This is a genomic window from Streptomyces sp. NPDC041968 (assembly GCF_055589025.1).
In genome coordinates this window covers 228,339-285,619 of sequence record NZ_JBVJCB010000002.1, presented here as the reverse complement: position 1 = coordinate 285,619, position 57,281 = coordinate 228,339, and the positions used below count along the sequence as shown (strand labels likewise).

Genomic DNA, 57,281 nt, shown 5'->3' with positions numbered 1-57,281 from the left:
CGGAACGGTCATCCAGGAAAGGTATGGCAAGCAACAAAATTCGACATGGACGTGAATCAGAACCAACTCTACGGTCAACTCAGCCACCGGCCGCGTGGCTCGGACCGTAGGCGGCGCCCGCTGTCGCTCTCCTCCCAGGTCTAGGAGATTTGTCCATGCTCGATCTCGTCCGGCAGGACGAGCCGGCGGCACCAGCCGCCCTCGGAACCACCACGCCCGCGCGTCACCGTCGACGGCCGCGAGGCTCCGCGCACGGGAGCCGTCGCCGTCGGACACCCCGGTCGCGCGTGAGGTGACACGCGGGGCGACCGCCCGGCCCACCAGCGTCCGTCGGCACGGAACCCGAACCACCGCACGTCGTACCCGCGCTCGCCCCGGCACACCGCCCCTCCGTGCGGCGTGCCCCGCACCGGACCGCCGCCCCGGCTCCCGGGACGGCCGCGGATCCGCGTCCGAGCGTCCCGCTCCGCCCTCACCGGAGTCGTGCCGTACCCCTGCGGCGTTCGGGCCCGGCTACCCACACCACAGTTCAAAGGGGAACTGCCATGCCACTTCTCGTAGTGGGAATCAGCGTCCTGGTTCTGCTACTCCTCATGACCAGGCTGAAGCTGAACGGCTTCGCGGCCCTCCTCCTGGTCGCCGTCGGTGTCGCCGTCGTCCAGGGCATCCCGGTGACGGACATCCCGGACGTCCTCTCCGAAGGCATCGGGGGTCAGATCGGCGACACGATGCTCACCATCGGACTCGGTGCCATGGTCGGCCGCGTCATGGGTGACTCCGGTGCCGCCCAGCGCATCGCCGACAAGCTGCTCGACGCCTTCGGGCCCCGCGGGGTACAGGTCGCCATGGTCGTCACCTCCATGCTCATCGGCGTGACGATGTTCTACGAGGTCGCCTTCATCATCGTCGTGCCCATCGCGTTCACCCTGGTCAGGGTCACCGGCGCGAGCCTGCTGTGGGTCGGGCTGCCGATGTCGATCGCCCTGTCCACCATGCACAGCTTCCTTCCGCCGCACCCCGGCCCCACCGCCGTCGCGGCCACCTTCGACGCCTCCGTCGGACTGACGCTCTTCTACGGTCTGTTCATCGCGGTGCCGGTCGGCGCGTTCATCGCGCTGCTCTGGCCGCGGCTGCCGTTCATCAGGGCCATGAACCCGACCATCCCCAAAGGGCTGGTCAGTGAACGCCAGTTCAGCGACGAGGAGATGCCCGGCCTCGGCTGGTCGCTGTGCGTGGCGCTGTTCCCCGTCGTCCTGATCGCCGGCGCAGCGGTGACCGACATGGCCGCGTCCGGGGAGAGCCCGCTGCTCAACACCGTCGCGTTCATCGGCTCGGCACCGATCGCGCTGCTGCTGGCCCTGCTGCTGGCCGTCTGGGCCTTCGGGCCCCGCACAGGGCGGAGCCTGGCGGAGGTCAGCGAGTCCTGCTCCTCGGCGGTCAAGGCCATGGCGATGATCCTGCTGGTCATCGGAGCCGGCGGGGCTTTCAAGAACGTGCTGGTGGAGGGCGGCATATCCGAGTACATCAAGGACGTCACCCATTCCTGGTCCATCTCCGCCGTGGTCCTGGCGTGGCTCATCGCCGCCATCCTCCGGGTCGCCCTGGGGTCCGCCACGGTCGCCGTCGTCACGGCCTCCGGCGTGGTGCTGCCGCTGCTCGCCGGCAGCGGTGTGCATCCCGAGATGATGGTGCTCGCCGTCTCCTGCGGTTCGATCGCCTTCTCGCACGTCAACGACCCCGGCTTCTGGCTCTTCAAGGAGTACTTCAACCTCTCCGTCATCCAAGCGATCAAGGTCCGCACCACCTACACCACCGTGTTGTCGGTCCTCGGCCTGGGCGGTGTCCTGGTGGCCGAGCAGGCCCTCGACGTCCTCAGCCTGTGACCAGCGGCCGTCGCACCACCGAACACGAGGAGCCCAAGAAGACATGACCAGGAACCAGCCGACCGTCACCGCGTTCTCCGTCTATCCCGTGGCGGGCCGCGACTCGATGGCACTGAACCTCTCCGGCGCCCACAGCCCCTACTTCACCCGCAACATCGTCGTCCTGACGGACTCCGAGGGGCGCACCGGCCTCGGTGAGGTACCGGGTGGGGAGAAGATCACCCGGACACTCACGGACGCCGAATCCCTCGTGGTCGGCGCGAAGGTCGGTGACTACAAGCGCGTCCTGCGCGAGATCGCGGACCGCTTCGCCGACCGTGACTCCGGCGGACGCGGCGCCCAGACCTTCGACCTGCGGACCACGGTCCACGCCGTCACAGCGGTGGAGTCCGCGCTCCTCGACCTCCTGGGCCAGCACCTCGACGTGCCCGTCGCGGCCCTGCTCGGAGACGGCCGGCAGCGGGACTTTGTGCGGGTGCTCGGTTACCTCTTCTACGTCGGTGACCCCGACCGCACCGACCTGGAGTACGTCCGCGGCCACGACGCGGACGTGGACTGGTACCGGATCCGCCACGAGGAGGCCCTCACCCCCGAGGCGATCGTCCGGCAGGCCGAGGCCACCTACGACCTGTACGGCTTCCGCGACTTCAAACTCAAGGGCGGCGTCCTGGAGGGTGCCGAGGAGGTCAAGGCCGTACGCGCGCTCAAGGACCGCTTCCCCGAGGCCCGGATCACCCTCGACCCCAACGGTGCCTGGTCGCTGAAGGAAGCCGTCGAACTGTGCGCGCCCCTGGTGGGCACGCTCGCCTACGCCGAGGACCCCTGCGGCGCGGAGGGCGGCTACTCCGGGCGCGAGGTGCTCGCCGAGTTCCGCCGCGCGACCGGCCTGCCCACCGCGACCAACATGATCGCGACCGACTGGCGGCAGATGACCCACGCCCTCGCCCTCCAGTCGGTCTCCATCCCGCTGGCCGACCCGCACTTCTGGACCATGCAGGGTTCCGTCCGCGTGGCGCAGCTGTGCGACGCGATGGGACTGACCTGGGGCTGCCACTCCAACAACCACTTCGACATCTCGCTCGCGATGGTCACGCACTGCGGGGCCGCGGCACCCGGCGCGTACAACGCCCTGGACACGCACTGGATATGGCAGGAGGGCCTGGAACGCCTCACCGTCGAGCCGCCCCGCATCGTCGACGGCGAGATCGCCGTGCCCGACGCCCCCGGCCTGGGTGTGCGGCTCGACATGGACCGGCTGCTCGCCGCCCACGAGCTCTACCGGACCAAGGCGCTCGGCGCCCGCGACGACTCCCTCGGCATGCGGTATCTGGTTCCCGGCTGGGAGTTCGACGCCAAGCGGCCCTGCCTCGTGCGGTAGGTAACGGCCTCCGTGACACGGCGGCGGCCCTGCCCACGCGCTGCCTGTCCGGCCCGGCCTGCCGGGCCGGGCCCGCCACCCGGCGGGTGCCCCGACGACATCTGGCGTTGGTCGCGGTCAGGCTGTGGGGAAGCGGGTCGAGGTGATCACGACGGATGCGTAGGGCAGGGTGGCGCGGCCGCCGAGCATGCCGGTCGCGTTCCCGGCGCTGTCCAGGACCTCCGCAATGACGGCGACGGCGCTCGAGGTGGAGCATGATCTGCCGGGTGAAGAGTGACGCGGGCGTGGGAGTGAGCGGGGACGGTGCCGACGTGTGGTACGAGCGGCTGGGGTGGGCGTTCGGGCTGACAGCAAGCGATCCGGCCGAACGCGCTGTTGCGCTTGCGCGTCTGACGGACGCCGAAAGAAGCACCCAGGACGCTCTGGACCGGTACAACAGGGCGTGGCGGCGCGGGTGTCCGCTGGGGCGGCAGGTGGCGCACCGACGCTTCCAGAAGGCCCTGCGGCATTCGCTCCCAGGCGGATTGTGGGACCGGCCGAGCGGTTCCGGTATCAGCACATGGCCGGGTCTTCCCTACGTGCTGTGCTTCCTGGAATGGGAGGCGAGGTATCCGCAGGAGTGGACACGGTATGCCAAGTCATGGGGCACGAAGGAGGGCCTCATACGGGACGTGGCTGCCGCTCACCACGATGACGCGGTCAGGGGCAAGCTGGTGGAACTGGTCGAGACCGTCGTGCGGCGACCCTACCGCTGCAAGGACCGCGAGTACGTGCGCGTGGCCCGGGCCGTGGACGGTGAGGACCTGCGCGGCAGGCTGGACAGAGCAGCGCGGTCGGACGACCCGTGGGCACAGCGTCATGCCGGCTACGTTCTCTGGCTCCTGGATCGTCCGGAGGTGCCCAACACCCGTCACGTCTGGCGGACCTGGCTGGCGACGGCGGCCGGAGAGCAGGCACCGGCTGATCTGGCCCGGGGGTGGGTCGACGGGGCCGGTGACGAGTAGCCTCGACCAGCGATCAGGGCTGATCGCGACCGCCGGATGCTCACCTGGAGCGTTCACCGGCGAGCATCCCCGTGTCCCGGTGCCCGGCACGCCGCTCCGTCTGTTGCTGCGGGAGCGACCGAGCGCGCTGAGCCAGTGCGACGCACCTGACCGTGGCCGCGTCTCGTGTCGGACTCGGCCCCGTGGCCTCCGCGGCCCGCCCGAACGCCCGGTTCAACGAGGTCTCTTCGCCGGTGCGCCGTACCAGTGCCCATGAGATCGAGGACGTCCGTGCTGAGCGGAGAGTCCAGGGACCGCAGACGCAGCTCAGCAGTGGCGATGTGCGGTTCGACGGACGGCCTCGGCGTGAAGGCGGTACCGAACGTTCTCCGGTGAGGACCGGCAGGGCGTCTCGGGCCGAGGTTCGTACCGCCTCGTGGCAGGCCGTCATCCGCAGGTCGCACACCACCCAGGCGTTCGTACGCGTTGTTTACGGCCGGCGTACGGGTTCCGTACGGTCTCGCAGGTAGGATTCCGGTCAAGGAGGTGCCGGATGTCCGAGTTGTTCGACGCGGTCGACGCACTGATCGCGTCCCGCGCCCAGCTGCCGCCGGCGGAGGAGCGCAAGCGGCTGCGGACCGCGCACGGCCTGACCCTCGATCAGGTGGCCGCCGCGCTCAAGGTGCGCCGGGCGACGGTGTCGGGCTGGGAGTCGAGCAAGAAGCCGACCGAGCCCCGGGGCCCGGAGCGCGAGGCGTACGCGCGGCTGCTCAGCCGGCTCGCGGAGCTCTACCCGATGCCCGGCGCGGGAACCGAGCCGCCCACGGCGGCCCCGGCGCCCGCGGCACCCGGCCCGTTCGCCCCGGCGCCTGCCGCACCCACCGGCCCGTCCGTCCCGATGGGAGCCGCTCACGCTCCGGTCAAGGGTCCGGAGCCCGCACGCGCGGTCCCGACGGCGACCGAGGACACCCGGAGCGGCTCCGACCGGCCTCCCGCCGGCCCGCCGACCGCTCCACGACCGGCGCGCACCACCGGGCCGTCGCCGACGCCACGGCGACCGTGCAGGGAGAGTCCGGCCGCGGTACCGGCGAGCGGCACCGACCCGCGTTTCGCGAACGGACCGCTCGCCGTGGTCGACGTCGGTGCCGACGGGCAGGTGCTGGCGTACTGCCGCGGCGGCCTCGTCCTCGACGTGCCCGCCAAGTCGCTCCCGGCGCTGGTGGAGTGGACGCTGGAGGAGGCGAAGCTGGGACAGCCCAGACTGTCCGCCCCGGGCAAGGACGCCGATCCGCTGCTGGTGCTCACCGAGGCGGCGCTGGAACGCTACGGCCTCCCCACCGTCCTCACCGACGAGGAGCGACTGGCCGGCCGGATCCCCGAGGACCACAAGGTCGTCAGGCAGTTGAAGCGCGCGGAGTGGAAGCTGACGAAGCGCGGGTTCGGACCGTGGGCACGGATCTATCGCCCCGCCACCGGCGCGGACCGGGCCTGCGTGCAGTTGTGCATCCCGTCCTGGCAGGCGCTGGACGCCCGGCACTGGGGTCGGGCCGACCGCCTGCCGCCGGCGGAACTGGTCCGCGTGCTGGGCGTGTACGCGTCCAGGGTGATGACGCCGCGCGGCTCCACGGCCGTGACCGGCCTGGAACTGATGACCGCGTTGCACCCGCCGACCCGCGCCTCCGAACCCGGCGCCGACGGCAGACGGCACTCCGCGCACAACCCCGGCTCACTGGGTAAGGACCCGGTGGACTGCGCGCCCTGCGAGGCTCCCGACGGGCACCCGCTCCTGGCGGACCTGCCGCGGTTCCACCTGCGCGGGCCGGACGAGAAACTGTTCGAGGAGGCGTACGACTGGGCGCGGCCGCTCACCGACGACGAGTGCATGCGCCGCAACCTCGTCGGCATCGACGTGAACATGGCCTTCGCGGCCGGCGCCAACGGCCTGACCGTGGGTCTCGGGGCGCCCGCGCACGTCAGGGCGCCGGCGTTCGACCCGAAGCTGCCCGGCTCCTGGCTGGTCGACCTCTCGCACGTCGACCTCTCCCGGGTGAGGGCCGGCAAGGGCGGATGGACCGACCTGGACGCGGACCTGCTGCCCAGCCCGTTCACGCCGAAGGGCGAACGTCCCGAGGGCCCGGCCTGGTACGCGACGCCGACCGTCGCCTACGCGGTGGAGCTGGGATACGAGGTACGTCCGATCGAGGCGTACGTCCGTCCCGAGAACGGCCGTTACCTTGACGCCTGGTACCGGCGGCTGAGGGACGCCTTCCTCACCACCATGGCCGAGCTGGGGGTGCACGCCGACCTGCCCCCGGCCGACTTCCTCGCGGCGATGGAGGGCTGGGAGGAGCGCGACCCGGAGTTGGCGATCGTCGTGTCGGCGATCAAGGCGACCGTGAAGGGCGGCCTGGGCAAGCTGCGCGAGCGCCCACGCGGGGAGGGATGGCGGCCGGGTGAGCCGTGGCGTGCGCTGTCCCGTCCGACGTGGCGGCCGGACATCCGCGCGGCGGTCATCTCCCGTACGCGGATCAACCTGCACCGCAAGATCGTCAAGCATGCGGCGTCCACCGGGCGGTACCCGGTGGCGGTCCTGTCCGACTGCGTCGTCTACGCGGCCGACGGGGCCTCGCCGCTGGACGTGCTGCCCTATCGCGACGGCAAGCCGCTGCCCGGCGGCTTCAAGCTCGGCATCAACCCTGGTCTGGTCAAGCACGAGGGCACCCAGAGCGTTCTGTGGGGCGAGGGCGTGCGGGAGCGTTTCGAGGCCCCGGAGCTGAACCTCGCGCGGTACATCAAGGACGGCACCGTCACCGACGCCGACCACGGGGAGTAGGAGGACGCCACGATGAACCTGTTCGGGAAGGGTCTGGAGAGCGCGGTACAGAAGGCGTTCACCCGCCCGGTGCCCAAGAGCGCGGGCGCGCAGATGCGCTACCTGGTCCGGCAGCTCAAGGGCACCAGGGCCGTCGCCCAGACGCTGCGCGTCTCCCAGCGCACCGTCGAGCGCTACGTGAAGAACCAGATCAGGACTCCCCGCCCCGACCTCGCGGCCCGCCTGGAGCGGGAGGTCACAGCGCGGTGGCAGCCGCAGATCAGGGCGCGGGCCAAGGAGCGGGCGGCCACCACGGGCGGCATCGTCATCGACACCCGGGCCCGGATCGGCTACACCGCACCGGTCGGCTCGACCGACGAGAGCCGGGTCCGGCACCTGACCGTCGCGCTGCCGCCGCAGTACGCCGCGCGTCTCTTCGACGCCCAGCAGGCCGGCGAGAGCGACCAGCGCCTGCAGCAGATCGCCGCCGAGGCACTCAAGGACACCTACTTCCAGGACGGCGGCCGCCGCGCCGGCGCTCTGGAGGAGGTGCGCTTCACCGACGTCGAGCACATCGAGTTCGACCTGTAGGACACGTATCGCATGTACTGCACGTACTGCACGCACGCCGGGTGACCGCCCCCGACGCGGCACGGCCCCACCAGCCGTTCGTGCCCCTGCGGAGAGGGCCGAGAAGAACCTGCCTGCGTTCGTACAACCATTCGTACCGTGGTGAGTCATAGGGCTGAGAGGCGCATGGTGCGCCTGTTGCGTCAAGAAGGAAAATCACGTGCCCCTGGCCCGATCGACCCGACGTCGGCTGGTAGTCGCCGTCACCACCGTCCTCACCGTGACGCCCGGCGTGGGCGTCCTGTCCGTGCCGGCCACGGCCGCCCCCGCGGCGGTGGCGGCGGACACGGCGGCATCCGACGCCGTCTCCATGCCCTTCCTGAAGAAGGCGAAGCTGGTCGACGCCGGTCTGACCGGCTTCGTGACCCAGGCCGACGGGTCCCTCGACAAGCGCTGGACCCGCTACGGGAACCCCGCCGGGACGGGCTACGGAAACCGGACCCACCTCCGCTCGACGCGCACGGCGGACTACCTCGTCTTCGAGGGCCGCTGGGGTATCCAGCAGCGGAACCTCAGGACGCTGTCGTCGTTCGACGTCTTCGTCGGGGACCTGGCCGGTGAACCGCGGTACGCGGGCTCGGCGGCGAGCGCGATCTTCACGACCGTCGACACCGACGGGACCGTCAAGCTGCGCAAGCACACCGCGGACGAGGGCGTGAAGACCGTCACCGGGCTGCCGGCCGGTGCGAAGGACTTCTCGATCACCCCCGGCACCCCCGAGGACGCGCTGCTCACCTTCACCGACGGTGCCCTGAAGAAGTGGGCACTGATCGATCTCGCCACCGGCGCGGTCCACGAGACGCACGAGAGGACCGCCGGTTCCACCGGGGGCGACTTCGCCGTCTCCGGGACCCACGTCGTCTGGACCGAGGGCGACGGCACCGACACCCCGGCGGTGTTCCTCCTGGACCGCGCGTCCGGCGGCGTGCGGCAGCTCCCGGTCACCCCCGCGTACGCGAGTGACCTCCAGGTCGGTCTGGTCGGCGGCTGGGTCGTGTACGGAGAGGCCGACGGCATCTCCGCCGCCGCGCCGAACCCCCTGCACGCCGTCACCGCGTACCACCCCGCCACCGGCGCCTCGGTGAAGCTGCTCGACCACCTGACCTCGTCCGCCGCCGCTCCCGACGGTCTGTACGTGCGCGGCGGCACCGTCGCGGACGGCGAGGGACTGTTCAAGATCACCGCCGGTGACGAGGGCACACCCGTCGTCACCCGGGTGGCGAACGCGGACGCACCCACCAGGGTCGAGATCACCGGCAACACCGTCCCCGCGGTCGTCGACCTCGACCAGAACGGTGGGTCGGCTTCCCTGCGCTGGGACCTGTCCCGGACCAACGTCGACGTGGCGATCACGCTCCGCCACGTCCGCAGCGGGAAGACGGTCGTCGCCACCGCGAAGCACCCCGCCACCCCGTCCGTCACGCTGGACTGGAACGGCCTGGTCGCCGCCGGGTCCGAGGCCGCCCCCAACGGTGCCTACACCTGGGAGGCCGTGGCCGCGCCCCTCAACGGCATCGGTCCGGCCGCCGTCGCCGACGGGACCTTCACCGTCACCCGCAAGGGGCAGCCGCACGACTTCAACGACAACGGCACCCCCGACGTCCTCACCCGGGACGCCGCGGGCAGGCTCTGGCGCAGCGACACCCGCTTCGACGCGGGCACCGGCGCCGGCGGACAGCTCGGCGCGGGGGAGGCCAAGGCCCTCGTCGGCGGGGGCTGGAACCTCTACGACCGCATCGAGGCCACCGGCAACCTCGGCGGATCCGAGGTCGGCGACCTGGTCGCCCGGGACACGTCCGGTGTCCTGTGGCTCTACCAGGGCAACGGCCGCGGCGGTTTCGCCACCCGTGCCAAGGTCGGCGGCGGCTGGCAGGTCTACGACAGGATCGCGGGCGGCTCCGACCTCACCGGGGACGGCCGCAACGACCTCCTGGCCACCGACCGGTCCGGAGTGCTCTGGCTCTACCCCGGCACCGGCAACGCCACCGCGCCCTTCTCCGCGCGCAAGAAGGTGGGCGGCGGCTGGGGCGTCTTCAACGACCTGACGGCCGTCGGGAACATCGGCGGCGCCGCCGCCGGAGACCTCGTCGCCCGGGACAAGGACGGGGTCCTCTGGCTCTACCTGGGCAAGGGCGACGGCACGTTCGCGCCCCGCACGCGGATCGGCGCCGGGTGGGGCCCCTACACCCACCTCGTGGCGGTCGGTGACGCCGACCGCGACGGCCGGAACGACCTCGCCGCCTTCAGCCCCCAGGGCAACTACCTCTACCGGGGTACGGGTTCCTGGAAGGCCCCGTTCCTCGGCCGCCAGTCGATGGGCCTGGACCGCCCCGCCGGCGCCCAGCAGCCCGTCGTCTGACACCGGCGACGCGCGGCCGGGTCCGCCCGCCGGCCCAGCCCGCGTCCCGCCGGACACCCGCACCGTGCCCGGCCCTTCCGAGGGCCGGGCACCCGGCCGGTCAGCCCGTCGACGATTCCTGCGCCCGCGTGAACCCGCTGCTCCGTTCCACCTTGGCCACGTGCAGCGTGTAGCTCCGGTACCACTCGGCTCGCCCGCGCCTCTGCGCCGCGCGGTGCTCGGCGTTGGTCCGCCACGTGGTGAGGGCCTCGGCGTCACGGAAGTATCCGACGGTGATGCCGAGCCCGCCGGGCGTCTGCGCGTGGTCCATCCCCAGGTAGCCGGGGACGTCCTTCACGAGCTCTTCCATGCGTGCGTTCGTCTCGCCGTAACCGCTCTGCTCCTGGGTCCGCACCGTGGTGAAGACGACGACGTAGTACGGCGGTTCGTAAGGCCCGACGGGTCCGGGGGGCGCGTCCTGCGCATGACTTCCCATGACGCCACCGTAAGGCGCTACGCGACGTCCTGCGTCCTCCCTCGTACCGATCTTCGGAAGGCTGATCGGCGCGGACCCACCCGCGGCCCGGACGGCGGGGTGAACGCGCGGCACCCGGCCCCGGCGCCGCTCAGCACACGGTCCGGGGATTGAGCAGCCTGCGCAGGAAGCCTTCCGGGTCGGGGATCAGATCCGCGACGGTCCCGAGGTCCGGACCCGGGACCAACTGGACGGCGGGCGCGAGAGGACCGAGCACCACCGGTGCCAGGAGCTGCCAGTGCTCCATGTGCTGGACGGAGCGCAGCAGTTCCCGCAGGGTCTCGCGCCAGTCCACGGCCGGCACCTGCGAGGGCACGGGGAAGCCGACCAGGTGCCCGGTCTTGCCGCCCGCCGCGGGCATCCGGCTCAGGCCCACCAGCGCGTCCTCGTGCAGCGACGGGTCCTCGTTGAGGTGCTCGCCCCAGATCTGCGTCCGCAGGGCACGGACGGACACGCCGACCCGGTGCGGGGCGCCGCCCATCGTGCCGTCGGTGAGGTCGGTGTCGAAGACGCCGAGATGCAGTTCCGAATCCGTCGTGTGGGAACGGAAGTTGAGGTTGGCGCTGCCCGCGGCGACGTACAGGTCGTCCACGATCATCAGCTTCGCGTGGACGTAGACCTGGAGCGCGGTCGCCGCCTGCTCCAGATGGAAGCAGTGCACGTTCGCGGGCGCGACGGAGGCGATGCGCTGGAGGGCCTCGGCCCGCAGCGCCTTGTGGGTGTCGGCCAGCCCCGGAGCGTCGAAGTCGCGCGCGGTGACCAGGACGACCTGGACGCCCCGGGTGGCGGCGTCCCGCAGGTCGTCGACGAGGGGTGAGGGCCACAGGTACTGGTCCTCGACGTAGATGTAGTGCCGCGCCCGGCGGACGGCCTTGCGGTAGGCGGCCGTGACGGTGAACTCGCCGCCCGGCAAGAACGAGTAGATCCCGTTGCAGGTGAGGGTGCGCAGTACCTGCACGGCCTGCGTGCCGGACAACGGTGACGGTCCGGGCGCCTCCGAGGGGGCGATCGGCGCGGGTGTGTCGTCGACCCGGCTGGGCCGGGTGGGGTCGTTCCAGCGTTGCGCCAGAGCCTGCCAGATCTGACCGACGGCGGGGCCGAACACCGCGCACTGCACGTCGTGCCAGCCGGGCAGCGAGATCTTCTGCCCCAGGAAGTCGGGCTCCCGTTGCCGTACGGGAGGGTCGACGTGCGCGGCGTTGTCCCAGCGGTCCAGGCAGACGTCGATCCCGCCGACGAACGCGGCCGGGCCCTCGGCGGCACCCTGCACCACCGCGCACTTCTGGTGGTGGGAGCCGAATTCCGGCACCCGGGCGTCGAGGACCGCCTGCGCACCGGCGTCGACCAGCCCGGTACGGAAGTCGAAGTTGTCCTTGGACGGCAGGGTCGGAACCCTGGGCCTGCGCACCGGCAGCGTGGAGAAGTGCGAACCGTACAGGAGCGCGCGGACGACGACGCCCTGGGCGCGGAGGCCGCGAAGCCGGTCGAGGATCCCCGCGGAGCCCGCGACCGCCGGGCGCAGCATCTGCTCGGGCGAGAACCGCCAGCCGGCGAACAGGACCTGGTCCCCGCCGCGCAGGCCGTCCAAGCGCGAGGCCAGCGTGTCGTAGTACCCCTCGGCGTCGACGAAGTAGAGGACCACGTTGTCCAGGGTGAAGGCGGGGGCGCGGAAGGGACTCATGTCGCTGTCGGTCAGCAGCCAGTCCTCCGGGGCGGCGGACGGGGCGGGAGGCGGTTGTTCGGACCGCGTCCGCATCTCGTCGAGCTTCAGGACGGTCAGGGGGCCGACGTCGTCGATCACCTCGGGCGGGGGGACTCCGAGCACCTCGCGCTTGAACCGCGCGACCGCGCCGGCGGTCTCGTCCCCGTAGTCGCCGTCCGCCCCGAAGAGGGGGAGGCACTGCGGGTCCCAGTCGAGGAGGACGACCTGCACCTTCCGTACGGCCGGGTCGGCACGGTGCCGGGTGCGTGAGATCCGGTCCTGGTCCTGGGCGATGGACTCCAGCAGGGGATCGCCGGCGAAGAGTACGGAAGTAAGCATGCCGGAACTCCTTCACCGAGGCACGGACGCCCGGGACGACTGCCTGGGTGGACGGGCGTGCGGCGGCCGACCGCACAGCGGGCCCGGCCCGGGTGCCCGCGCCCCACGGGTCGGCACACGTCCATCGTCGCACCTGCGCGGCCGCCCTGCCATGCGAGGCCGCAGCGCCCGACGGTCCTCACGGCGCCAGGTCTTCTCCCCCTGGAGCAAACGGATGTGACGAAGCGTCGGGTGACTGCATCTCGCGTTCGCGGGCGAGCGGACCGAGGCCCCCGGCACAGGTGCGGGCGGTGCTCCTGCGCGCCGTCACCCGCGTGGCGGGCGGTGCGGCTTTCGATTAAGTTGGTGAATTGCAGGAATCACACACAGCCGGAAGCCGGCGCCCGCGGGGACACCCGTCGACGCGCCCCCCTCCGGCCGGGTTCCAGGGCAGTGCGAGTCCCCCGGGCGCCGTCGCGCGGGAGCCACCCTCCGATTCTTCAGGACACCGAAGTCGCGACCGACCTCGGAAGGAGCCTGTCATGAGTGAGCCGGGTACGGTGGCCCGCTCCGTCGAGCACCAGGGCTCGGTGCAGGCCATCGCCTTCAGCCCCGACAGCACCCGCTTCGCCAGTGGCGGAGGCGACAGCACCCTGCGGGTGCGCCCGGTCCTCATCGGCGAGGAACTGGACGTGCCCGTGAGCGGGGCCGTGACCGGCATCGCCTTCGGACCCGGCGGCGGCACCTTCGTTTTCGCCGACTTCGAGCAGGTGTCGTTGCGGAACGGCACGAACGGCCGGGCCACCTGGCAGGGCCCGCTCGAACCGGGCAACTCGGTGAACGCCGTCAGGTTCGCGGGCGACGGACGGATCATCGCCACCACCGACGTCCTCGTCACCGCACTGGACCCCGCCACCGGCGCCATCACCCGGCGCGTCACCGTCGACCCGCCGCTGATCTCCGACGTGGACGTGAGCGGGGACGGCGCCCGGGTCGCGCTGGCCGTCGACCACCGCCACGGCGGGAACCACCATTCCGCCGGTGACGCACGGGTCGTGGAACTGGCCACCGGCGAGGTCCTCGGGAAGCTGACCCCGGACGACGCCGTCCACGCGGTCGCCTTCAGCCCTGCCGCGGACATGGTGCTGTGCTGCTCCGCCGACGACACCGTCCGGATGTTCGAGTCGGCCGGCGGAGCTCCGGTCTGGACCGATCCGGAGGAGCCCGACGAGCACACCACCGCTCCGAACTGCCTGGCCTACGACCCCCAGGGCCGCTGGACGGTGGTCGGCGGCGCCGACGGCTTCGCCCGGGTACTGGACGCCGAGACCGGGCTCGAGAAGTGCCGCGTGCCGAAGCTGCAACCCGGGTCACCCGACCCGGGTTTCGGCGCCGTCACCCATGTGGCGTTCAGCCCCAACGGCAAACTGGCGGCCAGCGCTTCCATCGACAACGTCGTCCGGCTGTTCGGCCTCACGGGCCAGGAGATCTACGCCGCGCCCACCGACGAGGTGCTCGCCCTGGAGTTCAGCCCCGACGGGCGTTGGCTGGGCGTCGGTTGCTTCACCGGCGCCCTGGTGATCGACAACGGTGAGTCCAACTCCACGCGAGGGTGAGGCGGCATGGACCCGCATCAACTCCTGAACGACATCGCCGGTCAGCTGCGCACCCTGGTCCGGGGCGCGGTGGACGGCCTGGTCGGGCAACTGCCCGAGCTGGGCGAGGACCCCTCCGCCGCGGGCACGGTGCTGGCCGGCCGGCTGCTCGCCGTGCACGACCGGCTCCCCGCGGGCGACTCGTTGGTCGAACTCGTCCGGGAGATGCTCGGAGACCTGGCCGTCGACTCACCGGTGCCGCTCAGGTTGCACGGCTGGCGCCGGGCCCCGGGCGCCCCGCTCGGGGTGGCCCTCGTGCTGACCGATCCGTCCGGTCCGGCGGGTGGACGGGCCGTCCTCGGAGTGACGCCGGAGGGGCCGGTGTTCGACCTGGTGGTCACCCCGGGAGCCACACTGACGCTGCCCACCACGGTGCCGCAGCCGTGGAGCGCGGAGGCGAGCATCGCGGTCGACCCAGGGGCCCCGGAGGGCTGGGACGCGGCCTTCGGTCCCGGGCTCCAGCCGGCGGCGGCTCGGGGCACCGCGACGATCAAGGTGCAGCGCACCGGGAAGCTGGCCGCCGGGATGACCGACGGACCGGGAGTGGGCGTCGAGGGAATCGCCCTGACCGTGACCGCCGCCCCCGACAGCGCCGCCGCCTTCGAGATCGAACTGCGCGGGCTCACCGCGGCCATCCTGCCGGCCGCGCTGGCCGCACTCGTCGGGGGCGGCGGGACGGACCCGGCGGCCGGCGGGTCCCGACCGGTCGACGTCACCCTCCGCGCGGACCGGACGGCCGGACTGCGTTTCACCGGCACGGGCACCCTGCGCGTCCCTCTCCCGCTGCGACTGAAAGCACCGCACGTCTCCACCCGGGACGCCGCGATGGAGCTGATCTCGGACGGCGACGGCACACGCGTAGGTCTGTCCGTGTCGGCGACCGCGGGGCTGCCGGGGCTGCCCCTGCGGGTCTCCATGGACGGCGCCGGCGTCGATCTGCCCGTCGCGCTGTCCCCGGGGACCCGCCCGGGCCTCGACGGGAGCAACCCCCGCCCCCGCTTCCCGGACGCCATCGGTACGGAACTCAAGGTGCCGCCGGTGTCGGGCGGCGGCATGGTGCGCCGCACCGAGGACCACAGCTACGGCGGGCTGATCGACATGGACCTCGGCGTACTGCGCCTCCAGGCCATGGCCCTGTTCCGGCCGCCGGACGGGGACGCCCCCACGAGCTTCCTGGTCCTGCTCGCCGCCCAGTTCCCGCCCCCGGGCATCCAGCTCGGTCTGGGTTTCGCGCTGGAAGCGGTCGGCGGGCTGGTCGGCATCAACCGGCGCGTCGAAGTCACCGCCCTGCAACAGCTGGTCCGCGACGGCAACGCCGACCACGTACTGTTCCCCGACCGCGCCGTGGAACGGGCCAAGGAGATCATCGGCTCCCTCGGCTCGGCGTTCCCCGTGGCCCCCGGCAGGATCCTGGTCGGCCCGATGATCCGCCTCACCTGGGGCGTCGGGATGGTGTCGCTGTCCGGAGCGGTGATCCTGGAACTGCCCGCGCCGCCGCGGGCCCTCCTGCTCGGACGTCTCCTGGTCGGGCTGCCCGATCCCGCCCTGCCCCTGGTCCGCCTCCAGGCCGGCGTGCTCGGACGCATCGAACCGGCCGTCCCCATGGTGGAGCTGCTGGTGTCGCTGACCGGCTCGTGGATCGTCGGCCTAGCCGTGCGCGGCGAGCTGTACCTCCTGGTACGCGGCGGCGCGCACCCGGAGTTCGTCCTGTCCGCCGGCGGTTTCCACCCGCGTTATACCCGCCCGGCCGGGGTTCCCGCGCTCGACCGGCTCCAGATCGACCTGGCCCCCGGCAACGGCTTCGGACTGCGCATGGAAGCCTATTTCGCCGTCACTTCCAACGCCGTGATGTTCGGCGGCCAGGTGCAGCTGGACGCGACGATCGCGGGCTGCGGGGTGACGGGTTGGCTCGGACTCGACGCGCTGTTCGTCTTCGACCCGGTGTTCGCCTTCGCCGTGCAGGTGCGTGCCGGTGTCGCGGTCCGTGCGTTCGGGCGCCGACTGGCGGGTGTCGCCCTGGACTTCACGCTCGAAGGGCCGGCCCGCTGGCACGCCTGGGGCACCGGCAGCATCTCGGTGCTGTTCTGGGACGTCGAGCTGGACTTCGACATCCGCTGGGGACCACCCCCGCCCGTCACGGACCGCCGCGGACGCGAACCGCTGCCGGTGCTCGCCGAGGCTCTGCGCCGGACGACGGCCTGGGCGGCGGAGCGGCCGGCCGCCGAACGCACCGGCCTGGTCTTCACGCCCGAGGCGACCGGGAAACTCACCGAGGGAAACCTGGTGCACCCGGACGCCACACTCCGCGTCACCCAGAAGGTGGTACCGCTGGGCGTGCCGATCTCCCGGTTCGAGCGGCGACCGGTGCCGGTGCAGACCTGGACCATCGAAGAGGTGACCTTCGGCGAGCCCCAAGCCGCCGACGGGGCCCGTTCACTGCCCGAGCGCTTCGTCCCCGGCGAGTTCTTCGACCTCACCGAGGACCAGCAGCTCACCGAGCCCGCGTTCGTCAGCCACGCCGGCGGACTGCGGGCGCGCACCGAGCAGAGCCGCACCGGTGAGGGGCACCGCGTCGACGACGGTTACGAGACCGCCTACGAGCCGCAACGGGAACGCGAGCCCTCGCTTTGGCCCGGCCTCCTCCAGCACGAGGCCAGCCTGGCGGCCGGCGCCGCCGAGCGGCTGGCGAGGTGGCGTACCCCGGAGGTGACCGTCACGGTACGACCGGCGACGCTGAGCATGGTCGCCGCCGACACCCTGCAGCCGCTGATCGACGACTTCACCCCGGTCGACGCCACGAAGGACCCCTGGGAGGCCGCCCGCGCCCAGGCCGCGCGACCTCCGCGGTTCGTCGAGACCTGGGAACACCGATGAGCACCCGGGACGGCGCACCCACCCGGACGCCCTCTCCCGTGGGGAGCGACGCATGAGCACGCGATGGTTCTTCTCCTGGGCGCGGATCGGCGCCGGCGCCTCGGCCACCGGACAGGTGCTGCGGACCTCGGTGCGCTTCGGTCGTGACATCGAGGGCCGCCACGAGGGCCCGACGGTGCCGGGGCCGGATCTCGCGCTGGTCGGCCCGGGAGACGTGCTCGGCTTCGACCCCGGCACGGTCCTGCGCGAGGAACCGCGCCCCGGGACGCCCGACGCCCCGGAGAACGTACTGGCCGGGGTCGAGTTGGCCCACGCCGACCTGCCCTGGCTGCTGTCCCCGGCCATGGTGCCGGGGCTCGTCCCGCCGACACCGCAGCCCTGGCTCGCCTTGATCGTGCTGGCCGACGACGAGGCGGCCCCACCCCGGCCCGCTCACCCGCTGCCCGTGCTCACCGCTCCGGTCGCCGCGCTGCCCCGGCTCACCGAGCGATGGGCCTGGGCCCACGTCGAAGCGCGTCTGCCGGACACCGTCACCGAGACGGAGAGCGCGAGGCGCCTCGTCGAGCAGGGCGCGCGCGACCACTCGCCGGGCGTCGTCGCACGGCTGCTGTGCCCACGCCGGCTCGCCCCCGACCGCGGCTGGATCGCCGCGGTGGTGCCCGCCACCGCCGCCGGACGGGACGTGGGACTGCGCGCGGCATCCGTCGGAGCGGCCACGGACGACGCCTGGCCCCTCACCGGCACCGGCACGGTAGACCTGCCCGTCTACCACTGGTGGACCTTCCGTACCGGAGAGGCGGGCACCTTCGAGGCACTGGCACGCCGCCTGGTGTTCCGCCCCGCGGCCGAGGCCGGACTCGGCAGCCGCACCCTCGACGTCGGCCGTCCCTGGCCCGCCGAGCCCTCCCCGGGGCCGGCCACCGTGGCCATGGACGGGGCACTCCGACCACCGGGCACGACGGTGCCCGAGACCTGGACCGACCCCGCCGCCCAGGAACGCTTCCGCACCCTGCTCGCGGAACGCCTGAACGCAGCGGCCCGCCTCCGCGGACCGGCCCCGGAACCCGTGGTCGGCCCGGACGGTGCCGCGGAGGACCGACGGGCCGCCGCCGTGGGACCGCCGCTCTACGGCAGCCACCACACCGGAGAGCAGACCGTGCCCACCGCACCGGACAGCTGGATGTCCGCACTCAATCTGGAGGTCCGCCGCAGAGTGGCCGCCGCACTCGGCACCCGCTACGTGCAACTGGAGCAGGAGTTCCTGATGGCCCGGGCCTGGGAGCAGGCGGGCGAGATCCGGCGGGCGAACCGGCTGCTGGCCACGGGGGAACTGGCCGCCGCCGCGGCCGAGCGCGCCAAGGAGAAACACCTCGGCCCGCTGGGCCTGGCCGACCTGGTCACCCTGCTGGCGCCGGTCAGCGCACGCCTGACCGTGTCCGCCCTCCGGCCGGACGCGGACGCCACCACGCTGGCCACCATGCTCGCCACGGCGGAGGAAGTGCCGACCGGAGCGGCCAGTACGTCCTTCAGCCGGCTGACCCGCGCCAACGGAGCCCTGTCCCGCCGCGCCCACCGCGGCACGGACGGGGGGAGCGCACCAGCCGAACCGGTCCTCGTGCGGAGCCTGCGGACCATGGGCGCGACCGTCGAGGAAACGCCCGGCAGCCCCGGCCTGCCGACCGAACTGCGCGACCGGCTCAGCCCCACGCACCAGCAGGTCCTGCGCATGGCCGACCGTGTCCCCGGCGACTTCTGGGCCCAGCGCACCGAAGACCCCTCCCGGCCGTTGCGGCCGATCATGACCCACCCGAGGTTCACCGTGCCGATCGCCGGAGAGCTGCTCTCCCGCTGGCCCGAGTGGGCCCTCCCGGGCATCGAGTCCCTGCCACCCGACTCGGTGACCCTGGTGGAGACCAACCCCGAGTTCATCGCCGCGCTGCTGGTCGGGCTCAACCACGAGTTCAACCGGGAACTGCTCTGGCGGGAGTTCCCCACCGACCAGCGCGGCACCCCGTTCGCCCGGTTCTGGCCCGGCGACGACGCCGACGTCGAGGAGATCGCGCTGTGGCCGCCCGACGCCCCGCTGGGCAGCCGGTTGCGCACCGGACACGCGGGCGACCTGGCGCTGCTCGTGCGCGGCGCGCTGCTGCGTCGCTTCCCCGCCACCTCCCTGGTCGCCGTACCGGGGGTGGACGGCAGACTGCCGCCCGCGTTCGACGGGGTGGCGGCCACTCCGATGGCGTTGGACGAGTCCACCGTGCTGTACCTGTTCGCCGGTCTGAGCGAGGAACGGGCCCGGACCGAGGACTGGTTCTTCGTGTTCCGCGAACCGATGCAGGGCACCCAGTTCGGCTTCGACACCGGACCGCAGCCCGATCCGATGGAGACCTGGGCCCACCTCACATGGGAGGGCCTCGACGTGGACGCCCTGGGGAGCGTCCCGCTGGACCCGCCCCCGCCCGCCCCGCCCGCGGAGGGCTCGGCCGTGTGGGCCGGTGACGCGGCCGACATGGCGCGCATCGCCTTCCAGCAGCCGTTCCAGCTGGCCTTCCGGGTCTCCAGGCTGCTGGGCGGCTGACCCCCGTCACGAGGACAGGAGCCCCGACATGACCGACGCGTTCGCCGCCCGCGCACAGGCGGACCGGGCCCGCACCGAAGCGGACGCCGCCCAGGCGCTCGCCGACGAGCAGTCGGCCGTGGTGCTGCGCCTACGGGCCCACGTCGCGGCGGGCCTTGCCGACCCCAACTTCCCCGACACGGTGCCGTCCGCCGTGCTCCTCGCCCAGGCCGAGGCCGCACTGCCGGAGCTGCAGAGCAGGGCCCAGCAGCTGACCGAGCTGGCCGCCGCGGCCCAGGAGGAGCTGAGACTGGCCCTCGGCGAGGGGGAGGCCCTGTTCCCCGACGACAACACCGCACCGATCGCTCTGCTTCCGGTACGGCTGGAGACCATCTGGTGGGAGCCGCGGACCCTGCGGGTGCGGGTCTACCCGGACGACCTCCAGCTCTCCTGGTTCGAGCCCGCCCTGACCCCCGCCGAGGCCCGGGCGGGAACCGCCTACTGGCAGAACCCGGGCCCGGAAGCCTGGCAGCAGGTACTGACCGAGCTGCGTCCCGCTCGGGCGTCCTGGACGGTCCACGCCTGCCGCCCGGGCGCTCCGCCGCCCGTGACGCGCCCCGACGATCCGCTGGAGCGCCGCGGTCACGGGGTGCGGATGCCGAAGCGGTGGCGCTTCCTCGGACTGCGCGACGGCCAGGTGGTGGTGGACGAACTCGGCCGCCCGATCCCCGACCCGCTGCCCATCGGCCTGTTGCGCGGCGAGGAGGAGGGCTGGGAGACCGACTGGTTCGAAGCCCTCAAGGCCGGAATGGGCACCGAGCTGGTCTTCCCGCCCGAGAGCACGGAACACCTCGACCAACTGCTCGTCGTCGGTGTGCGTGAGGACACCCCGGCGGACGGCGCGGCCCTGCTGCGCGACCTGCTGCAGGGGCACCGCTTCGGCGGCGGGCTCGGTCTGCTGCCTTCGGGCACCCCCACCAACAACACGCCCCGCAGTCGCTCCGGCTGGTCCTCGGCACCCGCCTTCCCGGGCCCCGACCCCGACCCCGAGACGGGGGAGCGGCCCGTCGCGGACGCGCTGGCCGAGGCACTCGGCCTCCCCGACGCCGGCTTCCTCCGCTCCTGTCCCGGCGCGGCCGACACCGATCCCGCGGCCGTGGCGGCCCTCACCCTGCTCACCTGGCCCACCCTCGGCAAGGGCTTCGCCGAGGCGGCGCTGACCACACTCGACCTGGGCACCAGGGAGGGAACCGCCTTCGCTCCCGAAGGACCCTGGCGCGCGGTCCGCGACCATCTCGCCCGGCAGGTCCGCAGCCGTGGTCCGCTCCCCGTGCTCCGGGTCGGCCGGCAGCCGTACGGAGTCCTGCCCGTCACCGCGCTGGACGACTGGCGCGCCGAACGCGTCGACGACGCGGGAGCGCTGCTCGCACCGTGGCTGCGGCGGCTGCGGGAGTGCTGGCGCAGCGTGCTGAACGACGAGAGCACCGTCGACCCCGTCCCCAGGATCCGGCCGGGCGAGCCGGTGGACGGGGTCGCGGTGGAGGCGTTGCGGCGGCTGCCGGTGGCGACCGGTCTGGCCATGCGCCGGATGAACGGGCCCCGGTTCGCCGTGCCCAGCACCGAGCGCGACGCACCCCCGGCCCGCACGGGCCTGCCCGGGATACCGCCCGACGCGGCGGTGCGCTGGACCACGAGCGGCGACGGCACGACCTTCCTGGGCTGGGGACTGGACGAGGAGACCGGCGTCCCGGCGTTCGTCGACCGGATCGCCCCCGACCCGGAGGCCTTCCCGGCCCGGGCCACGGCGACCGCGGACTACCTCGGCGCCGTACGGGCCTTCCTGGCGGGCGAGCTGGACGCACCGGCGTACGACCTGGCGTGGCCGGTGGAGCTGTCCACGGGCCGGGAGACACCACCCCGGCGCGGCACCTTCTTCGACCTCCCCACCCCGCAGGAGGAACCGGCAGCCGAGGGCGAACCACCGGCCGGGGAACAGCCACCGGACGGCGGGGGACCACCGGGAGAAGGCACGCCGGACACCGCGCCGGACGAGCCGACCGCCGGGCCGGACACCGAACCGGACGGCACAGGACTCCTCGACGCCCTGCTCTTCCTGCCCAACTGGTCGACCTTCCACGGCGACCTCGGCGAGAGCACGGACGATCCGCTGCGCCGGGCGCTGGCCGTGACCGGCGAAGTGGACCAGCTGGTGGCCGATGTGCTGGAAGGACTGAGCGACCAGGACCGCGCGGCCCGCGTCGAGGCCGCCCGGCAGGCCGCGACCGCGCTGCCCCGATTCGAGGAGGCGCTGCGGGCCCTCGCGGCCGTGCCCGTGACCCGTCTGCCCGAGCTGCTCATGGAGGTCGTGGACGTCCACGCGCACCGCCTGGACGCCTGGATCACCTCCCTGGCGTCGGCCCGGCTCGGCGACCTGAGGGCGGGTGGCGTCGTCGGCACCCGGCTCGGGGCGTACGGCTGGGTGGAGAACCTCGGCCCACCGCGGGCGCGGGAGCAGCAGGACATCGTCCTGGACGGAGCGGACACCCCCGTCGAGGTGTCTGCCGAGGACGGCTACATCCACGCCCCCTCGCTCCAGCACGCGGCCACGGCGGCCGTCCTGCGCTCCGGTTTCCTGGGCAACCCCGACGAGCAGAGCTACGCCGTCGACCTCACCTCCCGCCGCGCCCGGGTCGCCCGCTGGCTGCTGGGCGGCGTGCGCCAGGGCCAGACCCTGGGACCGCTGCTCGGCTACCGCTTCGAACGGGCCCTGCACGATGCCGCACTGGACCACCTCGTCGAGCGGTTCCGACGGCAGTTCCCCCTCCCCGTGGTGCCCGAGACCCCGGTGCCGGAAGCCGACGCCGACCTGTGGGCCCGCAGCGCCGAGGCGATCTCCGCGCGCAACGTCGTCGACGGCATGGCCCTGGCCCGGGCCGGGACGGCCGCCTGCGACCGGTCCAGCGTCATCGACGGGGAACCGGTGGTCCGGGCCGACCCGGACCGGGCGGCGGTGACACCGCTGCTGGAGGACCTCGCGGACGCGCTCGACGCGGTCGGCGACCTGGTGCTGGCCGAGAGCGTCCACCAACTCGTGGGCGGCAACCCGATCCGTGCCGGCCTGACCGCGGACACCCTCGGCCGCGGCGAAGACGTACCCGACACCTTCCGCGTGCTGCGTACCCCGCACCGGGCACGCGCGCTGACGCACCGCACGGCCGTGCTGCTGCCCGCCGGACCCACCGGGCCGACCGGTTGGCCGAGCGATCCGGTGGCCGATCTGCACCCCGAACTGGAGAGCTGGGTCGCCCACCTGCTCGGTCCGGCGGCGGGCTGGGCGCTCGGTGGCCGGCTGGGCGACGGGCAGGAGTTCGAACTCGGCGCCGACGGCCTGGGGCTGGGCGCGCTGAGCACGGTACTGGACGCGGCGGCCGTCGAACCGATCGGACTGCACCGAGCGGTGCGCGGTGCCCAGGGCGTGGCGGCGGACACCCCGGTCGCCTTCTCCGGACCCGCCTGGAGCGCGCTGCACGGCACGGCGACCCGGATCAGGACGCTGCTGTCCACCGCCCAGCCACTGCTGCCCGCCCAGCTGCCCGAGGAACCGGCCGGGCGGTCGGCCGACCCGGCCGCCGTCCAGGCGCGACTGGCCGCCTTCGCCGACAGCCCGCGGGCGGTCGACCACCCCGCCACCGCCGAACTGCGCGCCCTTGCGGCGCGGCAGCTCACGCCGGACACGAGCGACGCCTGGCTGTCGCGGGCCAGGACGGCCCTGGCCGACGTCCTCGGCGCGGACCTGCCGCTGCTGCCCGTCCTGAGCGGGCCGACACCGCCGCCATCGAGCCGCGCCGAGCTGCCCGGAGCCGGTATCGAGGACTGGCTCGGGCGCAACGCGGCCGTCCGCCCCGCCGTACGCGCCCTGCACGAGACCCTGCTGCTGGCCGGCGCGCGGGCCGGACGAGCCGAACGACTGCGCGCGGCCCAGCATCCGACCCTCGACGGCGACGCCTGGATCGGCGGCACCTTCCCGGCCGGGCAGCGCCCGCCCGCGACGACCCACCTGGTCTGGCACGCACCGGCCGACCTCGCGCCCGACGCGAGGGTCACCGGCCTCGTCCTCGACGAGTGGATCGAGCTCCTGCCCGGCTCCGAACAGCCCGCGCAGACGTCCCCGCCGGCCCCGCAGACCGAACTCACCGGAGTCGCCTTCCACTACGACCGCCCGGACGCCAAGGCCCCGCACAGCATGCTCCTCGCGGTCCCCCCGGACCTCGGCCGCGGCTGGACCGCCGACGCCTTGGTCCAGGTGCTGCGCGAGACCCTGGACCTGGCCCGGCTGCGCGCCGTCGACCGCGACGACCTGCAACGACTCGACGACCTGCTCCCGGCGATCAGCATCTCCCAGCAGGGCGCGACCGGCACCGCCCTGTCCCGGATCGAGACCGAGCGGCCGAACACCGACCCGCAGGGGCCGTTCCGGCTGGAGACCACGCACCGCACCGCCGACGTCGAGTCGGGTCTGGCGGCCCGGGTGCACGACCCGCTGTGGCTCCTGACCCGGCAGTGGCAGTTCGGGGAGTTCGCCGCCCAGGACGCGGGTTCCCCGGCGGTGGTACGGATGACCGGCGCCAGCGCTCCCATCGACGCCTGGCGGCCCGCCGCAGCCGCCGACTGGGTGCGCTACGACCCGCGCCTCGGCCCGCTGGACACCGCCATCGAGGACGAGCCGCCGTCCCCGGCCGACCAGCGGCTGCGCGCCGAGGGAGGCGCCGCACTGCTGAGGATGTGTCACGACGCCGCCCTGCCCGCCACCGCGCTCGACGCGCTCACCCCTCACCTGCTGCGGACCGGGGAACCGGACGCGAGCCTGGTCGGCCTGCTCGCCGGCCGGATACCCGACGCGGCGTCGGTGGCGGCGGCGCTCGACGCGGGCACCCTCGCGGACGGACCGGACCCGCGGCTCGGCGAGGTACTCGCCGCCTGGCGCGGCTGGTGGGCCGGCCGGCAGGCCGAGCACGGTCCGGACTGCTTCGACCCCAACCGCTTCGAGTACGCCGTCGAACTGTCCGCCGCAGGGACGGTGCTGCGCGCCGCGGAGTACCACGGCGACGGCCTCGACTGGTACTCGCTGGACGTGCATCCGGACCCCGACGCGGTGGGGGCGCCGCCGGGGGAGCGCCTCTCGTTCACCGAGGAGAGCCTCCCCGCGACGGTGCGCTACGGCGGGCTGCCCGCCGACCGGTTCTGGGAGATGGAGGACGCCCGCGTCGACCTGGGGGCGGCGGACGTCTCCACACTCGACACCGGACGGCTGCTGCTGATCTCGTTCGCCACGGTCTTCGGCAACGACTGGTTCCTGGTCCCGTTGGAGGTCCCCACCGCCTCCCTGACCGTGCTGGACCAGCTGCTGGTACGCGATGTCTTCGGCCGCCACCACCTGGTGCGGCGCGCCGGCCGGGACGACCCGAGATGGTCGATGTTCCAGCTGAGCGGTCCGGATCCGGACCACCCCGCCGCGACGGGGCTCCTGATGCTGCCCACCGAACGCGGTCAGTCGGGGCAGCCGCTGGAGCGTGTGATGCTGGCCCGCGACGAACTGGCCAACCTGGCGTGGGCCGTGCAGCACCACTTCACCGACGACCGGGGCGAGCAGGTCGACCGCCGGGACCGCTGGGCGCGCGCCCGGCCGCCCGAACCGGCGGTGGCCGGAGAACTGCCCGCGTACGCCGTGCAGAGCATCGTTCCCGACTACTGGTTCCCGCTCGTTCCGGAGGCGGTCGCCCCCGACCGGATCCACTTCCGGCTGACCCCGCTCACCGGCCCCGGCCGCGACGCGGCCCCCGAGGGCCGGCTGATCACCCCCCATCTGTGGGTGCACGAGGAGGAGGTGCCGCGCGACGGGGTGCACGTCGTCCGCCGCCCGGTGCTGGCCCGCTGGTGCGACGGCTCGTGGCACAGCTGGGTGCGCAGGGAGAAGAGCCCCGGGACGGGAGAGAGCTCCAGCGGACTGGCCTTCGACACGGTGCGTCCCACCGACCCCTGGCCGTGACGGCACCCGGGCGGTCCACCGGGCCGGCCGACGTGCCGCCGCCCGCCGCCCGCGGGGGCACCGCGCACGGGGTTCAGCCCGTGGCCAGGGCGGCGTTCCACACCGGACTGTCCACGTAGTGGTTGTCGAAGCGCTCCGAGGACGCCTCGATCTCCTCGAAGCCCGCCTCGCCGCGCATGACCCGGCCCAGCAGCCGCAGGTAGTCGAAGCGCGCCATCCCCGGAGTGAAGGTGAACAGCACGTCGGCCGTGCACCCGGGGGCCGCGGCGAAGGCGTGCGGGGTGTGCGGCGGCACGAGCAGGAAGTCGCCGGCGCCGAGCACGGTCACCGTTTCGCCCGTCAGGACGCGCAGGGAGCCGTCGACGACGTAGAACATCTCCGCGGCCCGGGCGTGGAAGTGCGCCGGAGCGCCCACCGCGCCCTCGGCGAAGGTCGAACGGTAGCTGGTCAACAGCCCGCCCGTCGCCTCGGAGTCGGCCAGCAGCGTCATCGTGCTGCTGGGGTCGCTCGTCGTCTCCGCCTCGTCGGCCCGGGTCACAACCGGCGCGAAGTCGGTACGCATGTCGCTCATCTCGTGCTCTCCCCTGTTGGCGGGCTCCCTCGATGCCCTTGTACTCGCCATTCTGGGCGGTGAGTTGACCAGGTGAGTGGTGCAATCGAGGGCCAGGACCATGGGCCAATTCCCAGGCCGTCCGGCGACGGGGCACGGAGCGGCCGGGACGGCCACGGGCGGCCGCGGTACGGACCCCGCGCGCTGTGACGGGCGGTCGCGGCATCCGGTAGAAATACCGGATGCTGCATCTGCGCGTGATCACCCCCGCCGACCGCACCGACGAGGTGGTCCATCTCATCGAGCGGACGGTGGGCACCACCCACCTGGTCGTGCTGCCCGGCGTCGCCCGCGACCCCCAGGGCGACGTCGTCATGTGCGACGTTGCCCGGGAGGCCGGCGACGAAGTCGTCGGCGGACTCAGAGCGTTGGGCATCGACCACTGCGGCGCCATCACCGCCGAGAACATCGACCTGTCGTTGTCCGAGCGCGCCGACAAGGCGGAGAAGGACGCGCCGGGCGAGCCCGCCGACGCGGTGCTGTGGGAACAACTGGAAGAGGCGACGCACGAGGAGTCGACCCTCTCCATCACCTACGTCGCCTTCATCACCATCGCCACGATGATCGCGGCCTGCGGCGTGGTGCTCGACAACGCGATCCTCATCGTGGGAGCGATGGCGGTCGGCCCGGAGTTCGGTCCGCTGGCCGGCATCTGCACCGCCATCGTGCAGCGTGCCCCGCGCCTGGCGCTGCGCTCACTGATCGCCCTGCTGGTGGGCTTCGCGGTGGCGATGGCGGTGACGGTGGGCTTCAGCTGGATCATGGCCGGGTTCGGCCTGTTCACCGAGGGCATGCTGGAGGGCGAGAGGCCCAACACCGGTTTCGTCTACGCCCCCGACGCCTTCTCCTTCGTGGTGGCGATCCTCGCCGGTATCGCGGGCACGCTGTCGCTGACCTCTGCGAAGTCCGGCGCCCTGGTGGGCGTGGCGATCTCCGTCACCACGGTCCCGGCCGCCGCCAACGCGGCCGTCGCGCTCAGCTTCGGTGACACCGACCAGATGGTGGGCTCCAGCGAACAGCTGCTGCTGAACCTCTTCGGCATCGTCGTGGCGGGCACCCTGACCCTGGTCGCGCAGAAGGCCCTGTGGGCGACCCAGCGCAGCCGGTTCAGGAAACCGGAGAACTCCTGACCCGCCGTGCCCCGACGCCCCTCGCCCGGTGCCCGCCCCGCGCCGGCCCCATGCGGCCCGGGGCGCCCGGACGGACGGTCAGGCGTTGCCCGGGCCGCGCACGGTGGTCAGTTCCGACAGCCCGGAGACCTCCAGCACCGGTGCGAGGAGCGGGGAGGCGATGAGCTGGAGGCGGTCGATGTGGCGGAAGAGGACGCTCAGTCCCGCGCTGTCGAGGTACTCGACCTCGGTCAGGTCCAGGACGAGAGGGCCCTGCGTCGTCTCGATCGCTCTGGCGAGCGCGTCGGTGTTGCTCATGTCGATCTCACCGACGGCTGTCAACTGATGGACACCGTCGGGCCGTCGACTGGGAGTCAGGGTCAGAAGCGTGCTCATCAGGCAATCCTCGTGTGCATGTCGACGGTGGTGCCGGCGGTGCCGGAGGTGATGGTGACCTGGTGCATCAGCGCCCGCATCAGGGCCACGCCCCGGCCGCGGTGGCTGTTCGCCACGGGCTGCGGCGCCTTCCAACGGCCGGTGTCGGCCACCGTCAGGCGCAGGTCGTCGACCAGTGCCTCGGCGCGCAGGCGCACCGTGTCGCCGGGAGCGTCCCGGTGGCCGTGCTCGATCGCGTTGGCACACGCCTCCCCGGCCGCCACCAGGACGTTCTGCACCATGTGCGGGGGGAGTTCACACTGGTCGAGCCAACTGCGCAGCGCCTTGCGGACCGGCGCCAGCTGCGAGGACTCGGCCGGGAAGGCCACCTCCAGGGGGGCCGGGTGGCGGTACAGCAGCAGAGCCACGTCGTCGTCGTAGCCGCCGGAAGGCGCCAGTTGCGACATGACGTGTGTGGCGAGATCGTCGACCGCCACGTCGCGGCCCGCCTGGACGGCTTCGCCGGCCTGGTCTATGCCCGCCGTCAACGGGCGCCGACGACGCTCGACGAGACCGTCGGTGTACAGCAGCAGCGTGGCGCGGGCGGGCACGGTACAGGTGCCTTCGGGGCGTTCCCTGCCCGGACGGACCGCCAGCGGCAGGGAGCGGCCCTCGTCGAGCAGGACCAGGGTGCCGTCGGGGTGGCTGAGGATCCCCGGCGGATGGCCGGCGCTCGAGTAGGTGAGGCTGCCGGTGTCCGGATCGAGGACCCCGCAGAACACGGTGGTGCACATCGCGCCCGGAACGCCGGCGGCGAAGTGGTCCAGAGCCATCAGGGTCTGTGCCGGGCTGGAGTCCTGCAGCAGCAGGGCGCGGCACGCGCTGCGCAACTGACCCATGACGGTGGCCGCTTCGAGACCGCGGCCGACGCAGTCCCCGACGACGATCCCGATGCGGCCGTCCTGGAGCCGGACGGTGTCGTACCAGTCACCGCCGACCTCCAGCGGGCGGGTGGCGGGCTCGTAGCGGACGGCGAAGCCCTCGGGGAGGTCGGACGGCCCGAGGATGGAGCGCTGCAGGGCGATCGCCGTCTCGCGCTGCTGGTCGATCTGGTAGGCGCGGGCCAGCCCCTGGGCGAGCTGGCCGGCGAGGAGGGACAGCAGCAGCCGGTTCTCCTCACCGGCGAAGGGCCGGTGCTCGCCGAGGTCGATCCACAACACCATCGCCCCCTCCGGATGGCTGACGGTGATGCCCGCGCCGTCGGCGTCGTCGACGGGCGTCAGCAGCGGCCCTTCGAGCCAGCCCGACAACTGCTCCCGGCGCTCGGCGGACAGGTCCTGCCAGCGCAGGTCGGCGTCGGTCGCCGTCACCGACACCTCCTGCCCGGTGGGCGCGACCGCGGCCAGCACGCACTCCGCACGCCACAGGTCCTTGAGCACCGTGAGCGAGCCCGCGAGGGCCTCCGACAGGCTGGTCGCCTGCGTCAGCCGCATGTTCAGGGCGGCCTGCGCGCTCTCGCGCTGCACCCTGTAGTGCTCGGCGGTGACGTCGCGGAAGGTGCCCACGGTCACCTGGCGTCCGGTGTCCGGATCCTGCGCCCGGTTGAAGGTGGCGGTCACCCACAGCCGGTGACCGTCGCGGTGCACGACGGGAATGGTGTACGACCCCTTGGGATCGTTCAGCACCTGCGCGAAGGCCTCGCCCACCTCGCGGTACGCCTCCGGGTCGCGCTCGGCGTCCGGCCACCAGGGGTGCACCGGCCGGTAGGGCAGGCCCTCGGGATCGAAGCCCAGGATGTCGGTGAAGGCCGTGTTGATCTCGATGACGGCGCCTTCCTCGTCGCAGACGAAGAACGCCTCCTGCAGGGAGTCCACCAGTGCCTTGCGCCAACGCGCCTGGTGGTTGCGCAGCCGTGCCAGCTCGACGTTGGCCCGCACCCGGGCGAGGAGCTCGGCCGCGGCGAACGGCTTGACGAGATAGTCGTCGGCACCGGCCTGCAGACCCTCGATGGACGCCTCCTGCCCGGCCCTCGCGGACAGCAGCACCACGGGCACCGACACGGTCCGTGGGTCGGTGCGCAGAGCGGCCACCAGACCGAGGCCGTCCAGGCCGGGCATCATCACATCGCTGATGACCAGGTCGGGGGCGTGGGCCCGGACGGCCTCCAAGGCCGCCAGACCGTCGTCGACGGTGTCCACCTCGTACCCGGCGCCGACCAGGAGCCGCGTGAGGTACTCGCGCATGTCGGCGTTGTCGTCGGCGACGAGCACACGCGCGGAGACGGTGGGGGCGGTCGCGTACCCCGACGGGTCGGCGGCGGTCACCGTGGTGCGGGCGTCGGAGGCCACCTCGTCCGGCAGCCAGCGCAGCGCCTCCTGCACGTAGGGGTCGGCGGTCGACGAACCCCGGCCGTCCTGGGAGGGTGCGAGGGCGTCGGAGGGCAGATGGGCCGCCCCGAACGGCAGACGGACGGTGAAGCAGGTGCCCCCTCCCTCGGTGCTGTCGGCGGTGATCGTGCCGCCGTGCAGCCCCACCAGCTCCTTGACCAGGGCCAGCCCGATACCGCTGCCCTCGTTGGAACGGGACCGGGCGTTCTCGATCCGGTGGAACCGCTCGAACAGGCGCGGCATCTCCGCCGCGGGCACGCCGATGCCGGTGTCGGCGACGGTCACGACGGCGTGCGTGTCCTCGGCGCGTACGCCCACGCGGATCGAGCCGTCGAAGGTGAACTTCAGCGCGTTGCTCAGCAGGTTCAGGATCACCTTCTCCCACATGCCCCGGTCGGTGTACACCGGCTCGGGGAGCTTGGCGCAGTCGATGTGGAAGTCCAGACCGGCCTTGTCGACGGCGGAGCGGAACACGCTGGCCAGGTCGGCGGTGACCAGGGACAGGTCGACCGGTTCGAAGCGGGCCTGCATCCGGCCGGCCTCGATGCGGGAGAAGTCGAGCAGGGAGTTGACCAGTTTGCCCAGGCGCAGTCCGTTGCGGTGGACGACGTCCAGCTCTTCCCTCACCTGGGCGTCGGCTCCGGCCAGCTGCGAGCGGAGTTCCTCCACCGGTCCCATGATCAGGGTCAGCGGAGTGCGGAACTCGTGGCTGATGTTGGAGAAGAAGGCCGTCTTGGCCCGGTCCAGCTCCGCGAGTTCCTCGGCCCGCCGCTGCTGGGCCTCGTAACTGCGGGCGCTGGCGATGCCCGCCGCGAGGTGACCCGCGACCAGCTCGACGAAGCCGCGGTAGGTGTCGTCCAGCGACCGGTAGCGGTTCAGCCCGGCCACCAGGAACCCGTAAGGAGAGCCGCCCTGCTGGAGCAGCGGCAGCACCAGCGCCTGCGAGGGCGAGCGCGGCCAGTCGCCGGCCGGCAGCTCACCGAACGGGGCGTCTTCGAGCGACACCAGCACCGACTCGCCGCGCGCGGGCGCCGCAACCGGCCAGACACCGGAGCCGTCGGCCGGCAGCGTCGCGGGCGCGGCGGGGTGACCCCCGGCCAGTCCCGTGGCGTCCGCCAGCTGGGCCGAACCGTCGTCCCCCAGGAGGTACGTCAGGGTGAACGGCAGATCCCGCCGGTTGCCGTTCAGCTGCTGGTTGGCGAAGGCGAGCCACTCCTGCTCGGTGCGGACCACGCTGGGATCGGAGCCGAGATCGCGCAGGGTCGCCATCCGGCGTGCGCCGATGACCCGTTCGGTGTCCTCGCTGACCACGCAGAGCATGCCGACCACGGTGCCCCGGTCGTCCCGCAGCGGACTGTAGGAGAAGGTGTGGTAGCTCTCCTCCGTGTACCCGGACCGCTCCAGGAACAGCAGCAGGCCCTCGTCCCAGGTCGCCTCGCCCGTGCTCATGACGGTGTCGATGCGCGGGCCGATGTCGTCCCAGATCTCCGCCCACACCTCGTCGGCCGGCCGGCCCAGGGCCCACGGGTACTTGGCGCCCAGGGTGTCCCGCCGGTAGGCGGCGTTGCAGAAGAACGTGAGGTCCGGACCCCACGCCATCCACATCGAGAACCGGGAGGACAGCAGGATGCTCACCGCGGTCCGCAGACTCTGCGGCCACTGCTCCGGCGCGCCCAGCGCGGTCGCCGACCAGTCCACGCGGGCCAGATCCTGGCCGATCTCCTGGTCGGCAGTGAACACGCCTGTTCCGACCGCTGACGCGGTCTCACAGGCAGCGTCGTGCGAACGCTCCACCGGGCCCCTTCCCTCACGCCGCCGACAGGCAGCCGAGACGGCGGGCCCGCGGGACGCCGTCTCTCGCCTGACTCCTTGCCGACCGCCCACCGCCGCCCGAGGACAGCTCCGGGGGAAGGCACCTGCATCGCCACTGCGGTCGCCGCGTACCCGGAAAAGCCCGGGGGCCTGCCCACCACGTGCGACGACTTCGTAGGATAAGCCAGCCGACCGGGTACACACCGCCCGGACGGTCACAGCGGCCGGACGCGAGGAGCAGGGGAGACGATGACGGCGAGCCCCGTGCAGGCCGGCCCGGCGCTACCGGTCGCCGAGGAGGCGCGGCTGGCCGCCGTCCGCCGCTACCAGGTACTGGACACACCGCCCGACGGTGCCTTCGACCGCATCGCGTCCCTGGCGGCACGCCTCTTCGACGCGCCCATGGCCACCGTGGCGATCGTCGACACCGACCGCGTGTGGTTCAAGGCCGCCCACGGGATCGGCGGCGTCACCGAGACCGACCGCGCGCCCGGCCTGAGCGCCTCGGCCATCCTCCACGGCGAGCCCTACGTGGTGACCGACACCGACACCGACAGCCGCGCGTTCGCCCACCCCCTGGTCCGCGGCGACCTCGGCGTCCGCTTCTACGCCGCCGCGCCCATCACCACGGCCGACGGACAGCGCCTGGGCACCGTGGACGTCCTGGACACCCGGCCCCGCAAACCCACCGACGACCAGCTCGAGGCCCTCCAGGACCTGGCCGCGCTCGTCATGGACGAGCTGGAGCTGCGGCTGTCGGCCATGCGCACGGTCGCGGCCGAACGCGAGCGGCGCGCCGAGGCGGAGCGCCTCGCCCGAGCCCTGCAGCGCACGCTGCTGCCGCCCGCCCTGCCCGACGTCCCCGGCCTGCAGGCGGCGGCGGCGTACCACACGGCGTCACCGGACGAGGTGGGCGGAGACTTCTACGATCTCTTCCCCCTGGACGACGGCCGGTGGGCGTTCTTCCTGGGCGACGTGTGCGGCAAGGGGGCGGACGCCGCCGCGCTGACCTCGCTGACCCGCTACACCCTGCGCGCGGCCGCCATCTACGACCCGGATCCGTGCACGGCGCTGGCCAACCTGGACGCCGTCCTCAAGGGGGAGTACCAGGGCAGTGACCCGCGTTACTGCACCGCGGTCTTCGGCGTCCTGCAGCCCCTGCCCGACGGTTCCCACGCCATCACGCTGGCCGGCGGCGGGCATCCCTCCGCCCTCGCGGTGCGCGCGGACGGAACCGTGCAGGCGATCTCGACGGCGGGGGGACAGCTCGTCGGCATGCTGCCCGACCCGCAGTTCGTGCAGAACACCACACGGCTCCTCCCGGGTGAATGCCTCCTGCTGTACACGGACGGTCTCACCGAAGCGCGCACCGCGGACGGCACCATGCTCGACGAGGACGGTCTGACCCGTCACCTGACCGAGACGGCGCCGCGCACGGCCGACGAACTGCTGCGGTCGGTCGAGGCGCTGCTGGAGCGTCTGGGCGAGGGCGTCAGTGACGACACCGCCGTCCTCGCGCTGTCCGTACCCGTCCCCATCGAACCCCGTCCCCAGGAGAACCGGTGACCGACTCCGAACACCTGTTGACCGTCACCCCGCACGCGACCCCGTCGGGAACCTTCGTCCTGGAGGTGTCGGGCGAGTTGGACCACCACACCGCCCAGCTGCTGACCCAGGCGGTCAACGACGCCCCCTTCGAAGACAGCGGCGTGGTCATCGACCTGTCCGACCTGACCTACTGCGACTCCACGGGTATCACCGTGCTCATCAGCGCCTACCAGAGAGCGCAGGCGACCGGCTCTCCGCTCAGCCTGGCGGGGGTCAATCCGGACCAGATGCGCGTCTTCTCCGTCGTCGGACTCGACCAGGTCTTCACCTTCCACCCCACCACCGCGGCCGCCATCGCCTCCCTGGGAGGGTGACCGGGCCCGGTCACGCCCTCCCGCTTCTTCGGCGGCGACGGTGTCGGCGGGCCGGGGACGGACTAGACTGGCCGGTACACGCGTCCAGCCGCACGAGACGTGGGGCCTTGGCCGATCGGAGCGGTGGGGGAGGGGTTGGGGACCGCAGTGCTCACACACGAGCGTACGGAACGCCGGGTCCGTGACATGGAGCACGGTGATCACCTGTGCCTGGCGTTCGCCGATGACGACGAGCAGCGCCGGGTGGTCACGGCCTACCTGTCCGCCGGAATGGAGCGCGGTGAGCGGGTCATGTACTTCGCCGACCAGTGCGCCCCGGCGGACGTCATCGGCTGGCTGAGCGGGGCGGGTGTCGATCCCGGTCCCGCGCTGGAGACGGGTCAGCTCGTGGTGACCACGGCCGACGAGACCTACCTGGCGTCCGGCTCCTTCGACGCCGACGACATGGTGACCGTCCTGGAGCGCGAGGTCAGGGACTCGCTGGCCGGCGGCTACACCGGGTTCCGGGTGAGCGGTGAGATGGGCTGGGCCCTGCGTGCCGTTCCCGGCGCCGACCGGCTCGGCGAGTACGAGACCAAGGTCAACTCGGTCTTCGCCGGGCAGAAGGCGTCCGCCATCTGCCAGTACGACGCACGCCGCTTCACCAGCGCGCAGCTGGACGGATTCGACCGGTGCCACCCCGGAGCCGTGGAGGCCCAGCCCCTCCACGACGACGGTACGCTCCGACTGCTCCCGACCTTCCACGCCGGGCATCGGGCACTGCGCGTGGCCGGCAGCGTCGATCACCGCACCACGCACGCCCTCGCCGCGGCGCTGGACACGGTGGTGTCCTGGCCGGGCGACCTCCGGGTGGACATGACGGACCTGGAGTTCATCGACCTCGCCGGGGTCCGCACCCTGTCCCGGCGCGCGGCCGGGCTGGAGCCGGGCCGGCGACTCCACGTGGTGGAACTGGCGCCCCTGCTCTGCCAGGTGATCAGCATGGTCGGGTTCGACGAGACGCCGGCCCTGGTCGTCACCCCGCGGAGGGCCACCGCGTGACCGAGCCGCTCACCCTGGACCCGCTGCCCGCGCACGGCGGCAACCTCGCCCACCAGGCGTTGATCTACGGCAGCGACGACGAGTTCCTCGCCGCGACGGTGCCGTTCTGCCTGGACGGACTGGAACAGGGCGACGCCGTGCTGGCGGTGACCACCCCGGGCAACACGGACCTGTTGCGGCAGGCCCTCGACGGGGTCCGTGCCCACATCGACTTCGCGGACGCCGAGGAGTGGTACCGCACGCCCGGTCGCACGCTGGGCGACTACTACCGGTACGTCGACCGGCTCACCGGCACCGGGGGGCACCGACGGGTACGCGTCATCGGTGAGCCCGTCTGGACCTCCAGGGACGCGCTGGAGACGGCCGAGTGGACCCGCTACGAGGCCGCCGTCAACGTGGCCTTCGCCGACTGCCCGGCCTGGATCGTCTGCCCCTACGACACCCGTGTCCTGCCGGAGAACGTGGTGGCAGGGGCCCGCCGGACCCATCCGGTGATAGAGGCGGCGGCGACCGTCCTGCCCAGCGACCGGTACGTGGATCCGACGGCCGAGGACGGCTGGCGACGGCCGCTCCAGCCCTTGGGCACGGAGGACGGAGACCTCGTCATGCGCTTCGGACCCGACCTGTCGGCCGTGCGGGCCGAAGTCGCCGCGTCCGCCGTCCGGATGGGCCTGTCCGAGGACGGGACCCGGCGTCTGGTCTTCGCGGTCAACGAGGTGGCCACCAACGCGGTCCAGCACGGCGGAGGCGCCGGGGAGCTGGTGATGCGACGCTCGGGCCGGCGTGTGGTGTGCGACGTCACCAGCACGGGCGACAACGACTCCGGCTGGTTCGTGGGCTATCTGCCCCCCGACCCGCAGCGGCAACGCGGCCACGGCATGTGGGTGGTGCGCCAGTTGTGCGACCTGCTCGAGGTGCACACAGCTCAGAACAGCACGACCGTACGCCTCCACGTCAGCCTCGGCTGAGAGGCCCGGCGCCGTCCGGCGGACGGGGACGGGCACCGTCTAACGGAGCGCGATCAGCGCCGTGACCCGCTTGCCGGCCGCCTCGGGCCGGATCTCGAGGGACTGGCTCAGGGCGGCCACGATCTCCAGACCGTGCTGCCCCACCCGGCCGGGATCGGCCGACCTGCGGACCGGCAGCGTGGTGCCACCGTCCCGCACGGTGACGGTCAGCGTGTCGTCGGTGCGGGACAGGGTCAGTTCGATGAGCCCGCGCCCGTACTTCACCGCGTTGGTGATGAGCTCGCTCACCACCAACTGGACGGCGTCGGCCGCCCTCTCGGACACGGGGTGCTCGCTGCCCCGCTGGGAGGCGCTGAGGTACTCGACCGCGACCCGACGGGCCTCGGCGATCCGCAGGGTCTCCCGCCGGAACGTCGTCGAGATCCCCTGCGGACCCGTCTGCGCGCCGTCCGGCGCCTGTCGTATCGACGGACCGTTCTGCCCTGACCCACCCATGTCAATCGCCACGTTACCCCCGTGTGATGCGCTGCGCGCCGACGTCTCCCGCTTCGCCGGAACGTTCGCCGTCCCTACGATAGTTCCGCTCTCCGCCGGTCACTGCCCTTCGCCCGGCGAGAGAGCGGCGCCCGCTGTCCCGGTGGCCCGCGGTCGAGGGCCCCGGGCTCAGGCCGCGTCGAGCATGCCTTCGCGAAGGCGGGCCAGCAGGCGGGAGATCAGCCGGGAGACGTGCATCTGGGAGACGCCGAGGCGCTCGCCGATGTCCTTCTGGGTGAGCTCCTCCACGAAGCGCCAGTGGATGATCTGGCGGTCGCGCTCGTCCAGCTCGGCGATCATCGGGGCGAGCGCGTGGAAGTCCTCGACGAGGGCGAGGGCGGTGTCCTCGGCGCCGATGAAGTCGGCGAGGGCGGACTCGCCGTCCTCGCTGCCGCTGATGGCCGCGTCGAGGGAGGCGGAGTTGTAGCCGTTGGCCGCCAGGCGGGCCTCGGCGACCTCGTCCTCGGGCAGGCTCATCAGCTCGGAGAGTTCCTTGGTGGTGGGGTTGCGGCCCAGCCGGCTGCGCAGCTCCTCGGTGGCCCGGGCCAGCTGGACGCGGGCCTCCTGCAGGCGGCGGGGCACGTGCACGGCCCAGGAGGTGTCGCGGAAGAAGCGCTTGATCTCACCGACGATGTAGGGGACGGCGAAGGAGGTGAACTCGACCTCGCGGGTCAGCTCGAAGCGGTCGATGGCCTTGATCAGGCCGATCATGCCGACCTGGACGATGTCCTCCATCTCCTCCGGTCCGCGGCTGCGGAACCGGCCGGCCGCGAAGCGGACCAGGGACATGTTCATCTCGATGAGGGTGTTGCGCGCGTACTGGTATTCCGGCGTGCCCTCTTCGAGGACCGTCAGCTGCTGGAAGAAGAGCTTCGACAACTCCCGCGCGTCCTTCGGTGCCACCTTGGACGGGTCCGCCACCTCCGGCATGCCCGTGGTGGTGTGCTCGGTGATCCGTGCGGTCATCGTCGCCATGATGGGGCCCTCCCTGTTCCAGCTGTCTGCTCGTCAGCAGCGACCCGGCCAATACCCCCGGCCTGGGGGTGTATGCAACGCCGTACGACTAATTTTTCCATACGCTGCTCCGACGGCGCCGCCAGGTGCGCGGTGACGGGGGGTGTAGACCTGTCGGCGTGGGGCATTCGGTGTTCTGCCTGACACGCCCCGGTCCCCGATCGAGGCCGCCAGGTGCCATGAGGCCGTTACCGGCGGGGTTTGTGAGGGGAGACGCACCACAATGATCATTCCGGCGGAGAAGGAACTGCGCTCGGTCCTGGCTCGGTTCGCTCAGGCGCGCATCGAACACGACGTGTGCCCCACCGGCCTGACCAGCAGGACACTCGAGGACACCACCTACACGCTGTGCGTGATGACCGGGGCCCGCACGGCCGAGGACGCCCTGCGCACGGCCGATGCGCTGCTCGAGCAGTACGCCGGCCGCACGGGCGTCTCCCGTGAGGAGGAGGCACTGGCCGCGTAGGTCACGGCCGGGGGTGGGCATAGGCTTCCCGTCATGAACCGATGGGAGCAGCTGACCGGCGGCGGGTCCGGAGAGCGGTACGCCGCTCGTTTCGCGGAACTCGCCGAACGAGGTCAGGACGTACACGGCGAGGCGCGTCTGTGCGCCACACTGGTGCCTCCCGGATCGCGCGTCCTGGACGCGGGCTGCGGCACCGGGCGGGTCCTGGTCCAGCTCGCCGAACTCGGGTACGACGGCGCGGGCGTGGACCAGGACGCCTCCATGCTCGCCGTGGCCCGTCGCACCGCCCCGCGGCTGACCTGGGTCCAGGCCGACCTGTCGGACTTCGACCCGGCCGCCGCGGGACTCACCCCCGGCTTCGACCTCGTCGTCGCGGCGGGCAATGTCTTCCCGCTGCTCGCCCCCGGCACCGAGGCCGCCGTGGCCAGTGTGCTGGCCCGGGCCCTGCGCCCCGGCGGCCTCCTCGTCGCCGGCTTCGGTCTGGACCGGGAGCACCTGCCGGTGCCGCCCGGCCTCACCCTGGCGCAGTACGACGCGTACTGCGCCGAGGCCGGCCTCTCCCTCACCGACCGTTTCGCCACCTGGGACGCCGACCCCTACGAGGGGGGCGGCTACGCGGTCAGCGTCCATCGCCGCTGACACCCGGGGGCCGCGCCGTCCCGGGCGGCCCCACCCGTGCGGGTCGGTGAGCGCCTCGGTCAGCGTGGCGCCGTCCCGGGCGGCGACATGCGGGTGAGCATGGGGTGGCCCATTCCCCCTCCGCACCGAGGCGATGCGATGCCCGACCGCGCCCGTGACGTCCGCCCCGAGCCCGCCGCACCGAGGGGTGCCCTCCATCCGAGGCTCGCCGAACGCTGGCTGTTCAGGGGCATCTACGGTCTGGTGCTGGCGAGTGCCATGGTGGCCGCGCTGGACGTCCCGGGCGAGGCCGATCCCGGGCAGGACGCGTTGTGGGTCCTGCTCACCGCGCTGGCGTCCGGCGCTGCCCACGGGTACGCGCACGTCATCGCCCGGCGTGCGTCGGGCGAGGGGTCGGCCAAGCCGAGCAGGGCGCGGGCGGTGCTGGCCGAGTGGCCGCTGACCGCCGCCGTACTGCCCACCGTGTGCCTCCTGCTCGGAGCGGTCGCCGAATGGTGGTCGGAGGAGACGGCGGTCGAGGTTGCCCTGCTGTTCAACACCGTCGCCCTGTTCGTGTTCGGGGTCTCGGCGGCCCGTACCGCCGGGCTGGGCTGGCCGTCCTCCTGCCGGGCGGGTTTCATGGACATGCTGATCGGGCTCCTGGTCATCGCCGCGGACGCGCTGATCGAGTAGCGCGTCCGCCGGCTGCCGGGGATCACGGCCCACCCCTTCCGCGCGTCCCCCCTGTGACGCTGAGCTCATCCGATGCGACACGCCACGGTGTATGAATGCCGGAAGACCGGTAAGGCGGCTGGAATGAGCAGCTTTCCCGGAAGGACCACTCCCAGTGAGGGCGGGTTTCCCGCGGTCGCCCCTGGACGCGAGCCGTCGGCCCGCACGGTGCCGGCGGTGAGCGCGGCCCCCATGCAGCCCCGGCGGGACGGCGAGGGAAGCCTCGCGCACGTGGTGGAGACCCTGTTGGACAAGGGCCTGGTGCTGAACGCCGACATCATGGTCTCGGTCGCCGGGGTCGAGTTGCTGGGCATCCGGCTGCGCGCGGCCCTCGCCTCCTTCGAGACGGCCGCCCGCTACGGACTGGAGTTCCCTTCCGGCACGGACACGGAGACCGCCGCGTGGCGCGAGACCCGGGAGGAGAAGGAGACCTGTCCGGCGTGCGGCAAGCGCGCCCCCGTCGAGCAGTTGCTGAACCAGTGGTGCCCCTGGTGCGGCTGGCGCAGTGCGCAGGCCCAGTTGCGGGACGGCGGCGGGCAGGCCGAACTGACGGGCCGCCAGGAGACGGACGGCCGGGGAGCCGTGGAGGGCGGCGTGGCCGACGAGGAGGCCGCGAGCGGACGAGAGGCCGAGCGGCGTGACTGACCCGACCCCGATGCGACCCACCCGCGAACCGAGAGTGACCCTGGACGACCTCGTCGAGGTGCTGCTCAACAAGGGCGCGGTCCTCCACCTCGACCTCATCGTCGCGGTCGCGGACATCCCGCTGATCGGCGTCTCGGTGCGGGCGGCCATCGCCGGGATGGAGACGATGCTGGAGTACGGCATGATGCGCAACTGGGACGAGGCCACCCGCGCCTGGGCCGAGCGCTCCGCCGTCCGCCGAGCCCTCGACCTGCGCGAGGGGGAGAGCGTCGTCCGCCGGATGAGCGGCGGCCACCTGCTCACCGAGGGCGTCTACCACGGCTGGCGGCCCGGCACCGTGTACCTCACCGACCAGCGTCTCCTCGTGCTGCGCGAGGAGCCCAGGGAGGTGCTCTGGCAGACCGAACTCGCCGCCGTGGGCGCGGTCCGGCTGAAGCCGGAGCGGACGGTCGGCGGCGAGGAACGCCTGCGCCTCGAGGTCCGGTCGGCCGGCGGCCGGCGGGACCTGCTCTCGGCCAGGGAACCGGAGGCACTGCACGACCTGCTCGTCAAGGCCCTCGCGGGGCGCCTCGCACCGGTCCTGCCGGCCGGGTCCGCCGGGGAGGAGGAGCCGCCGATCGCCGACGGACACCTGTGGTACGAGGAACCGCGCAGGTCCGGCCCGTTGTGGCGGGGAGGCCGGGGCCGGCTCACGGCCGACCGGCTCACCTGGAAGTCGCCCGTGGACGGACGGCCCGCGCTGGTACTGGACACCACGGACGTGGCCGGGGTCGAGCGCGCGGCCGGGTACGGGCCCGGCGGCGAGGGGAGCGTCCTCGTGCTGCGCACCACGGCGGGCGAGGAGATCCGGCTCTCCGCCGACGACCCGGAGCGCTGGCTCCGGTGGCTGACGTCCGCGGCCCCCGAACCGGCCCTCGCGTGAGCGGTACCGGGACCGTGCAGGAAAGAGAAGGGAAGACGACATGCCGTTGACCGTCGACGAGAAGAGCCTCAAGCACGGGGTGCTGTCCCTCGTCGTGACGCTGGTCGAGGTGATCCAGGAGGCCCTGGACCGCCAGGCCATGCGGCGCATCGACGGCGGCGACCTCGCCCCGGAGGAGGCCGAACGCCTCGCCGACGCCCTGCTGGAACTGGACGAGGCGATGGAACAGATCAAGGAGGACCACGGCATCGTCGGTTCGGTCGCCGACCTGCACCGCGGGCTGGACGAGGTGGTCGACGACGTCGTGGACAAGCTGATCAACCCGCAGCGCTGGGCGGAGGAGGCCGGCCGATGACGGAGAACACCGCGCTGTACGTGTACGCGCTGCTGCCCGACCGGCCGGACGCCGCCGCGGGGGTCACCGGTCTCGACGGGCGGCCCCTGCGCGTGGTGGCCGTGCCGGGCACCGGCGTCGCCGCGCTGGTGCACGAGGCCACGCCGGCCCCCTTCCAGGGTGACGACGACCGGGTGCGGCGCTGGGTCGCCGAACAGAGCGAGGCGGTCACCACCGTCTGGGAACGGGTCGGCAGTGTGCTGCCGATGACCTTCAACGTCCTCGTCGCGGCCGACACCGCGTCCGGACGCACTGCCGAGCAGCGGCTCGGCGACTGGGTCAGGGATCAGGAGGCCGACGTCACCGGGCAGTTGGAAGCGCTGTCCGGGCGGTGCGAACTGCGCGTGGAGGTCACCCTCGACCGGGAGGCCGCGGTCGCCGACGGTATCGCCTCCGACCAGGCGGAGACCGGGGCGGGAGCCCGGTCGCCGGGCATGCGCCGGCTGCTCGCCAAGCAGCGGGAGCAGCGCGAGAAGAACGCGGCCGGGCAGGTCGCGGACACGCTGCACGCCGGACTCCGGCGTCGTCTGCTGTCGGTGGTCGAGGACCTGCGCGACCGCGGTGCGAGCCACCGCGACCCGGCGGAGACCGACGTCCTGTCCGCGGCCCTGCTCGTCCGGCACGAGGACATCGACTCGGTCGGTGCCGTCCTGAGCGACGCGCAGGCCGGGCAGCCCGCGCTCCGCATCCGCTTCCTCGGCCCCTGGCCTCCGTACTCGTTCGCCGAGACGCGCCCCCAGGCGGCGGTGGAGCACGCGGCGGGCTGAAACGGGTGGGGGCGGCCACCCGGTCCGGCCGGACGGTCCGGGTGCCCGGCACGGCATCAGGAGCCGTACGGCCGGCGGCCCGTGTCCTCCAGATTGCGCCGCAGGCTGCCCGGGGCCCGTAGCGCCTTCTCGATGCTTTCGAGCGACCTGCCGCGGGTCTCGGGGACCTTGAGGACGACGAAGACCACGCACAGCACGTTCATCGCGGCGTACAGGAAGAACGTTCCCGAGCGTCCCACCGCGTTGATCGTGCTCAGTGCGGTCACGGCGATCAGCAGGTCGAACCCCCAGACCGTGAGCGTGGCCAGGCTCGTCGCCGGGCCGCGCACGCTCAGCGGCAGGATCTCCGGGGCGACGAGCCAGACGACCGACTGCATGCCGATGCCGTTGAACAGGATGTAGGCGAACAGCGCGGCGATCACGGTCCAGCGCTGGGCGGGTGAGTCGTCCCGCAGGAAGGCGGCTCCCAGCACGGTCATGGCCAGCCCGGACAGCGGCACGAAGCAGAGCATCGTGCGGCGCCGGCCGAGGGCGTCCACGGCGATCGCGCCGGTGACACCCGCGATGACGAGCATCGTTCCGATACCGATGCCGGTGAGCAGCGCGACCGAGTCGCCGAACCCGGCGTCCGACAGCATCGTCGGGGCGTAGTACACGACGGCGTTGATCCCGGTCAGCTGTGAGAAGGCGGCCACGCCCAGGGCGACGACCAGGGCCGGCCGGACCCAGGGCCTGGTGAGGGCTCGGCGGTCCGCGCGGGGGGCGGCGGCCGAGACTTCGCGGATGCTGCCGATCTCGGCCTCGACGTCCGCGTCGCCGGGGCGAAGGCGGCGCAGGACGGCCGCCGCCGCTTCCTCGTGACCGTGTTCGACGAGCCACCGGGGGCTCTCCGGCAGTCGCAGCATGCCGACGGCGAGCACCATCGCCGGCACGACGGCCAGCCCGAACATGATCCGCCACCCGCCGCTGCCGGCGAACAGCCACCCGCACAGGTAGGCGAGCAACTGCCCGATGGCCACCATGAGCTGGAACAGGACCATGAGGCGGCCGCGGATGGCCGCCGGGGCCAGTTCGGCGATGTAGACCGGAACCATGTTGGACGCGCCGCCCACGGCCAGGCCGAGCACGAAGCGGGCGGCGATCAGCGACCCGGTCCCCGGTGCGAGCGCGGCGCCCAGGGCGCCGGCGGCGAAGACCACCGCCACCCAGAGGATCACCCGGCGCCGTCCGAAGCGTCCGGCGAGACGGCCCGAGCCCAGTGCGCCGACCATGGCTCCCACCAGGATCACGCTGACGACGATCTCCTGCCCTCGTGAGGACAGCCCCAGATCCTCGCGGAGGTGGAGCAGGGCACCGGAGATGATGCCCGTGTCGTAGCCGAAGAGCAGACCGCCCAGGGCGGACACGGCCGCGACCGCGTAGACCTGGGTGGGCCGACCGGCGGACGAGCGGGTGCCGTCGGAGGTGCGGGCGACCGTGGCGGTCTCAGGCATCGCCCATGACCAGACCCTCGATGGTGTGCTTCTGCGTCACCGGCGTCAGCTCCTCCACGACCGGGCAGTCCAGGTGCCGCCGTACCCGCTCCGGGAGCGTCTCCCAGTAGGCGCGGGTCACCGCGGTGTCGTGCCGGTCGCCGTTCGTCGCCTCGGGCCCGTCGACGCCCAGGACGAGAACGGGCCGGGGCTTGACGGAGTGGTTGGTGGTTCCCCGGTGGATGGTCAGGGCCGTACGTGCCGAGATGTCCCCGCGCTTCGGGTACTTGCGCACGGCCCGCTCCGCGTAGCGCGGGAAGTGGGAGCGGGGCGGGAACATGCCGTGCTCGAACTCCTCGCTGTCGTCCCACTGGGTGCCGGGAGCGATCTCGAAGGGGCCCATGTCCTCCTCGGTGTCGACGGTGGTGACGTTGAACGCGAGGGAGGTGAGGCGCCGTTCGCGGCGGGTCTCCTCGGGCATGGGGAAGTCGCGGTGCCAGGGCTGGTTGACGGCGCCCTCCAGGGGGACGTCGAAACCGAGTTCCACGATGCGGTAGTCGGGGCCGAGGGTCGCGGTGCACAGGGAACGCACCCAGGGATGGTCGACCAGGTCCACGAACCCCCTGATCTGTTCGGGGTGGATCTCGACGTAGTAGCGGTTCGGTCCGCGGCCGACCGCGCCGCCGGGACGGGAGCGGGCCTCCTCGAAGGCCCGGGCGACGTCCTCGCCGAGCGCGTCGGCCCACTGGGGAGTGAACGCCCCCTTGCACGCGGTGATGCCGTCCTCGTACAGGGCCCGCACGTGTGCGGACACGTCGAGGTCCAGGTCGTCGACGTCGATGCCGGGGAAAACGGGCACGGTCATGTGCGCCTCCTTGCGCTGTGCGGACGGCGACCATGTTGCGACGTTGATTGCGACGTTGCAATAGCTGGCCGCAAGATTCTGGAGACTGTCACCGCAGCGTGCGAGGATGTCCGCTGTGAGTAGTCGTCTGAAGGATGTCGCCGCGCTGGCGGGCGTCTCCACCCGCACGGTGTCCAATGTCGTGAGCGGTTCGGTCTCGGTGGCCGAGGAGACACGGGCGCGGGTGCAGGCCGCTCTGGACGAGCTGGGCTACCGGCCGAACGTCGCCGCCCGCAATCTGCGAGCCGGCCGCACCGGCCTCATCGGTCTCGCCATCCCGGAGCTGTACTCACCGTACTTCGGCGAACTCGCCAGCCTGATCGTCCACGCCGCCCGGGACCGCTCATGGACCGTCGTCATCGATCAGACCTTCGGTGATCCGGAGGCGGAGCGGCGGCTCCTGGAGGGGGACGGCGGCCGTCTCGTCGACGGTCTGATCATCAGCCCCTGGGCCCTCGGCCCTGAGGAGCTGACCGGCCGGTCCCGTGACGTCCCCGTCGTCCTCCTTGGCGAGCGGCAGCCGCGGGGACTGGCCGACCGGGTCGCCGTGGACAACGTCCTCGCGGCCGAGGAGGCGACGGCGCACCTGCTGGCATCGGGCCGCAGGCGCATCGCGGCGATCGGCCCGCAACCGCATCTGCGCAACGAGACGGCCCGCCAGCGCCTGGAGGGTTACCGCAGGGCTCTGCGGGGCGCCGGGCTGGAGCCGGACCCCGCCCTCGAACAGCCCGTGACGACGCTGCACCGGGGGGACGGGGCGGCGGCGATGGCGGCACTGCTGGACGCGGGGGCCCGGCCGGACGCGGTCTTCGCGTTCACCGACGAACTCGCCCTGGGCGCCCTGCACGTGGCCCACGAGCGTGGGCTCGGCGTCCCGGAGGAGCTGGCCGTCGTGGGCTTCGACGGCATCGAGGACGGACGGTACGCCAACCCGCCGCTGACCACCGTGGTCCCGGACAAGCGGCAGATCGCCGAGCGCGCCCTGCAGTGCCTCGCCGATCGCATATACAGCCCGGCCTCCAGGGTGGCGCCCCTCGACATCGTGGTCCCGTACCGCCTCGACGTGCGCGCGAGCAGCGGCCACCGCACCGGCTGAGTCTCCGCCTCGGTCTGTGTCGAGGTGCGGGACGGGCTCCGTCACGGGGCGTTCGCGTCGGGCCGGGCCGCCGGGCCGCCGGGCCGTCGGGAGGGCGGGGAGGGCCTCCCCGGTCCTCAGGCGGCCGGTCACCTCGAACTCCGCGTCGCGGGCGGCCCGTCGGGCCAGGGTCCGTCCGTCGGCCTCGGCCCTCACGTCGCGGGTGACGCCGAGGCTCGTCACCGCGCGGCTGCCCGCCGCCAGGACGCACCAGTCGCCCTCCGGCGAGCGCCAACGCGTTCCGGCCACCATGTGCTGGCCGAACCTGCTGCACGCGGCCGTGTCGTCCTCCCGCGCCACCGGTCAGGCCCTCGAGGTAGCGGGTGGTGGCGACCGGGGATCTGCTGCTGCCTGTCTCTCGAACGAGTCAATCGCGTGAGGGTCACATGACGTGCGGTGCTCCACCGGTTGACGCGTGCCCGAGCTGGCCCTCGGCGCGCGGGCGGGATCGCCCGTTTCAGGTGAGACGGTATCGGGTGAAGCGGCGGCTGTAGCATGCCCGTCATGGCCGCTCACGCTTCCTCCCGGGACGCCGCGCCGCGCGCGAGCGACCGTCCCGGAGACACCTCGCCCTTCGCGCTCGGCCTGCTGCTGCGGCGGGCGCACTGGCGTGCGGCCGGCCTGATGTCGGAGGCGCTGCGGCCGCTCGGCCTCGAACTGCGGCACTTCGCGGTACTCATCGTGCTGGTCGACCGCGGTCCCACCATGCAGCGGGACCTGGCGGCGGAGACGGGGACGGACAAGGCGGGGGTGATGCGGGTCGTCGACGACCTGGAACGCAAGAACCTCGCCGTGCGCAGGGCCGTCCCCGGGGACCGCCGAGCGCGGGCCGTGGAGATCACCGCCGAAGGGCTGGAGCTGTTCGACGCGGCCCACGTCGCCGCCGAGCCACTCGCCGAGCGACTGGTCGCCGACCTGGGGCCCGAGGGCTCCGAGCAGCTGACGCGTCTGCTGACCCGCCTCGCCCATCCGGGCGGCGGCGGGGAGTAGGGCGCCCGGACGAAGGACGCCCCGGCTGTGGGCCGGGGCGGTGCGGGCCTCGGCGTGCGGGTTCAGCCGCCGCTGTTCGCGGTGAGGCGCTCGGTGAGTTCCTTGGCCTTGGTGACGGCGTCGGCGTGGGCGCGTTCCCGAGAGGTCTCGAACAAGGGCGTGAGCTCGGACATGGCCGGGTTGCGGGGGGCCATGGTGAGTTCCGGAACGATGAAGTCGAGGTCCAGGCCGAGGGTGCTGCGGAGTACGGCTTCCAGGTAGTTCTGCACGAACTCGAAGTCCTCGCGCGGGGTGCCCGGCGCGTAGGAGCCGCCGCGGCTGGCGACCACCACGGTCGGCGTGCCCTGCGCGGAGGGCGCCTCCCCTGCCGTGCGGCCGAGCAGGAGCACACTGTCCAGCCATGCCTTGAGGGTGGACGGGACGGTGTAGTTGTACATGGGAGCGCCGATCAGGATGGCGTCCGCCCGCTCCAGTTCCTCGATGAGCTCCAGGCGTACGGCGAACGCGGCGGTCTGCCGAGCGGTGCGCTCGGAGGGGTCGGCGTAACCGGCGGACCAGGCGTCGGCGGTGATGTGCGGGACGGGGTCGGTGGCGAGGTCGCGGTAGATCACCGTGCCCTCCGGGTGCTGCTCCTCCCAGGTGCGACGGAACGCGGCCGTGACGGAGCGGGACGCGGACGCCTCGGCCGGGAACACGGACGAGTCGATGTGCAGAAGCGTGGCCATGGAGCTTCTCCAGAAAGCGGTATCGGGGCCCGGCGGGAGCCGGAGCTTTTGCTGCTCGGGCATCTAGTTATACACGAGATAGTCGCGAATGATACTGTCGCAATCGCAACCATGATCATGAACGACAGGGAGATGTGTCCTCATGGATGTCTACGAGGCGGTCGAGACCCGGCGCTCCGTACGCCGCTTCACCGACCGGCCCGTCCCGCAAGAGGTGCTGAGGCGTGTGCTGTCCGCCGCAGCCTGGGCGCCCTCCGGGTCGAACCTCCAGCCCTGGCACGCCTTCGTGCTCAGCGGCGGGCCGCTGGCCGCGCTCAAGAAGCGCGCGGGGGCCCGCCTCGCCGCCGGTGACCCCTGGGACGAACCGGAGTACGAGCAGTACCCGCCGCAGCTGAAGTCGCCGTACCGCGAACGCCGGTCGGCCTTCGGGGAGCAGCGGTACGGAGCCCTCGGCATCGCGCGCAAGGACACGGAGGCGCGCCAGAGGGCGGCGTCCGCGAACTGGGAGTGCTTCGGGGCACCCGCCGCACTGTTCTGCTACATCGACCGCGATCTGGGCCATCCGCAGTGGTCCGATGTTGGCATGTTCCTGCAAAACGTGATGCTTCTGCTGCGTGCGGAGGGCCTACACAGTTGCACACAGATGGCTTGGGCGAAGTTCCACAGGACCGTCGCGGAGACCGTCGCACCCCCGCGCGACCTGATCCTCTTCTGCGGCATGTCCATCGGGTACGAGGACAGCGCCGTGCACGCCACCCGGACGGGCCGGGCCGCGCTGGAGGAGACGGTCACGTTCGTGGACGGCCCCTGACGCTCCCCCCTTCGCGGCGCTCGAAGCGCCGTTTGCCTCCGTCGCCCACACAGTGGTTCCTGGGCCACACGTTCTCGGAGAAGAGGAGAGGCACGCCATGAAGATCGCGGTGATCGGCGGTACCGGGCTGATCGGCTCGCAGGTCGTCGAGAAGCTGGACGCGGCCGGACACGAGGCCGTACCGCACTCGTTGTCCACCGGCGTCGACGTCCTCAGCGGGCAGGGGCTGGAGGGGGCGATGGAAGGAGCCGGCGTCGTCGTCAACCTGACGAACAGCCCCACCTTCGACGACGCGTCCCCGGCCTTCTTCCGGGACTCCATGGACAACCTGCTGGCCGCGGCACGCAACGGCGGTGTGGGCCACTTCGTCATTCTCTCCATCGTGGGCGTCGACCAGGTGCCCGAGCTGGACTACTACCGCGCCAAGGTGCTGCAGGAGGAACTCCTGCGAGGCGGTCGGGTCCCGTACTCGATCGTGCGCGCCACCCAGTTCATGGAGTTCATGGCCGCGGTCCTGACCTGGACGGCCGACGACGAGAACGTCCGCCTGCCCGCCACGCCGATCCAGCCGATCGCCGCGAAGGACGTGGCCGCGGCGGTGGCCGAGGTCGCCGTCGGCGCCCCGCTGAACGGCATCCGCAACATCGGCGGACCCGAGGTCTTCGCCCTCGACGACCTGGGCAGGCTGACGCTCTCCCGCAAGGGCGACACCCGCTCGGTCGTCACCGATCCGACCGCCGGCATGTTCGCGGCCGTCAAGGGCGACGTCCTCACCGACATGGACGCCCACCTGGCTCCCACCCGGTACACCGACTGGCTCTCCTAGGTGTGCCGCCGGGGGCGGCGGGGGGCCGTCCTCCGACGGCCCCCCGCCACACCGTGCCCCACCGCCCGCTGCCGCCGTGCGGGCGATGGTGTCCGGTGCGATCGCGGCTCAGTGCTCCCCCGACCTCGCGGGGTTGAGCCCGGCGGTGCGGCGGATCCGCTTGGTACGACCGCGTTCCGCGAGGAGCCGGAGCACCTCGGCGTTCGAGGTCGCGGCGGCCCTGAGCTGGAGCCAGTCGGACGCGGCCAGCAGGTCGTCCGGCCGCCACGGCCCCTGCCGCACCACGACGCGGAGCAACGACCACTCCAGCAGACGACGTGTGAGGAACGGGTCGTTCCCGACCGCCCGCGTCATCGCCTCGCTCCACGCCGTGAATCCGGGGCCGGGAAGGAGGTCACCGGCCCGACGGTCCAGGTGGCGCAGTACGGCGGACCGTGCCATCGTCCGGTCCGGATCGCCGAGAACCCGTGCCACCACGGCCGGCTCCCGCGCGCCGGTGGCCTGGGCAAGCTCGCGGAGGTGGGCGGCGAAACGCGCGTGCTCGGCAGGCTCGTCCGGGGCGGTGGCGGGGGCGTTCACTCGGTGTGGTTCCCTCCCTCGCGCCGAAAGTGGGAACGCACGGTGCTGCCACGCTCCCGCGTACCCGCCATGGGCCTCCGACCTGCGATGTCCTCCAGACCTGTCACACATTCCCCCGCAGAACTGTCATCAGTGTGTAACTCCCTACCCGGCTAGGAGAAACCATGGAATCGCGTCTCAACTTCTTCGGCAACGCCTTCGCGGGCAAGATCCTCCGGCACATCAACTCCGCCAGCAGGATCGCCGCGGAGTCGGGCCTGCCGACCGCGACGCAGGAGTTGGTGAAGATCCGCGCCAGCCAGATCAACGGCTGCGGGTTCTGTACCGACATGCACACGAAGGACGCGGCTGCCGCCGGAGAGACCCAGCTGCGGCTCAACCTGGTCGCCGCGTGGCGTGAGGCGAACGTGTTCACCGAGGCGGAGCGCGCGGCGCTGGAACTGGCCGAGCAGGGCACCCGGATCGCCGACGCGGCCGGGGGAGTCCCCGACGATATCTGGCAGAACGCCGCCAAGCACTACGACGAGGAGCAGCTCATCGCGCTCGTCTCCCTCATCGCCATCATCAACGCCTACAACCGGATCAACGTGATCAACCAGCAGCCCGCCGGCGACTACCAGCCCGGTCAGTTCGGCTGACGCCCGGGACCCGGCGGCCGCCGCCGGTACGCCACCCGCCACGCCGACGGTGTGTTCCACCCGTGGGCGTGGCGTCATGTCGGCTTCCGCCACCGCAACGCCGGTCGCCGTCGGCCGACGGAGTGCCCCAGCAGGTGGACCTGGAGCGTGGGGACGCCCCGCTTCGGGATCGACGAACCCGGGAACCCCGGCCCCGGACACGCATGAGCCCTCGGTGAGAACCTCACCGAGGGCTCAGCCGGTCACCGGCCCGGTGCTTCCTCCGCACGGCCGCGGCAGTGCGCGCGGATCAGCGCGACCACGGTGTCGGCGGTGTGGGTCAGATGACTGCGGCCGTCGGGCAGCAGAGCCGTCCGGCTGATGTAGCTCCGCGGCCCGACGTGCGTGGCCGGCTCGAAGCGGTGCACGGTGATCCTTCCCTCGCGGGCGGCCCGGTTCCAGCCGCTGCCGCGGAGGAGCGGCCAGCGCTGCGGGAACATCCAGGTACCGACCCGCTCGATCCGGTCGCCCGAACCGGTGAGCCGATGTACGTGCTCGGCGCGGGTGAGGTCGTTGGCGCCGTTGTGGAAGCCGCCGAACATGATGAGCAGCAGGGGGCAGCCCAGCCGCTCGTGCAGTTCGCCGACCGCGCCGGTGGCCACCTGCGCTCCGCCGCTGTAGCTCAGCAGGACCACGGGTACGCCGCTGCCGGGCCGGTACCCGGCGAGCCGCAGCTGGGTGGCGATCTGCGAACCGACGGCCCGGTTGTACAGCGGCCGGTAGCGGTGGTCGGCGGCCACGAAGATCTGCATGACGTTGTGCAGGAAGAGCAGCAGACCCACGCGCCGGCGCAGCCACGACCACACGGGCCGGTCGGCCAGCGGGTCGGCGAGCGGCGAGTACGGCTGGACCTGTCCCAGCACCCGCAGTTCCGGCGCCCCGTCGAGCACGGCCCTGACCAACTGGCCGCCGTCCCGGCTGTCACGGACCCGGCGCTTGCCGATCCCGTCCAGATAGACCAGGTAGGCGTCCGGGGGGCGGTCCGGGTCCGCGCCGCGTGCGTACGGCACGCCTTCCGGCAGCTCGGTGATCGGGTCCCGCCAGCCGGCACCGTAGGCCAGCACCTCGTAGCGGGCCAGCAGGCCCTCGGCGAGCAGGGCGGGCCCGAGGGCGACGGCCCAGAGCACGAAGTCGTTCACGGCGTCTCCACCGCGTCGGTGGCGCTGATCCGCACGACCAGCCGCCGTACCCCTTCGACCGTGACCCCGAGGAGCACTCCGGCCACGGCCACGCAGCCGGCGGCGGTCCACCAGCCCAGACCGGTCTCCGCGGACAGCGGACCGGTCAGACCGGCGCCCACCCCGACGAAGAGCAGGAGGTGGAGCAGGGGCCCGAGCAGGGGGAACGCGAGCACGGCCGAGAGGGCCAGGGGGACGAGCAGGCCGGGGGTCCACTCCAGCCCGCCACCGGGAGGCGGCGAGGACAGCAGGAGTTCGGCCAGGGTCCAGGCCGTCAGCGGCCAGAGCGCGAACACGGCACCCTCGACGACCGCGCCGGCCAGCAACAGCCGGACGATCCGCCTGCGGGGCACACCGGGTCGGCCCACCGCGACGGGCGTGACGCGCCCGAGGGCCTCCGACAGCCCGGCGAGCACCAGCAGGGTGACGACGACAGGCGGCATCGTTCAAGCCTCCTGCGGAGGGACGGGGGCCGGGGGAGCGGCCGGGCCGTCCGGACGCAGGTACCGCTCCAGTTCGTCGGCGGCCCGCCAGTACCCGCCCGCCTCACGCTGAGTGGCCCGCAGACCGGCCGTGGCCGCCGGGAACCGGGAGTCCTCCAGCAGGCGCCGGGCGACACCGCGCACCGAGTCCTCGGTGACGTTCTCCGTGCGGATCGACAGGCCCGCTCCGAGCTCCACGACGCGGCGGGCCACCATCGGCTGGTCGGCGCCCTGCGGGACGACCAGCAGCGGGACACCCGCGAACATGGCCTCGTTGACACTGTTCATCCCACCGTGGGTGACGAACAGCGCCGCACGGTCCAGCACCTCCAGCTGCGGCACGGAGCGGCGGACGATCACGTTGACGGGCAGGGCGCCCAGCGCCGCCGGGTCGGTCTGGCCGGTGGAGACCACCACCGTCCCTCCCAGGGGGGCGAGCGCCGTGGCGAAGGTGCGCAGCAGCCGCGGGTCGGCGTTGAAGACCGTGCCCAACGAGGCGTACAGCACCGGGTCCCGGAGCCGGTCGGACGGGAAGGACGGGTCGTCCGGCCGGGCGCCGATGCTGGGGCCGACGAACCGGTAGGACCGGTCGAACTCCTCGACGGCGGGCTGGAAGGCCCGCGAGGTGTACACGAGGTTCAGCGGCTGCCGTATGTCGGCCAGGTCGAGCAGGGGCACCCCCGACGTGGCGTAGCGGCGGTGCAGCGCCAGCCGTGCCGCCGCGTAGCCGAGGAGGCTGCGGGGGCGGGCCGCCGCCGCGGTCAGCAGCTCCCGTGAGCCGCGGGTGGGGCTGGGCACGTGGCGGTTGTAGGCGAACGTGGTGAACGACGACGCGGCCGGCACGCCCAGCTCACGGGCGGCGAGCGCGCCCCACAGGCAGGCGCTGTCGTGGACGATCAGGTCGGGCCGGTCGCCGCGCAGGTCGGCGAGGACGGCGGGAAGCAGACCGAGTGCGGTGCGCGCCAGGGCCTCGACCAACGTGACGGGCGTCGGCGGGTCCGGGAGCGGCTGGTCGCCGCCCGGGTAGAGGCGCACGGTCGCACCGGTGGCCGCGATCTCCTCACGGAACGCGGGGGACGTGTGGTACGTGACGGTGTGGCCACGCCGGACCAGTTCGGCCGCGACGGGCAGCGTCGGGTTGATGTGCCCGTGCATGCCGATGTTGAGGAACGCGATGGTACTCACAGGCCGGCCCTCGCAGCGATGCGGTGCGGTGCCCACCCGGTCACGGTCGACGCGGCCGGTTCCGGCTCGGTGACGGCGGGGCCGGCCGGGGCCTGATCGGCCCGGTACAGGCCCGGCCCGCTGACCCGCAGGCCGTCGATGAAGCGTCCGGCCGTCGTGGCGGCGGCGTCGATGAGCCGCCGGCTGTGGCGGAAGTCCCACGGGGCGGGCCAGACGTCCGTCCCGGTCGGCAGGACGACGGTCGGCACCCGGCGGGACACCTCGGCGAGGTCCCGTTCGATCTGACGGTGCACGAGCACCAGGCCGACCCGCGACGCGATGGCACCCGCCCGCGGGGGCGGCGTGGTCTGCGGCAGCGGTGAGCTCTCCGGGCCGGTCGGCACCACCACCACGCTGGCCGCCCCCGCCCGCAAGGCCGCCAGGACCGGAACGTACGCGATCAACCCGCCGTCGACGAGGGTGCGGCCCTCGCGGTCGACCGGGGGGAGGATGCCCGGGATGGCCGCGCTCGCGAGCAGGGCGGTCTCGAGGTCACCGTGGTCGAGAAGTGCCGGAGCACCGGTGACCAGGTCCATCGCCACCGCCGTGAACGGCACCGCCAAGCGCTCGATCCGCGACGGCAGCCCGGCCCGGGCGATCAGGCGGCGCAGGCCCCGGTCCGTGAAGATGCCGGCCCGCGAGGACGGGAGACCGAGCTGGTACACGTCGCGGCGGCGCAGTTCGGTCCACACGTGCTCCAGCCACGGGGCGGCCCGGTCGGGATGCGCCGCCGCTATGGCCCCGTTCAGTGCGCCCACCGAGGTGCCGATGATCATGTCCGGTCGGAATCCGCGCTGCTCCAGGGCGTGCCCCACACCCACATGAGCCGCTCCGAGCACGCCACCGGCGCCCACCACCACGGCCACGGTACGGGGGAGGGCGTCCAGGCCCACCGGCTCCGGGCCTCTCGGGTCACCCTCGCCGGAGCCGGTGCGCTGCGACGGAGCCGACGGATCCCGGCGGCGGGTCAGCATCATGATGTACCTCTCTCACCCGTGGAGGGGCGTCGTATCGCTGTGCTGGAACCAGGACCGGGCAGGCCGCCGATCTGTGACAGCGAGGCTCCCGCCGCACCCGGAGCACGGCAGGGGCGAGGCCCGCGGGACAGGGCGGGACAGGGCGGGGCACGGCAGGGACCCGGCTGGCCGCCGGCGGCCCGGCCGGCGACCGGTGGGACGGTCCGCGGGCGCGTGCGACCGGCCCCCGTTTCCCGCCCGGCGCTCCCGGCGGGCCGGTTGTAGCATGGCCGGTAGCTGTGCCGAAGGGGGCACCATGCACGCAGTCGACGGCCCCGGCTCTCTCGACGAGGCGACACGGCGGTTCCTCGAGGCGCGGCCGCGGCTCTTCGGAATCGCCTACCGCGTACTGGGCAGCGCCGTCGAGGCCGAGGACGTGCTGCAGGAAGCGTGGCTGAGGTGGCAGAAGGCCGACCGCACGGACATCGTCGAGCCGGCCGCCTTCCTGGCCACCGTGACCACCCGCCTAGCGATCAACACGGCCCAGTCCGCCAGGGTCCGGCGTGAGGCGTACGTCGGCCCCTGGCTCCCCGAGCCCGTCGACACCAGCTCGGACCCGCAGGTGGGGGCGGAACGGGCGGAGGCCGTCGAGATGGCGGTGCTTCTCCTGCTGGAGCGACTCAACCCCGTGGAACGGGCCGCCTATGTCCTGCGAGAAGCCTTCGACTACCCCTACAAGCAGGTGGCCGCCATCCTGGAGACGAGCGAGGGCAACACCCGCCAGCTGGTGAGCCGGGCCCGCAAACACCTCGCCACCGAACGCCGCGAGCAGGTGAGCCGGTCCCAGCACCAGCGTCTTCTGGAGGTGTTCCTCACCGCGGCGCAGACGGGCGACCTCGAGACCCTGGAGCGGGTCCTGGCGGCGGACGTCGTCAGCTACACGGACGGCGGAGGCATCCGTGGAGCGTCCCGGATCCCGGTGGTCGGGCGTCCGCACGTCTCCAAGTACCTCGCCGCCTTCGCACCCCGCTTCTGGCCGCGGTCCGACGTCAGCTGGGTCGAGGCCAACGATCGCCCGGCCGTGCTCGTCCGGTCCGGGGGAGAGGCCGTGGCCCTGCTCTGCATCGACGCGTCGGCGCAGGGCATCGACCGGCTCATGTGGGTGATGAACCCGGACAAGTTGTCGTCCTACGTGGCGTCGTCGAGCGGCTGAGCCCTCGGTCGGGGCTCGTCGGCCGCGCCCGCGCACACGGTGTCACAAACGGCCCGATCGACCGGTCGTACTGGAAGACGACCCAAGTGATCGGAACAAACATGGCTCTCACCGAACAACGTCTGTCCACGTTGGTGCTCGTGATCGGTACGGGTGGCGCCGGCCTCCGGGCCGCCATCGAACTGGCGGAGGCCGGGATGGACGTCCTGGCCGTCGGCAAGCGTGCCAAGGAGGACGCCCACACGGCCCTCGCCGCGGGCGGCATCAACGCGGCGCTGGCCACCATGGACCCCGAGGACAGCTGGCAGCAGCACGCGGCGGACACCCTCAAGGAGAGCTACCTGCTCGCCGACCCTCGGACCGTGGAGATCGTCACCAAGGGCGCCGCCCTGGGCATCGACGACCTGGAGCGCTACGGCATGGCCTTCGCCAGGGAGGACGACGGCCGCATCTCCCAGCGCTTCTTCGGCGCGCACAAGTTCCGGCGCACCGCCTTCGCCGGCGACTACACCGGCCTGGAGATCCAGCGCACGCTCATCCGGCGTGCCGACCAGCTCCGGATCCCCGTGCTCGACGGCGTGTACATCACCCGGCTCCTGGTGCACGACGGCGCCGTGTTCGGGGCCTACGGCTTCGGGCTCACGGACGGACAGCGCTACCTCATCCACGCCGACGCGGTCATCCTGGCGGCGGGCGGGCACACCCGCATCTGGCGGCGTACGTCCTCGCGGCGCGACGAGAACACCGGTGACTCCTTCCGGCTGGCCGTCGAGGCCGGAGCCCGGCTGCGCGACCCCGAGCTGGTCCAGTTCCACCCCTCGGGCATCATCGAGCCGGAGAACGCGGCCGGCACCCTCGTCAGCGAGGCCGCACGGGGCGAGGGCGGCATCCTGCGCAACGCCCTCGGCGAACGCTTCATGAACCGCTACGACCCCGAACGCATGGAGCTGTCCACGCGCGACCGGGTCGCCCTCGCCTCCTACACCGAGATCAAGGAAGGCCGCGGCACGGACAAGGGCGGCGTCTGGCTCGACGTCTCCCACCTGCCCCGGCAGACGATCATGAACCGGCTGCCCCGGGTGTACCAGACGCTGCTGGACCTGCAGATGCTGGACATCACCCGCGAGCCGATCGAGATAGCGCCGACGGCGCACTACTCGATGGGCGGGGTCTGGGTCAGGCACGAGGACCACAGCACCGACGTACGCGGCCTGTACGCCATCGGTGAGGCGTCCAGCGGACTGCACGGCGCCAACCGTCTGGGTGGCAACAGCCTCATCGAGCTGCTGGTCTTCGGCCGCATCACGGGACGGGCGGCGGCCGCCTACTCCGAGGCGCTGACCGCGCAGCCGCGCTCGGCGGCAGCGGTGGCACTCGCGCGCGCGGAGGTCGACGACCTGCTCGCCGCGGACGGGCCGGAGAACGTACGCGCCCTGCAGCGCGCCATCCGCAACACCATGACCGAGCACGCCGGTGTCGTCCGCGACGAGCAGGGGCTGCGGGCCGGGCTGGAAGAACTCGGCGTGATCGAGAAGCGCATGGAGGACGTCGGCGTCCACCCGGACATCGCCGGCTTCCAGGACCTCGCGCACGCCTTCGACCTGAAGTCCGCCGCCCTCGCGGCCCGGGCCACCCTGGAGGCGGCCCTCGAACGCCGCGAGACCCGAGGCTGCCACAACCGCAGCGACCACCCGGACACGGACCCCGCACTGCGGGTCAACCTGGTGTGGTCCCCGACGGCCGGAATCACCCACGAGAGCATCGCGCCGATCCCCGAGGACATCGCGACCTTGATGGAGGAGGTGTCCGCCGAAGGAAAGCTGGTCGAATAGGCGGAAAGCTCCCGCGCGTTCAGCCCTCCGGCATTCCGCGGGTCGCGGGTCGCGCTCTGCGTTCCGGTCCCCGTGTCACACGCGCGGCCGCCGTCCGGTCCTTCCTGGTGAGGGATGAGACCGGGCCGGGCGGACCGCCTTCCGGGCGTGCCCCGCACCCCTTACGAGAAGACGTATCGAGAGGACGGACATCATGAAGGTCGTAGTCGTCGGAGGCACCGGCCTCATCGGCTCCAAGCTGGTCGCCAAG

The 57,281-nt window shown here is 72.7% G+C and carries 45 protein-coding genes (1 of these 45 only partly in view); 30 read left to right on the top strand and 15 right to left on the bottom strand.

Features of this window, described 5'->3' with window-relative positions; genetic code table 11:
- Nucleotides 1–545 precede the first annotated feature (545 nt).
- The 6 genes from ACZ6EG_RS06310 to ACZ6EG_RS06285 all read left to right on the top strand — a co-directional run bounded on the left by ACZ6EG_RS06310 (nucleotide 546) and on the right by ACZ6EG_RS06285 (nucleotide 10,045).
- The gene (locus ACZ6EG_RS06310; protein ID WP_469602086.1) at nucleotides 546–1,883 is read left to right on the top strand and encodes a gluconate:H+ symporter; all 1,338 of its coding nucleotides are present in this window, start codon (nucleotides 546–548) and stop codon (nucleotides 1,881–1,883) included.
- A 43-nt stretch (nucleotides 1,884–1,926) separates the two neighbouring features.
- Entirely contained in the window at nucleotides 1,927–3,261 is a 1,335-nt protein-coding gene (locus tag ACZ6EG_RS06305; protein WP_391968872.1) for an enolase C-terminal domain-like protein, read from the top strand.
- 266 nt (nucleotides 3,262–3,527) lie between these two features.
- Nucleotides 3,528–4,265 (top strand): hypothetical protein, encoded by a 738-nt coding sequence (locus ACZ6EG_RS06300; protein WP_469602082.1) that lies wholly within the window; start codon nucleotides 3,528–3,530, stop codon nucleotides 4,263–4,265.
- Between the two features lie 532 nt (nucleotides 4,266–4,797).
- The gene (gene tap / locus ACZ6EG_RS06295) at nucleotides 4,798–7,077 is read left to right on the top strand and encodes a telomere-associated protein Tap (RefSeq protein ID WP_469602079.1); all 2,280 of its coding nucleotides are present in this window, start codon (nucleotides 4,798–4,800) and stop codon (nucleotides 7,075–7,077) included.
- Between the two features lie 12 nt (nucleotides 7,078–7,089).
- Entirely contained in the window at nucleotides 7,090–7,647 is a 558-nt protein-coding gene (gene tpg / locus ACZ6EG_RS06290; RefSeq protein ID WP_391968869.1) for a telomere-protecting terminal protein Tpg, read from the top strand.
- 199 nt (nucleotides 7,648–7,846) lie between these two features.
- Nucleotides 7,847–10,045 (top strand): FG-GAP-like repeat-containing protein, encoded by a 2,199-nt coding sequence (locus ACZ6EG_RS06285; RefSeq protein ID WP_469602075.1) that lies wholly within the window; start codon nucleotides 7,847–7,849, stop codon nucleotides 10,043–10,045.
- A 100-nt stretch (nucleotides 10,046–10,145) separates the two neighbouring features.
- Here ACZ6EG_RS06285 and ACZ6EG_RS06280 read toward each other — a convergent pair whose 3' ends face one another.
- Nucleotides 10,146–10,520 (bottom strand): antibiotic biosynthesis monooxygenase family protein, encoded by a 375-nt coding sequence (locus tag ACZ6EG_RS06280; RefSeq protein WP_391968867.1) that lies wholly within the window; start codon nucleotides 10,518–10,520, stop codon nucleotides 10,146–10,148.
- A 130-nt stretch (nucleotides 10,521–10,650) separates the two neighbouring features.
- Entirely contained in the window at nucleotides 10,651–12,600 is a 1,950-nt protein-coding gene (locus ACZ6EG_RS06275; protein ID WP_469602072.1) for a phospholipase D-like domain-containing protein, read from the bottom strand.
- Between the two features lie 521 nt (nucleotides 12,601–13,121).
- Between ACZ6EG_RS06275 and ACZ6EG_RS06270 the strand changes: the two genes are divergently transcribed.
- The 4 genes from ACZ6EG_RS06270 to ACZ6EG_RS06255 are packed head-to-tail and all read left to right on the top strand — an operon-like array spanning nucleotide 13,122 to nucleotide 25,711.
- The gene (locus ACZ6EG_RS06270; RefSeq protein ID WP_391968865.1) at nucleotides 13,122–14,195 is read left to right on the top strand and encodes a WD40 repeat domain-containing protein; all 1,074 of its coding nucleotides are present in this window, start codon (nucleotides 13,122–13,124) and stop codon (nucleotides 14,193–14,195) included.
- A gap of 6 nt (nucleotides 14,196–14,201) precedes the next feature.
- Complete coding sequence (locus ACZ6EG_RS06265) at nucleotides 14,202–17,108, top strand: DUF6603 domain-containing protein (protein ID WP_391968863.1); 2,907 nt, start codon at nucleotides 14,202–14,204, stop codon at nucleotides 17,106–17,108.
- Nucleotides 17,109–17,160: 52 nt separating this feature from the next.
- On the top strand, nucleotides 17,161–19,686 hold the full coding sequence (locus ACZ6EG_RS06260) for a hypothetical protein (RefSeq protein ID WP_469602068.1): 2,526 nt from the start codon (nucleotides 17,161–17,163) through the stop codon (nucleotides 19,684–19,686).
- Between the two features lie 28 nt (nucleotides 19,687–19,714).
- The gene (locus tag ACZ6EG_RS06255; protein WP_469602065.1) at nucleotides 19,715–25,711 is read left to right on the top strand and encodes a hypothetical protein; all 5,997 of its coding nucleotides are present in this window, start codon (nucleotides 19,715–19,717) and stop codon (nucleotides 25,709–25,711) included.
- A 73-nt stretch (nucleotides 25,712–25,784) separates the two neighbouring features.
- Here ACZ6EG_RS06255 and ACZ6EG_RS06250 read toward each other — a convergent pair whose 3' ends face one another.
- Nucleotides 25,785–26,282 carry a cupin domain-containing protein gene (locus ACZ6EG_RS06250; RefSeq protein WP_391968860.1) on the bottom strand — a complete coding sequence of 166 codons (498 nt, stop codon included), beginning with the start codon at nucleotides 26,280–26,282 and terminating at the stop codon, nucleotides 25,785–25,787.
- A gap of 221 nt (nucleotides 26,283–26,503) precedes the next feature.
- Here ACZ6EG_RS06250 and ACZ6EG_RS06245 point away from each other — a divergent pair, with 221 nt between their 5' ends.
- Nucleotides 26,504–27,451, top strand: coding sequence for a DUF389 domain-containing protein (locus ACZ6EG_RS06245; protein ID WP_391968859.1), 948 nt, complete (start codon nucleotides 26,504–26,506; stop codon nucleotides 27,449–27,451).
- A gap of 78 nt (nucleotides 27,452–27,529) precedes the next feature.
- On the opposite strand, the gene ACZ6EG_RS06240 is transcribed toward ACZ6EG_RS06245, so the two are convergent.
- Together ACZ6EG_RS06240 and ACZ6EG_RS06235 are read right to left on the bottom strand one after the other, a co-directional pair.
- Nucleotides 27,530–27,826, bottom strand: a complete 297-nt coding sequence (locus tag ACZ6EG_RS06240) for an STAS domain-containing protein (RefSeq protein WP_391968858.1) — start codon at nucleotides 27,824–27,826, stop codon at nucleotides 27,530–27,532.
- On the bottom strand, nucleotides 27,826–31,986 hold the full coding sequence (locus ACZ6EG_RS06235) for a SpoIIE family protein phosphatase (RefSeq protein ID WP_391968857.1): 4,161 nt from the start codon (nucleotides 31,984–31,986) through the stop codon (nucleotides 27,826–27,828). The genes ACZ6EG_RS06240 and ACZ6EG_RS06235 overlap by 1 nt, the downstream gene beginning before the upstream one ends.
- A gap of 267 nt (nucleotides 31,987–32,253) precedes the next feature.
- On the opposite strand from ACZ6EG_RS06235, the gene ACZ6EG_RS06230 reads away from it, so the two are divergent.
- The 4 genes from ACZ6EG_RS06230 to ACZ6EG_RS06215 all read left to right on the top strand — a co-directional run bounded on the left by ACZ6EG_RS06230 (nucleotide 32,254) and on the right by ACZ6EG_RS06215 (nucleotide 35,935).
- Nucleotides 32,254–33,570, top strand: coding sequence for a PP2C family protein-serine/threonine phosphatase (locus ACZ6EG_RS06230; RefSeq protein WP_469602060.1), 1,317 nt, complete (start codon nucleotides 32,254–32,256; stop codon nucleotides 33,568–33,570).
- Nucleotides 33,567–33,926, top strand: a complete 360-nt coding sequence (locus ACZ6EG_RS06225) for an STAS domain-containing protein (protein ID WP_469602057.1) — start codon at nucleotides 33,567–33,569, stop codon at nucleotides 33,924–33,926. The genes ACZ6EG_RS06230 and ACZ6EG_RS06225 overlap by 4 nt, the downstream gene beginning before the upstream one ends.
- Before the next feature lie 186 nt (nucleotides 33,927–34,112).
- Nucleotides 34,113–34,967: an MEDS domain-containing protein gene (locus ACZ6EG_RS06220; protein ID WP_469602054.1), complete on the top strand. Its 855-nt coding sequence runs from the start codon at nucleotides 34,113–34,115 to the stop codon at nucleotides 34,965–34,967.
- Entirely contained in the window at nucleotides 34,964–35,935 is a 972-nt protein-coding gene (locus ACZ6EG_RS06215) for an anti-sigma factor RsbA family regulatory protein (RefSeq protein WP_391968854.1), read from the top strand. Before ACZ6EG_RS06220 ends, ACZ6EG_RS06215 begins: the two co-directional genes overlap by 4 nt.
- 39 nt (nucleotides 35,936–35,974) lie before the next feature.
- Here ACZ6EG_RS06215 and ACZ6EG_RS06210 read toward each other — a convergent pair whose 3' ends face one another.
- Nucleotides 35,975–36,430, bottom strand: a complete 456-nt coding sequence (locus tag ACZ6EG_RS06210; protein ID WP_391968853.1) for an ATP-binding protein — start codon at nucleotides 36,428–36,430, stop codon at nucleotides 35,975–35,977.
- A gap of 168 nt (nucleotides 36,431–36,598) precedes the next feature.
- Nucleotides 36,599–37,444, bottom strand: a complete 846-nt coding sequence (locus ACZ6EG_RS06205) for an RNA polymerase sigma factor SigF (RefSeq protein ID WP_391968852.1) — start codon at nucleotides 37,442–37,444, stop codon at nucleotides 36,599–36,601.
- Between the two features lie 262 nt (nucleotides 37,445–37,706).
- Between ACZ6EG_RS06205 and ACZ6EG_RS06200 the strand changes: the two genes are divergently transcribed.
- The 7 genes from ACZ6EG_RS06200 (at nucleotide 37,707) to ACZ6EG_RS06170 (ending at nucleotide 42,027) form a co-directional block, all read left to right on the top strand.
- Nucleotides 37,707–37,949 carry a DUF5133 domain-containing protein gene (locus tag ACZ6EG_RS06200; RefSeq protein WP_391968851.1) on the top strand — a complete coding sequence of 81 codons (243 nt, stop codon included), beginning with the start codon at nucleotides 37,707–37,709 and terminating at the stop codon, nucleotides 37,947–37,949.
- Between the two features lie 33 nt (nucleotides 37,950–37,982).
- Nucleotides 37,983–38,588 carry a class I SAM-dependent methyltransferase gene (locus ACZ6EG_RS06195; RefSeq protein ID WP_391968850.1) on the top strand — a complete coding sequence of 202 codons (606 nt, stop codon included), beginning with the start codon at nucleotides 37,983–37,985 and terminating at the stop codon, nucleotides 38,586–38,588.
- 138 nt (nucleotides 38,589–38,726) lie between these two features.
- Entirely contained in the window at nucleotides 38,727–39,260 is a 534-nt protein-coding gene (locus ACZ6EG_RS06190; RefSeq protein WP_391968849.1) for a hypothetical protein, read from the top strand.
- Between the two features lie 216 nt (nucleotides 39,261–39,476).
- Nucleotides 39,477–39,944, top strand: a complete 468-nt coding sequence (locus ACZ6EG_RS06185) for a gas vesicle protein (RefSeq protein WP_391968848.1) — start codon at nucleotides 39,477–39,479, stop codon at nucleotides 39,942–39,944.
- A 10-nt stretch (nucleotides 39,945–39,954) separates the two neighbouring features.
- Nucleotides 39,955–40,866 carry a gas vesicle protein gene (locus ACZ6EG_RS06180; protein WP_469602046.1) on the top strand — a complete coding sequence of 304 codons (912 nt, stop codon included), beginning with the start codon at nucleotides 39,955–39,957 and terminating at the stop codon, nucleotides 40,864–40,866.
- A gap of 40 nt (nucleotides 40,867–40,906) precedes the next feature.
- Complete coding sequence (locus ACZ6EG_RS06175) at nucleotides 40,907–41,221, top strand: gas vesicle protein K (protein WP_356611528.1); 315 nt, start codon at nucleotides 40,907–40,909, stop codon at nucleotides 41,219–41,221.
- Complete coding sequence (locus ACZ6EG_RS06170; protein ID WP_391968846.1) at nucleotides 41,218–42,027, top strand: GvpL/GvpF family gas vesicle protein; 810 nt, start codon at nucleotides 41,218–41,220, stop codon at nucleotides 42,025–42,027. Before ACZ6EG_RS06175 ends, ACZ6EG_RS06170 begins: the two co-directional genes overlap by 4 nt.
- Nucleotides 42,028–42,083: 56 nt before the next feature.
- On the opposite strand, the gene ACZ6EG_RS06165 is transcribed toward ACZ6EG_RS06170, so the two are convergent.
- Together ACZ6EG_RS06165 and ACZ6EG_RS06160 are read right to left on the bottom strand one after the other, a co-directional pair.
- Entirely contained in the window at nucleotides 42,084–43,520 is a 1,437-nt protein-coding gene (locus ACZ6EG_RS06165; protein ID WP_469602042.1) for a sugar porter family MFS transporter, read from the bottom strand.
- Nucleotides 43,513–44,364, bottom strand: coding sequence for a phytanoyl-CoA dioxygenase family protein (locus ACZ6EG_RS06160; protein WP_469602039.1), 852 nt, complete (start codon nucleotides 44,362–44,364; stop codon nucleotides 43,513–43,515). Before ACZ6EG_RS06160 ends, ACZ6EG_RS06165 begins: the two co-directional genes overlap by 8 nt.
- 115 nt (nucleotides 44,365–44,479) lie before the next feature.
- Here ACZ6EG_RS06160 and ACZ6EG_RS06155 point away from each other — a divergent pair, with 115 nt between their 5' ends.
- The gene (locus ACZ6EG_RS06155) at nucleotides 44,480–45,499 is read left to right on the top strand and encodes a LacI family DNA-binding transcriptional regulator (protein WP_469602036.1); all 1,020 of its coding nucleotides are present in this window, start codon (nucleotides 44,480–44,482) and stop codon (nucleotides 45,497–45,499) included.
- 543 nt (nucleotides 45,500–46,042) lie between these two features.
- Nucleotides 46,043–46,528, top strand: a complete 486-nt coding sequence (locus tag ACZ6EG_RS06150; RefSeq protein ID WP_391968843.1) for a MarR family winged helix-turn-helix transcriptional regulator — start codon at nucleotides 46,043–46,045, stop codon at nucleotides 46,526–46,528.
- A gap of 62 nt (nucleotides 46,529–46,590) precedes the next feature.
- Here the strand turns inward: ACZ6EG_RS06150 and ACZ6EG_RS06145 are convergent, their stop codons facing one another.
- Nucleotides 46,591–47,253, bottom strand: coding sequence for an FMN-dependent NADH-azoreductase (locus ACZ6EG_RS06145; protein ID WP_391968842.1), 663 nt, complete (start codon nucleotides 47,251–47,253; stop codon nucleotides 46,591–46,593).
- A gap of 142 nt (nucleotides 47,254–47,395) precedes the next feature.
- On the opposite strand from ACZ6EG_RS06145, the gene ACZ6EG_RS06140 reads away from it, so the two are divergent.
- Nucleotides 47,396–48,064: a nitroreductase gene (locus tag ACZ6EG_RS06140; protein WP_391968841.1), complete on the top strand. Its 669-nt coding sequence runs from the start codon at nucleotides 47,396–47,398 to the stop codon at nucleotides 48,062–48,064.
- A 97-nt stretch (nucleotides 48,065–48,161) separates the two neighbouring features.
- On the top strand, nucleotides 48,162–48,890 hold the full coding sequence (locus ACZ6EG_RS06135; RefSeq protein ID WP_391968840.1) for an SDR family oxidoreductase: 729 nt from the start codon (nucleotides 48,162–48,164) through the stop codon (nucleotides 48,888–48,890).
- Nucleotides 48,891–48,998: 108 nt separating this feature from the next.
- Here the strand turns inward: ACZ6EG_RS06135 and ACZ6EG_RS06130 are convergent, their stop codons facing one another.
- Nucleotides 48,999–49,469: a hypothetical protein gene (locus ACZ6EG_RS06130; RefSeq protein WP_391968839.1), complete on the bottom strand. Its 471-nt coding sequence runs from the start codon at nucleotides 49,467–49,469 to the stop codon at nucleotides 48,999–49,001.
- Between the two features lie 164 nt (nucleotides 49,470–49,633).
- Here ACZ6EG_RS06130 and ACZ6EG_RS06125 point away from each other — a divergent pair, with 164 nt between their 5' ends.
- Complete coding sequence (locus ACZ6EG_RS06125; protein WP_469602029.1) at nucleotides 49,634–50,107, top strand: carboxymuconolactone decarboxylase family protein; 474 nt, start codon at nucleotides 49,634–49,636, stop codon at nucleotides 50,105–50,107.
- A 242-nt stretch (nucleotides 50,108–50,349) separates the two neighbouring features.
- Here the strand turns inward: ACZ6EG_RS06125 and ACZ6EG_RS06120 are convergent, their stop codons facing one another.
- The 4 genes from ACZ6EG_RS06120 to ACZ6EG_RS06105 are packed head-to-tail and all read right to left on the bottom strand — an operon-like array spanning nucleotide 50,350 to nucleotide 54,007.
- Nucleotides 50,350–51,285 (bottom strand): hypothetical protein, encoded by a 936-nt coding sequence (locus ACZ6EG_RS06120; RefSeq protein WP_469602026.1) that lies wholly within the window; start codon nucleotides 51,283–51,285, stop codon nucleotides 50,350–50,352.
- On the bottom strand, nucleotides 51,282–51,767 hold the full coding sequence (locus ACZ6EG_RS06115; protein WP_469602022.1) for a hypothetical protein: 486 nt from the start codon (nucleotides 51,765–51,767) through the stop codon (nucleotides 51,282–51,284). The genes ACZ6EG_RS06120 and ACZ6EG_RS06115 overlap by 4 nt, the downstream gene beginning before the upstream one ends.
- A gap of 3 nt (nucleotides 51,768–51,770) precedes the next feature.
- Nucleotides 51,771–52,991: a macrolide family glycosyltransferase gene (locus ACZ6EG_RS06110; protein ID WP_391968835.1), complete on the bottom strand. Its 1,221-nt coding sequence runs from the start codon at nucleotides 52,989–52,991 to the stop codon at nucleotides 51,771–51,773.
- The gene (locus tag ACZ6EG_RS06105) at nucleotides 52,988–54,007 is read right to left on the bottom strand and encodes a patatin-like phospholipase family protein (RefSeq protein ID WP_469602018.1); all 1,020 of its coding nucleotides are present in this window, start codon (nucleotides 54,005–54,007) and stop codon (nucleotides 52,988–52,990) included. Before ACZ6EG_RS06105 ends, ACZ6EG_RS06110 begins: the two co-directional genes overlap by 4 nt.
- Before the next feature lie 295 nt (nucleotides 54,008–54,302).
- Here ACZ6EG_RS06105 and ACZ6EG_RS06100 point away from each other — a divergent pair, with 295 nt between their 5' ends.
- The 3 genes from ACZ6EG_RS06100 to ACZ6EG_RS06090 all read left to right on the top strand — a co-directional run.
- Nucleotides 54,303–55,199: an RNA polymerase sigma-70 factor gene (locus tag ACZ6EG_RS06100; protein WP_469602015.1), complete on the top strand. Its 897-nt coding sequence runs from the start codon at nucleotides 54,303–54,305 to the stop codon at nucleotides 55,197–55,199.
- A 101-nt stretch (nucleotides 55,200–55,300) separates the two neighbouring features.
- Nucleotides 55,301–57,031: an FAD-binding protein gene (locus ACZ6EG_RS06095; RefSeq protein ID WP_469602013.1), complete on the top strand. Its 1,731-nt coding sequence runs from the start codon at nucleotides 55,301–55,303 to the stop codon at nucleotides 57,029–57,031.
- A 193-nt stretch (nucleotides 57,032–57,224) separates the two neighbouring features.
- A protein-coding gene (locus ACZ6EG_RS06090; protein WP_469602010.1) for an SDR family oxidoreductase crosses the window boundary here: on the top strand, nucleotides 57,225–57,281 show its 5' end (the start). 690 nt of this gene lie beyond the right edge of the window; the window shows 57 of its 747 coding nt (coding positions 1–57); it begins with the start codon at nucleotides 57,225–57,227; the stop codon falls past the right edge of the window.

Excerpts from the sequence above, each read along its gene's own strand:
- ACZ6EG_RS06210 (WP_391968853.1), bottom strand. The coding sequence starts at position 36,430 with ATGGGTGGGTCAGGGCAGAACGGTCCGTCGATACGACAGGCGCCGGAC.
- ACZ6EG_RS06125 (WP_469602029.1), top strand. The coding sequence starts at position 49,634 with ATGGAATCGCGTCTCAACTTCTTCGGCAACGCCTTCGCGGGCAAGATC.
- ACZ6EG_RS06200 (WP_391968851.1), top strand. The coding sequence starts at position 37,707 with ATGATCATTCCGGCGGAGAAGGAACTGCGCTCGGTCCTGGCTCGGTTC.
- ACZ6EG_RS06250 (WP_391968860.1), bottom strand. The coding sequence starts at position 26,282 with ATGAGCGACATGCGTACCGACTTCGCGCCGGTTGTGACCCGGGCCGAC.
- ACZ6EG_RS06180 (WP_469602046.1), top strand. The coding sequence starts at position 39,955 with ATGCGACCCACCCGCGAACCGAGAGTGACCCTGGACGACCTCGTCGAG.
- ACZ6EG_RS06220 (WP_469602054.1), top strand. The coding sequence starts at position 34,113 with ATGGAGCACGGTGATCACCTGTGCCTGGCGTTCGCCGATGACGACGAG.
- ACZ6EG_RS06270 (WP_391968865.1), top strand. The coding sequence starts at position 13,122 with ATGAGTGAGCCGGGTACGGTGGCCCGCTCCGTCGAGCACCAGGGCTCG.
- ACZ6EG_RS06160 (WP_469602039.1), bottom strand. The coding sequence starts at position 44,364 with ATGACCGTGCCCGTTTTCCCCGGCATCGACGTCGACGACCTGGACCTC.
- ACZ6EG_RS06240 (WP_391968858.1), bottom strand. The coding sequence starts at position 27,826 with ATGAGCACGCTTCTGACCCTGACTCCCAGTCGACGGCCCGACGGTGTC.
- ACZ6EG_RS06230 (WP_469602060.1), top strand. The coding sequence starts at position 32,254 with ATGACGGCGAGCCCCGTGCAGGCCGGCCCGGCGCTACCGGTCGCCGAG.
- ACZ6EG_RS06195 (WP_391968850.1), top strand. The coding sequence starts at position 37,983 with ATGAACCGATGGGAGCAGCTGACCGGCGGCGGGTCCGGAGAGCGGTAC.
- ACZ6EG_RS06190 (WP_391968849.1), top strand. The coding sequence starts at position 38,727 with ATGCCCGACCGCGCCCGTGACGTCCGCCCCGAGCCCGCCGCACCGAGG.
- ACZ6EG_RS06100 (WP_469602015.1), top strand. The coding sequence starts at position 54,303 with ATGCACGCAGTCGACGGCCCCGGCTCTCTCGACGAGGCGACACGGCGG.
- ACZ6EG_RS06305 (WP_391968872.1), top strand. The coding sequence starts at position 1,927 with ATGACCAGGAACCAGCCGACCGTCACCGCGTTCTCCGTCTATCCCGTG.
- ACZ6EG_RS06105 (WP_469602018.1), bottom strand. The coding sequence starts at position 54,007 with ATGATGCTGACCCGCCGCCGGGATCCGTCGGCTCCGTCGCAGCGCACC.
- tap (WP_469602079.1), top strand. The coding sequence starts at position 4,798 with ATGTCCGAGTTGTTCGACGCGGTCGACGCACTGATCGCGTCCCGCGCC.
- ACZ6EG_RS06310 (WP_469602086.1), top strand. The coding sequence starts at position 546 with ATGCCACTTCTCGTAGTGGGAATCAGCGTCCTGGTTCTGCTACTCCTC.
- tpg (WP_391968869.1), top strand. The coding sequence starts at position 7,090 with ATGAACCTGTTCGGGAAGGGTCTGGAGAGCGCGGTACAGAAGGCGTTC.
- ACZ6EG_RS06265 (WP_391968863.1), top strand. The coding sequence starts at position 14,202 with ATGGACCCGCATCAACTCCTGAACGACATCGCCGGTCAGCTGCGCACC.
- ACZ6EG_RS06145 (WP_391968842.1), bottom strand. The coding sequence starts at position 47,253 with ATGGCCACGCTTCTGCACATCGACTCGTCCGTGTTCCCGGCCGAGGCG.
- ACZ6EG_RS06140 (WP_391968841.1), top strand. The coding sequence starts at position 47,396 with ATGGATGTCTACGAGGCGGTCGAGACCCGGCGCTCCGTACGCCGCTTC.
- ACZ6EG_RS06165 (WP_469602042.1), bottom strand. The coding sequence starts at position 43,520 with ATGCCTGAGACCGCCACGGTCGCCCGCACCTCCGACGGCACCCGCTCG.
- ACZ6EG_RS06260 (WP_469602068.1), top strand. The coding sequence starts at position 17,161 with ATGAGCACGCGATGGTTCTTCTCCTGGGCGCGGATCGGCGCCGGCGCC.
- ACZ6EG_RS06150 (WP_391968843.1), top strand. The coding sequence starts at position 46,043 with ATGGCCGCTCACGCTTCCTCCCGGGACGCCGCGCCGCGCGCGAGCGAC.
- ACZ6EG_RS06280 (WP_391968867.1), bottom strand. The coding sequence starts at position 10,520 with ATGGGAAGTCATGCGCAGGACGCGCCCCCCGGACCCGTCGGGCCTTAC.
- ACZ6EG_RS06245 (WP_391968859.1), top strand. The coding sequence starts at position 26,504 with ATGCTGCATCTGCGCGTGATCACCCCCGCCGACCGCACCGACGAGGTG.
- ACZ6EG_RS06255 (WP_469602065.1), top strand. The coding sequence starts at position 19,715 with ATGACCGACGCGTTCGCCGCCCGCGCACAGGCGGACCGGGCCCGCACC.
- ACZ6EG_RS06275 (WP_469602072.1), bottom strand. The coding sequence starts at position 12,600 with ATGCTTACTTCCGTACTCTTCGCCGGCGATCCCCTGCTGGAGTCCATC.
- ACZ6EG_RS06135 (WP_391968840.1), top strand. The coding sequence starts at position 48,162 with ATGAAGATCGCGGTGATCGGCGGTACCGGGCTGATCGGCTCGCAGGTC.
- ACZ6EG_RS06175 (WP_356611528.1), top strand. The coding sequence starts at position 40,907 with ATGCCGTTGACCGTCGACGAGAAGAGCCTCAAGCACGGGGTGCTGTCC.
- ACZ6EG_RS06170 (WP_391968846.1), top strand. The coding sequence starts at position 41,218 with ATGACGGAGAACACCGCGCTGTACGTGTACGCGCTGCTGCCCGACCGG.
- ACZ6EG_RS06205 (WP_391968852.1), bottom strand. The coding sequence starts at position 37,444 with ATGGCGACGATGACCGCACGGATCACCGAGCACACCACCACGGGCATG.
- ACZ6EG_RS06115 (WP_469602022.1), bottom strand. The coding sequence starts at position 51,767 with ATGCCGCCTGTCGTCGTCACCCTGCTGGTGCTCGCCGGGCTGTCGGAG.
- ACZ6EG_RS06095 (WP_469602013.1), top strand. The coding sequence starts at position 55,301 with ATGGCTCTCACCGAACAACGTCTGTCCACGTTGGTGCTCGTGATCGGT.